Origin of the sequence: Paraburkholderia dipogonis (assembly GCF_042680985.1) — a bacterium.
Taxonomy (GTDB): Bacteria; Pseudomonadota; Gammaproteobacteria; order Burkholderiales; family Burkholderiaceae; genus Paraburkholderia; species Paraburkholderia phytofirmans.
In genome coordinates this window covers 228,694-284,157 of the sequence record NZ_JBHUFR010000006.1, presented here as the reverse complement: position 1 = coordinate 284,157, position 55,464 = coordinate 228,694, and the positions used below count along the sequence as shown (strand labels likewise).

At 61.5% G+C, this 55,464-nt stretch carries 55 protein-coding genes; 34 read left to right on the top strand and 21 right to left on the bottom strand.

The window, feature by feature from the left end; translation table 11 throughout:
• The first annotated feature begins 95 nt into the window (after nt 1-95).
• Both ACFSNN_RS05950 and ACFSNN_RS05945 read left to right on the top strand, forming a co-directional pair.
• On the top strand, nt 96-566 hold the full coding sequence (locus ACFSNN_RS05950; RefSeq protein WP_166799316.1) for a hypothetical protein: 471 nt from the start codon (nt 96-98) through the stop codon (nt 564-566).
• A gap of 139 nt (nt 567-705) precedes the next feature.
• Nucleotides 706-1,221, top strand: a complete 516-nt coding sequence (locus ACFSNN_RS05945) for a metal-dependent hydrolase (protein ID WP_134460086.1) — start codon at nt 706-708, stop codon at nt 1,219-1,221.
• A gap of 21 nt (nt 1,222-1,242) precedes the next feature.
• On the opposite strand, the gene ACFSNN_RS05940 is transcribed toward ACFSNN_RS05945, so the two are convergent.
• The 3 genes from ACFSNN_RS05940 to ACFSNN_RS05930 all read right to left on the bottom strand — a co-directional run bounded on the left by ACFSNN_RS05940 (nt 1,243) and on the right by ACFSNN_RS05930 (nt 3,495).
• Nucleotides 1,243-2,070, bottom strand: a complete 828-nt coding sequence (locus ACFSNN_RS05940; protein WP_134460090.1) for an AraC family transcriptional regulator — start codon at nt 2,068-2,070, stop codon at nt 1,243-1,245.
• A gap of 137 nt (nt 2,071-2,207) precedes the next feature.
• Nucleotides 2,208-3,134, bottom strand: a complete 927-nt coding sequence (gene epsC / locus ACFSNN_RS05935) for a serine O-acetyltransferase EpsC (protein ID WP_134460094.1) — start codon at nt 3,132-3,134, stop codon at nt 2,208-2,210.
• Nucleotides 3,135-3,261: 127 nt separating this feature from the next.
• Complete coding sequence (locus ACFSNN_RS05930; protein WP_012426179.1) at nt 3,262-3,495, bottom strand: hypothetical protein; 234 nt, start codon at nt 3,493-3,495, stop codon at nt 3,262-3,264.
• Between the two features lie 323 nt (nt 3,496-3,818).
• Here ACFSNN_RS05930 and ACFSNN_RS05925 point away from each other — a divergent pair, with 323 nt between their 5' ends.
• Nucleotides 3,819-4,271, top strand: coding sequence for a DUF3005 domain-containing protein (locus ACFSNN_RS05925; RefSeq protein WP_134465479.1), 453 nt, complete (start codon nt 3,819-3,821; stop codon nt 4,269-4,271).
• A gap of 216 nt (nt 4,272-4,487) precedes the next feature.
• Nucleotides 4,488-5,093 carry a short chain dehydrogenase gene (locus tag ACFSNN_RS05920; protein ID WP_134460097.1) on the top strand — a complete coding sequence of 202 codons (606 nt, stop codon included), beginning with the start codon at nt 4,488-4,490 and terminating at the stop codon, nt 5,091-5,093.
• Between the two features lie 105 nt (nt 5,094-5,198).
• Here ACFSNN_RS05920 and araD read toward each other — a convergent pair whose 3' ends face one another.
• The 6 genes from araD to ACFSNN_RS05890 form a co-directional block, all read right to left on the bottom strand.
• Entirely contained in the window at nt 5,199-6,986 is a 1,788-nt protein-coding gene (araD, locus tag ACFSNN_RS05915; protein ID WP_208949539.1) for an L-arabinonate dehydratase, read from the bottom strand.
• Nucleotides 6,987-7,016: 30 nt separating this feature from the next.
• Nucleotides 7,017-7,955, bottom strand: a complete 939-nt coding sequence (locus ACFSNN_RS05910) for an ABC transporter permease (protein ID WP_134460103.1) — start codon at nt 7,953-7,955, stop codon at nt 7,017-7,019.
• Entirely contained in the window at nt 7,955-8,833 is an 879-nt protein-coding gene (locus ACFSNN_RS05905) for an ABC transporter permease (protein ID WP_134460106.1), read from the bottom strand. The genes ACFSNN_RS05910 and ACFSNN_RS05905 overlap by 1 nt, the downstream gene beginning before the upstream one ends.
• Nucleotides 8,830-9,909, bottom strand: coding sequence for an ABC transporter ATP-binding protein (locus ACFSNN_RS05900; RefSeq protein ID WP_134460109.1), 1,080 nt, complete (start codon nt 9,907-9,909; stop codon nt 8,830-8,832). Before ACFSNN_RS05900 ends, ACFSNN_RS05905 begins: the two co-directional genes overlap by 4 nt.
• 89 nt (nt 9,910-9,998) lie before the next feature.
• Nucleotides 9,999-11,168, bottom strand: a complete 1,170-nt coding sequence (locus ACFSNN_RS05895) for an ABC transporter substrate-binding protein (RefSeq protein WP_134460112.1) — start codon at nt 11,166-11,168, stop codon at nt 9,999-10,001.
• A gap of 239 nt (nt 11,169-11,407) precedes the next feature.
• A complete protein-coding gene (locus ACFSNN_RS05890; RefSeq protein WP_134460115.1) occupies nt 11,408-12,349 on the bottom strand; it encodes an SMP-30/gluconolactonase/LRE family protein in 942 nt (313 codons plus the stop codon).
• Between ACFSNN_RS05890 and ACFSNN_RS05885 the strand changes: the two genes are divergently transcribed.
• From ACFSNN_RS05885 to ACFSNN_RS05875, 3 genes are all read left to right on the top strand, one after another.
• Nucleotides 12,348-12,503 (top strand): hypothetical protein, encoded by a 156-nt coding sequence (locus tag ACFSNN_RS05885; RefSeq protein WP_166799317.1) that lies wholly within the window; start codon nt 12,348-12,350, stop codon nt 12,501-12,503. The genes ACFSNN_RS05890 and ACFSNN_RS05885 overlap by 2 nt on opposite strands.
• Nucleotides 12,504-12,549: 46 nt before the next feature.
• Nucleotides 12,550-12,849 carry a hypothetical protein gene (locus ACFSNN_RS05880; protein WP_134460117.1) on the top strand — a complete coding sequence of 100 codons (300 nt, stop codon included), beginning with the start codon at nt 12,550-12,552 and terminating at the stop codon, nt 12,847-12,849.
• A 309-nt stretch (nt 12,850-13,158) separates the two neighbouring features.
• Nucleotides 13,159-13,863, top strand: a complete 705-nt coding sequence (locus ACFSNN_RS05875; RefSeq protein ID WP_106300542.1) for a helix-turn-helix transcriptional regulator — start codon at nt 13,159-13,161, stop codon at nt 13,861-13,863.
• Here the strand turns inward: ACFSNN_RS05875 and ACFSNN_RS05870 are convergent.
• On the bottom strand, nt 13,847-14,164 hold the full coding sequence (locus ACFSNN_RS05870) for a helix-turn-helix domain-containing protein (protein ID WP_134460120.1): 318 nt from the start codon (nt 14,162-14,164) through the stop codon (nt 13,847-13,849). The genes ACFSNN_RS05875 and ACFSNN_RS05870 overlap by 17 nt on opposite strands.
• Before the next feature lie 153 nt (nt 14,165-14,317).
• On the opposite strand from ACFSNN_RS05870, the gene ACFSNN_RS05865 reads away from it, so the two are divergent.
• Entirely contained in the window at nt 14,318-14,911 is a 594-nt protein-coding gene (locus ACFSNN_RS05865) for an acyl-homoserine-lactone synthase (RefSeq protein WP_134460123.1), read from the top strand.
• A gap of 181 nt (nt 14,912-15,092) precedes the next feature.
• On the opposite strand, the gene ACFSNN_RS05860 is transcribed toward ACFSNN_RS05865, so the two are convergent.
• Complete coding sequence (locus tag ACFSNN_RS05860; protein ID WP_134465480.1) at nt 15,093-15,782, bottom strand: FadR/GntR family transcriptional regulator; 690 nt, start codon at nt 15,780-15,782, stop codon at nt 15,093-15,095.
• Between the two features lie 290 nt (nt 15,783-16,072).
• Between ACFSNN_RS05860 and ACFSNN_RS05855 the strand changes: the two genes are divergently transcribed.
• From ACFSNN_RS05855 to ACFSNN_RS05845, 3 genes are all read left to right on the top strand, one after another.
• Nucleotides 16,073-16,540: a universal stress protein gene (locus ACFSNN_RS05855; RefSeq protein WP_134460126.1), complete on the top strand. Its 468-nt coding sequence runs from the start codon at nt 16,073-16,075 to the stop codon at nt 16,538-16,540.
• A gap of 256 nt (nt 16,541-16,796) precedes the next feature.
• Nucleotides 16,797-17,600 carry a helix-turn-helix domain-containing protein gene (locus tag ACFSNN_RS05850; protein WP_377690108.1) on the top strand — a complete coding sequence of 268 codons (804 nt, stop codon included), beginning with the start codon at nt 16,797-16,799 and terminating at the stop codon, nt 17,598-17,600.
• Nucleotides 17,601-17,730: 130 nt separating this feature from the next.
• Nucleotides 17,731-19,041, top strand: coding sequence for an SUMF1/EgtB/PvdO family nonheme iron enzyme (locus ACFSNN_RS05845; RefSeq protein ID WP_134460129.1), 1,311 nt, complete (start codon nt 17,731-17,733; stop codon nt 19,039-19,041).
• A gap of 125 nt (nt 19,042-19,166) precedes the next feature.
• Here the strand turns inward: ACFSNN_RS05845 and ACFSNN_RS05840 are convergent, their stop codons facing one another.
• From ACFSNN_RS05840 to ACFSNN_RS05830, 3 genes are all read right to left on the bottom strand, one after another.
• On the bottom strand, nt 19,167-20,291 hold the full coding sequence (locus ACFSNN_RS05840; protein ID WP_134460132.1) for a nickel/cobalt transporter: 1,125 nt from the start codon (nt 20,289-20,291) through the stop codon (nt 19,167-19,169).
• The gene (locus ACFSNN_RS41390) at nt 20,285-20,623 is read right to left on the bottom strand and encodes a DUF1007 family protein (RefSeq protein WP_455430559.1); all 339 of its coding nucleotides are present in this window, start codon (nt 20,621-20,623) and stop codon (nt 20,285-20,287) included. Before ACFSNN_RS41390 ends, ACFSNN_RS05840 begins: the two co-directional genes overlap by 7 nt.
• Nucleotides 20,624-21,268: 645 nt before the next feature.
• The gene (locus ACFSNN_RS05830) at nt 21,269-22,369 is read right to left on the bottom strand and encodes a sialidase family protein (RefSeq protein WP_134460135.1); all 1,101 of its coding nucleotides are present in this window, start codon (nt 22,367-22,369) and stop codon (nt 21,269-21,271) included.
• A gap of 473 nt (nt 22,370-22,842) precedes the next feature.
• On the opposite strand from ACFSNN_RS05830, the gene ACFSNN_RS05825 reads away from it, so the two are divergent.
• From ACFSNN_RS05825 to ACFSNN_RS05800, 6 genes are all read left to right on the top strand, one after another.
• A complete protein-coding gene (locus tag ACFSNN_RS05825) occupies nt 22,843-24,528 on the top strand; it encodes a phospholipase C (RefSeq protein WP_134460138.1) in 1,686 nt (561 codons plus the stop codon).
• A gap of 673 nt (nt 24,529-25,201) precedes the next feature.
• Nucleotides 25,202-27,157 carry an acid phosphatase gene (locus tag ACFSNN_RS05820; protein ID WP_377690122.1) on the top strand — a complete coding sequence of 652 codons (1,956 nt, stop codon included), beginning with the start codon at nt 25,202-25,204 and terminating at the stop codon, nt 27,155-27,157.
• Nucleotides 27,158-27,505: 348 nt separating this feature from the next.
• A complete protein-coding gene (locus ACFSNN_RS05815) occupies nt 27,506-28,762 on the top strand; it encodes an ABC transporter substrate-binding protein (RefSeq protein ID WP_134460143.1) in 1,257 nt (418 codons plus the stop codon).
• 37 nt (nt 28,763-28,799) lie between these two features.
• Complete coding sequence (locus ACFSNN_RS05810) at nt 28,800-29,669, top strand: carbohydrate ABC transporter permease (RefSeq protein ID WP_134460146.1); 870 nt, start codon at nt 28,800-28,802, stop codon at nt 29,667-29,669.
• A complete protein-coding gene (locus ACFSNN_RS05805) occupies nt 29,669-30,520 on the top strand; it encodes a carbohydrate ABC transporter permease (protein WP_377690159.1) in 852 nt (283 codons plus the stop codon). Before ACFSNN_RS05810 ends, ACFSNN_RS05805 begins: the two co-directional genes overlap by 1 nt.
• A gap of 102 nt (nt 30,521-30,622) precedes the next feature.
• Nucleotides 30,623-31,462, top strand: a complete 840-nt coding sequence (locus tag ACFSNN_RS05800; RefSeq protein ID WP_134465481.1) for a phosphatidylinositol-specific phospholipase C — start codon at nt 30,623-30,625, stop codon at nt 31,460-31,462.
• A gap of 144 nt (nt 31,463-31,606) precedes the next feature.
• Here ACFSNN_RS05800 and ACFSNN_RS05795 read toward each other — a convergent pair whose 3' ends face one another.
• Nucleotides 31,607-32,143: a hemerythrin domain-containing protein gene (locus ACFSNN_RS05795; protein WP_134460149.1), complete on the bottom strand. Its 537-nt coding sequence runs from the start codon at nt 32,141-32,143 to the stop codon at nt 31,607-31,609.
• A gap of 329 nt (nt 32,144-32,472) precedes the next feature.
• On the bottom strand, nt 32,473-33,597 hold the full coding sequence (locus ACFSNN_RS05790) for a branched-chain amino acid ABC transporter substrate-binding protein (RefSeq protein ID WP_134465482.1): 1,125 nt from the start codon (nt 33,595-33,597) through the stop codon (nt 32,473-32,475).
• Nucleotides 33,598-33,870: 273 nt separating this feature from the next.
• Here ACFSNN_RS05790 and ACFSNN_RS05785 point away from each other — a divergent pair, with 273 nt between their 5' ends.
• From ACFSNN_RS05785 to ACFSNN_RS05770, 4 genes are all read left to right on the top strand, one after another.
• Nucleotides 33,871-34,962, top strand: a complete 1,092-nt coding sequence (locus ACFSNN_RS05785) for a GlxA family transcriptional regulator (RefSeq protein WP_134460152.1) — start codon at nt 33,871-33,873, stop codon at nt 34,960-34,962.
• Nucleotides 34,963-35,163: 201 nt separating this feature from the next.
• Nucleotides 35,164-36,411, top strand: coding sequence for a D-amino acid dehydrogenase (locus ACFSNN_RS05780; protein ID WP_166799319.1), 1,248 nt, complete (start codon nt 35,164-35,166; stop codon nt 36,409-36,411).
• 59 nt (nt 36,412-36,470) lie between these two features.
• Nucleotides 36,471-37,463: an asparaginase gene (locus tag ACFSNN_RS05775; RefSeq protein WP_134460158.1), complete on the top strand. Its 993-nt coding sequence runs from the start codon at nt 36,471-36,473 to the stop codon at nt 37,461-37,463.
• 48 nt (nt 37,464-37,511) lie between these two features.
• Nucleotides 37,512-38,426 carry an ornithine cyclodeaminase family protein gene (locus tag ACFSNN_RS05770; RefSeq protein WP_134460161.1) on the top strand — a complete coding sequence of 305 codons (915 nt, stop codon included), beginning with the start codon at nt 37,512-37,514 and terminating at the stop codon, nt 38,424-38,426.
• Between the two features lie 89 nt (nt 38,427-38,515).
• Here the strand turns inward: ACFSNN_RS05770 and ACFSNN_RS05765 are convergent, their stop codons facing one another.
• Entirely contained in the window at nt 38,516-39,004 is a 489-nt protein-coding gene (locus ACFSNN_RS05765) for an NUDIX domain-containing protein (RefSeq protein ID WP_134460164.1), read from the bottom strand.
• A gap of 369 nt (nt 39,005-39,373) precedes the next feature.
• Here ACFSNN_RS05765 and phaP point away from each other — a divergent pair, with 369 nt between their 5' ends.
• Together phaP and ACFSNN_RS05755 are read left to right on the top strand one after the other, a co-directional pair.
• A complete protein-coding gene (phaP, locus tag ACFSNN_RS05760; RefSeq protein WP_134460167.1) occupies nt 39,374-39,868 on the top strand; it encodes a TIGR01841 family phasin in 495 nt (164 codons plus the stop codon).
• A gap of 107 nt (nt 39,869-39,975) precedes the next feature.
• Nucleotides 39,976-40,563 (top strand): hypothetical protein, encoded by a 588-nt coding sequence (locus tag ACFSNN_RS05755; RefSeq protein ID WP_377765057.1) that lies wholly within the window; start codon nt 39,976-39,978, stop codon nt 40,561-40,563.
• A 243-nt stretch (nt 40,564-40,806) separates the two neighbouring features.
• Here the strand turns inward: ACFSNN_RS05755 and ACFSNN_RS05750 are convergent, their stop codons facing one another.
• Nucleotides 40,807-41,058 carry a hypothetical protein gene (locus ACFSNN_RS05750; protein ID WP_134460173.1) on the bottom strand — a complete coding sequence of 84 codons (252 nt, stop codon included), beginning with the start codon at nt 41,056-41,058 and terminating at the stop codon, nt 40,807-40,809.
• 549 nt (nt 41,059-41,607) lie between these two features.
• Between ACFSNN_RS05750 and ACFSNN_RS05745 the strand changes: the two genes are divergently transcribed.
• Entirely contained in the window at nt 41,608-41,934 is a 327-nt protein-coding gene (locus ACFSNN_RS05745) for an H-NS family nucleoid-associated regulatory protein (RefSeq protein WP_134460175.1), read from the top strand.
• Between the two features lie 27 nt (nt 41,935-41,961).
• On the opposite strand, the gene ACFSNN_RS05740 is transcribed toward ACFSNN_RS05745, so the two are convergent.
• On the bottom strand, nt 41,962-42,480 hold the full coding sequence (locus tag ACFSNN_RS05740) for a hypothetical protein (protein WP_134460178.1): 519 nt from the start codon (nt 42,478-42,480) through the stop codon (nt 41,962-41,964).
• A gap of 725 nt (nt 42,481-43,205) precedes the next feature.
• Between ACFSNN_RS05740 and ACFSNN_RS05735 the strand changes: the two genes are divergently transcribed.
• The gene (locus ACFSNN_RS05735) at nt 43,206-43,679 is read left to right on the top strand and encodes a PRC-barrel domain-containing protein (protein ID WP_134460184.1); all 474 of its coding nucleotides are present in this window, start codon (nt 43,206-43,208) and stop codon (nt 43,677-43,679) included.
• A gap of 229 nt (nt 43,680-43,908) precedes the next feature.
• Here ACFSNN_RS05735 and ACFSNN_RS05730 read toward each other — a convergent pair whose 3' ends face one another.
• Nucleotides 43,909-44,871, bottom strand: coding sequence for a 2-hydroxyacid dehydrogenase (locus ACFSNN_RS05730; RefSeq protein ID WP_134460187.1), 963 nt, complete (start codon nt 44,869-44,871; stop codon nt 43,909-43,911).
• Nucleotides 44,872-45,185: 314 nt separating this feature from the next.
• Between ACFSNN_RS05730 and ACFSNN_RS05725 the strand changes: the two genes are divergently transcribed.
• The 5 genes from ACFSNN_RS05725 (at nt 45,186) to ACFSNN_RS05705 (ending at nt 49,663) form a co-directional block, all read left to right on the top strand.
• Nucleotides 45,186-45,944, top strand: a complete 759-nt coding sequence (locus ACFSNN_RS05725) for an SDR family oxidoreductase (protein ID WP_134460190.1) — start codon at nt 45,186-45,188, stop codon at nt 45,942-45,944.
• Nucleotides 45,945-45,998: 54 nt separating this feature from the next.
• Nucleotides 45,999-47,315, top strand: coding sequence for an MFS transporter (locus ACFSNN_RS05720; protein ID WP_134460192.1), 1,317 nt, complete (start codon nt 45,999-46,001; stop codon nt 47,313-47,315).
• Between the two features lie 25 nt (nt 47,316-47,340).
• Nucleotides 47,341-47,730: a VOC family protein gene (locus tag ACFSNN_RS05715; protein WP_134460195.1), complete on the top strand. Its 390-nt coding sequence runs from the start codon at nt 47,341-47,343 to the stop codon at nt 47,728-47,730.
• Nucleotides 47,731-47,837: 107 nt separating this feature from the next.
• Complete coding sequence (locus ACFSNN_RS05710) at nt 47,838-49,082, top strand: citrate synthase (protein WP_134460198.1); 1,245 nt, start codon at nt 47,838-47,840, stop codon at nt 49,080-49,082.
• 146 nt (nt 49,083-49,228) lie between these two features.
• Nucleotides 49,229-49,663: a YciI family protein gene (locus tag ACFSNN_RS05705; protein ID WP_134460201.1), complete on the top strand. Its 435-nt coding sequence runs from the start codon at nt 49,229-49,231 to the stop codon at nt 49,661-49,663.
• Between the two features lie 36 nt (nt 49,664-49,699).
• Here the strand turns inward: ACFSNN_RS05705 and ACFSNN_RS05700 are convergent, their stop codons facing one another.
• Nucleotides 49,700-49,987, bottom strand: a complete 288-nt coding sequence (locus ACFSNN_RS05700) for a DUF1330 domain-containing protein (protein WP_134460204.1) — start codon at nt 49,985-49,987, stop codon at nt 49,700-49,702.
• Between the two features lie 542 nt (nt 49,988-50,529).
• Here ACFSNN_RS05700 and ACFSNN_RS05695 point away from each other — a divergent pair.
• The 4 genes from ACFSNN_RS05695 to ACFSNN_RS05680 all read left to right on the top strand — a co-directional run bounded on the left by ACFSNN_RS05695 (nt 50,530) and on the right by ACFSNN_RS05680 (nt 55,434).
• Complete coding sequence (locus ACFSNN_RS05695; protein ID WP_134460207.1) at nt 50,530-51,207, top strand: type 1 glutamine amidotransferase domain-containing protein; 678 nt, start codon at nt 50,530-50,532, stop codon at nt 51,205-51,207.
• Nucleotides 51,208-51,604: 397 nt separating this feature from the next.
• The gene (locus ACFSNN_RS05690) at nt 51,605-52,153 is read left to right on the top strand and encodes a (2Fe-2S)-binding protein (RefSeq protein ID WP_208949540.1); all 549 of its coding nucleotides are present in this window, start codon (nt 51,605-51,607) and stop codon (nt 52,151-52,153) included.
• Between the two features lie 11 nt (nt 52,154-52,164).
• The gene (locus ACFSNN_RS05685; protein ID WP_134460210.1) at nt 52,165-53,172 is read left to right on the top strand and encodes an FAD binding domain-containing protein; all 1,008 of its coding nucleotides are present in this window, start codon (nt 52,165-52,167) and stop codon (nt 53,170-53,172) included.
• A gap of 24 nt (nt 53,173-53,196) precedes the next feature.
• Nucleotides 53,197-55,434 carry a xanthine dehydrogenase family protein molybdopterin-binding subunit gene (locus ACFSNN_RS05680; protein ID WP_134460213.1) on the top strand — a complete coding sequence of 746 codons (2,238 nt, stop codon included), beginning with the start codon at nt 53,197-53,199 and terminating at the stop codon, nt 55,432-55,434.
• Nucleotides 55,435-55,464: the final 30 nt, after the last annotated feature.

The following is a 55,464-nucleotide window of genomic DNA, read 5'->3' as shown; positions in this document are numbered from 1 at the left end:
ACACAATGCCGACGGCCGCGGATAGTGACGACGCGTGCACCCGATGGGTATACTGAGTCCGGCTGCCTTCCTTGCCGCAACGCTGCAACGTTGCGATGTCGTTGCGGTTGAACGGCGGCTTCGTCGCGAAGCATGACGTCGCGCTCTATCGCGTTGCGCTTCGCCCGCGCCCCAAGTTCCCGCGTACGACCGGGGACGCCGACGATCGGACCATGAAAAGACTTCTCCTGCTTGCTCCCGCTGCCGCCGCGCTCGCCGCCCTCGCCGGCTGCGGCTCTTCCAGCGGCCCCGCCCGCGACGCGTCCCTGCCGATGATATACGTGTCCTCGCAACACGCCCCCGCCTATATCGCCAACTGCCTCGAAAGCCGTTTGTCACGTGTGCGCATGTCACACGTCGGCAGCGCGACGGAGATAGCCGTCGGCTCCGATTCGAACAACTCGTATTTCGTGACGCTGACGCCGTCGAACGCCGGCTCCGTCATCAAGGTCATGCATCCCGCGAACGCGCCGGACGATCCGCCGGAACCGGAAATGCGTTTCGATATCGCACGCTGCGCGACCTGAGCTTCGGTCACACGCTTGCGATCCGAAGGCCACGCCGGCGCGCGAATTTTTTAACTCGCGTGCCGGCTATTTTTTTATCCGCGCATCTGCGAACATAGCCGCCCCTTGTTCCTGAAGCGGCGCTCTGCCGCGAGTTTCGATGGCATCCAGCAAAGCACATCACGCTACCGGTTTTGCGGCCGGCGTCATCGCGGCGGCGATCGTCGCGCGCGTCGGCGGCGGCGGTTCGTTTCATGTCGGCGTGTTGTTGAGTTTCGTCGCTGGCGTGATCGGGAGCACGGCGCCGGACTGGCTGGAAGTCGCGTGGTGGTCGCGCGCGCGGCGTCTGTGGATCACGCATCGCACGCTGACGCATTGGGGTGTGGGATGGCTCGCGCTACTCGCGGTGTCATATCACTGGCTCGGGCATTCCGTCTATGCCGCGCCGGCGTTCGGATTCGCCTGCGGCGGCCTGATGCATCTGTTTGCCGATTGGCCGAATCCATTAGGCGTGCCATGGATTGCCGGCCGGCACTCGTTGAACCTTTGGAATAGCGGGCACTGCGATCTGATCGTGGTGGCGGCTTCGTGGGCGGCGGCGTGGTTTATCGGGCAGCACGTCTGGTTGCACGGCGTGCATGGCGCGGCCTTGCTCCAGCATTTGCGGATCGGCTGAGGCTGTGCTTGAGGCTGCAGCTCAGCGCAGCGCCGCCGCGTAGTTCGCGGGCGTCACGCCGAGCAGGCGCACGAACGCGCGCGTCATATGACTCTGATCGGCAAAGCCCGCTGCGGCAGCCGCATCGGCAGGCGTCGCGCCCCGCGCGATCCATTGTCTCGCGAGCGCCACGCGACGCTGCATCCTGTAAGCGTGCGGTGGCAGTCCAATTTCATGCGCGAAGCCGCGCAACAACTGGAAACGACTCATGCCGGAGTCGGCGGCGAGATCGGCCAGCGTGAGCGGAGAAGAAGGGTCGTCGTCGATGCGTGCCTTCGCTCGCGCAATGGGACCCAATGCAGCGGTCGACCATGAGCGTGTTGGCCGTGTCGCATGAACGCGCACGAGGTGCCCGAATAGTTCGAGCAATGCCTCCTCGCGAGCCAGATCGTCCGGCATGAGAGGCGCTTCCACCGCGACGGTGAACAGCCGCTCGAACAAGCGCTTCAGCAAAGGATCGTGCGCCACCGGCTGCGTGAGTTCGATCTCGTGCGCCGCCGCGCCGGTCAGTTCGCTCGCGGCGGTGACGAGCATCGACGGTTCGAAATACAGCATGCGCCACGCGCGCCCGCGCTCGTCGAGCGGACTGCCGTCGTGGACTTCACCGGGATTGACCATGATCGCGTCGTTGGCGCGCGCTTCGACGAGCCCACGCCCGCTCGCCGACCGATGCCCGCCGCTGACGATCACGCCGACGCCGAAGCGGTCGTGCGAATGGCGCGGAAACGCATGCGCCGTTTCAGCCACCGTCGCTTCGACGCCGCCAATCGCGCAGCGAGGCATGTGGACGCGGCCACGCGGCGTGCTCATCGCCTAGCAGCTAAAAGGATGTGCGCGCGTTGATGCACGCGACGGTTCACAAGCCGAGCCGTGCATCACTGCTGCCGGTTGTCGGCACGCGCGCCTTCGCATGAAGACACACGAGCACGCGCGTACAAAGCCGCGCATCACTGCCGCCCCTCGTCGGCCCGCTCGCCTTCGCGGATCTTGCCTTGCGACACGCTGCTGCCCGGCGGCACGCTGTGCGTGAGCCACACATTTCCGCCGATCACCGAGCCGCGCCCGATCGTCACGCGCCCGAGAATCGTCGCGCCGGCATAGATCACGACATCGTCCTCGACGATCGGATGACGCGCATTGCCCTTGACCAACGTGCCGTCCAGATCCGCGGCGAAACTCTTCGCGCCGAGCGTCACGGCCTGATACACGCGCACGCGTTCGCCGATGATCGCCGTCTCGCCGATCACGACACCCGTGCCGTGGTCGATAAAGAAGCTCGGCCCGATCGTCGCGCCCGGGTGAATGTCGATGCCGGTTGCCGAGTGCGCGATCTCGTTGATAAAACGCGCTAGCAACGGCACACCCAGGCGATGCAGCGCATGCGCGAGGCGATGATGCGTCATCGCCCACACGCCCGGGTAGCAAAGCAGAATTTCGGTGATGTGCTGCGCGGCCGGATCGCCGGTGAACGCCGCCTGAATGTCGCTGACCAGCAACGCGCGAATGCCCGGCAACTGCGTGCCGAATTCACGCGCGACGTCGAATGCGCGCGCCTGCAAATCGACATCCGGTGTCTCACCGAACTCGGGCAAAAAACGCAGGGCGCGGCGAATCTGTTCCGCGAGCAGCCGTAGCGTGCTTTCAAGCGTATGGCCGACGTAATAGTCGACGGTCTCGTCAGTCAGATCGGGCGCGCCGTAATGCGTGGGAAACAGCGCCGCGCGCAGGCCGGCGACGATGTTGATCACCGCTTCGCGCGACGGCAACTCGCGAATGCCGAGCGGATGCCGCGTGCGATGCAATTGTTCACGCGACGCGCGCAAGTCGGCGACGATCTGTTCGAGGCCCCAGTTCTGGGTAGGCACGTTAGGCATAAAAGGACAGCGCCGCGCGGGAGCACGGTTCGAAGTGATTATGCCGAGAGATTACCGCGTTTTGCCGCGGCTCGCGCAGCCCCGCTCGACGGCGGAGCACGCGCGGTATGACTAGCCGCCGGAGCGTTCAGATGGTCACGCTGCTCGCGTCGATCCAGCGCACCGCCCAATCGCGCGCATGGGCAATCGCGGCCGCTTCCTCACGAAAGCGCAAGTCGGTGGGGAAAAAACGGTTGGCGACCAGTTCGCCGTCGCTTGAGCGGGAGATAACTACGTAAGGTTGCCACGTGCCATCCACCGCGCGCGCGGGCGCGCAATTTAACAAATAGCCGCGATGTGTGAATGCAGCATCGAAGTGCATGTGTCACCCGCCCTGACGGCCCCGTAAAATGTTTTGAGTGGCGCGCAGACGGTGCTACCGGCCATCAAGAAATAGCCGGACCGAATGTCTTCCAATTTAACCGCGCTTCGCTCGTCGGAGTAAGATCATACTCTGTAGAAAATACGCGTCCATTAAAAAAATCGAAAAGAAACGCGGACGCAATCGCCAGCCGAATACCTCACTCGCAACTGCGCATGCGACTGCGGACAAAGCGCAGCAAGAACAGGTGAATCAGGGTTTGTGCGAGGCGGAACGGGTTTTGCTGCAGGTCACACCATGTCCTCTTCAAAGGAGAATGCATGATGAACAGCGATATCAACAAGCCAGCAGACGCGACGCAACCAGCGCCCACGAGCCGCGCGAACACCGCGGAATTGCACAACGACCGCACCCACGACAGCACCGTCGACACCGACGGCAAAAACCTCGAAGCCGCGCGCATAGCGGGCCACAGCCCCATCTCGCCCGACGAAATCACCACCAGCAATGCAACTCTCACGAACAGCGTGCCCGAGTCGCTCGACGGCATGGCCGGCTTCGACAGCCGGGTTGGCGGCAGTCATCTGCTGCTCGCGCTCGAGCCGGGCTACACCGTGATCGACAAAGGCATGGTCGCGCCGCAAGGTGCGTATTCGGCGGATCATCAGTACGACGACCCACGGCCGGTCGGCAGCCGTCAGGACCGCGGCCGCATTCATTACGCCCTTAATCATTTGCGCCCTACCAGGCTGATCGAATTACATCGGGTGAAATAAACATTCGCGCGATGTTCGCATTTGCTTGCGCGTTTGAATTCTCGCGCGAGCCCTAATTAATCCGTGTATTGCGAAGCGCGCACCGTTTGATTCGCGGTGCGCGCTTTTACTTCGATTAGAAACTCAGGGTTGCAGGACCTGCACGCCGACAAGGCTATTTCCTTCTGACAAACATCGGCAGAATCGACTGCACATCAACCCTCAATGGAGCAGTAGATGAAAAAGATCGTCGTGATCGGCGCCACCGGCACGCTGGGCCAGGCGGTGAGCGCGGAACTGAAGGCGCGCCATGAAGTGATCGAAGTGGGCGCGACACGCGGGCAATACCAGGTCGACAGCACCGACCCGGCGAGCGTCGAGCGGCTCTTTCGCGAGATCGGCAAAGTGGATGGCGTCGTCACCGCGACCGGCAAGGTGCATTTCGGTCCGCTGCCCGAGATGAGCATCGAGCAGTTCTGGGTCGGCCTGCGCGACAAGCTGATGGGCCAGATCAACGTGGTGCTCGCGGGTCAGCAATACGTGAACGACGGCGGCTCGTTCACGTTGACAAGCGGCATCCTCGCCGAAGAACCGATTCTGCAGGGCGCGAGCGCGACCACCGTCAATCTGGCACTGGAAGGTTTCGTGCGCGGCGCGGCGATCGAATTGCCGCGCGGCATTCGCATCAACCTGGTCAGCCCGACCGTGCTCACCGAAGCGATGGACGCTTATGCGCCCTACTTCCGCGGCTTCGAACCGGTGACTGCGCAGCGCGCGGCGATGGCCTATTCGCGCAGCGTGGAAGGCGCGCAGACTGGCCGCGTGTATCGCGTCGGCTATTGAAGTGAAGGATTCACGCGATGCGGCTACTGAGCCGCATCGCGCCCTGTTCCTACGTTATCGGCGCGCTGCAAGGGCCGCGTAACGCTCTCGACGGGGCTCGTCGACTCAGTGAATCTCCGGCTCGCCCGTATCGTTCGCGACGTCCGCATCCGCAGCGGATTGCGCGCCGCCGCGTTGCAGGAAATCGAAATCGCAACCTTGATTCGCCTGCATCACATGCACCTGATGCATCGCGCCGTAGCCGCGCGTGAAACGCGGCGCCGGCCTGACCCACGCAGCTTTGCGGCGCGCGAGTTCATCATCCGTCACCAGCAGGTTGAGTTTGCGTCGCGGCACGTCGAGCTCGATCATGTCGCCACTCTCGACCAACGCAAACGGTCCGCCGATGAACGACTCCGGCGCGACGTGCAGCACGCACGCGCCGTAACTCGTCCCGCTCATCCGCGCATCCGATATGCGCACCATGTCGCGCACGCCTTTCTGCAGCAATTTTCGCGGGATGGGTAATTGCCCCCATTCAGGCATCCCCGGCGCGCCGACCGGTCCCGCATGCTGGAGCACGATCACACTGTTCTCGTCGATGTCGAGCGCGTCGTCGTCGATGCGCGCGGCCATGTCGTTGTAGTCCTTGAACACCACCGCGCGGCCGGTATGCACGAGCAGATGCGGTTCGGCGGCGCCGGGCTTGATCACGGCGCCGTCGGGCGCGATGTTGCCGCGTAGCACCGCGAGCCCGCTGTTGGGCAGCAGCGGCTTGTCACGCCGGCGGATCACATCGTCGTTGAAAATCTCCGCGCCTTCGAGATTCTCACCGAGCGTGCGGCCGTTAACGGTTTTCTGCGAGCGGTCGATCAGCTCGCCCAATTCGGCGAGCAAGGCGCGCAAACCGCCCGCATAGAAAAAGTCCTCCATCAGATATGCACCGGTCGGACGAACGTTCGCCAACACCGGCGTGCGGCGCGAGATGTCGTCGTAGCGATCGAGCGTCAACTCGATGCCGGCGCGGCGCGCAAGCGCGATCATGTGCACGATGGCGTTGGTCGAACCGGACAGCGCGAGGCAGGTGGTCACGGCGTTATCGACGGAACCTGCCGTGAGCAGGTCGGACGGTTTGAGGTCCTCCCACACCATTTCGACGATACGCAAGCCGGTTTTCGCCGCCATCTGCGCATGACGGGAATCCACTGAGGGAATCGACGCGAAACCGGGCAGCGTGAAGCCGAGCGCTTCGGCCGCGCTCGTCATGGTCGACGCGGTGCCCATGGTCATGCAGTGCCCCGGCGAGCGCGCAATGCCGCCTTCGATGCCTTGCCAGTCGTCCTGCGTGATCGTGCCCGCGCGCAATTCGGCCCAGTATTTCCAGACGTCGGAACCGGAGCCGAGCGTCACGCCGTTCCAGTTCCCGCGCAGCATCGGGCCGGCGGGCAGGAAAATCGCCGGCAAGTCCATTGAGATCGCGCCCATCAGCAAAGCGGGCGTGGTCTTGTCGCAACCGCCCATCAGCACGACGCCGTCGGCGGGATAGGAGCGCAACGTCTCCTCGGCCTCCATGGCGAGGAAGTTGCGATACAGCATCGTGGTGGGCTTCTGGAACGGCTCGGAGAGCGTCTGGACCGGCAGTTCGACCGGAAAGCCGCCGGCCTGCCAGATGCCGCGCTTCACTTCTTCGACACGCTGCTTGAAGTGCGTATGACAAGCGTTGATCTCGCTCCACGTGTTGAGAATCGCGATGACCGGTTTGCCGGCGTATTCCTCGCGGTCATAGCCCATTTGCGCGGTGCGCGAACGGTGGCCAAACGAGCGCAGATCGTTCACGCCGTACCAGCGGTGGCTGCGCAGTTCTTCGGGTTTCTTTCGCTTCGTCAACGTCTGCTCCACGATGTCTTTCGCCATGCCGCAAGAGCGGCTTATGTCCGGGCGCAGTCAGCGCTTCTGTTCCTTCACGCGCGACACGATTTGCGTCGGGCTCACGAATTGCAGTGCGATCAGTACCCAGATCAGCGTGATCGCCATGTAGATCATCGCCATCGCATCGATCGATTGCGGCGCGCGCACGCCGGTTGAAAAAACAGCGTAGTACAGCGCGACCACGAGCGTTTGCGTCGCGGGGCCCGCGGTGAAAAAAGTCAGCTCGAACATGCCGATGGTGCGCACCAGCACCAGCAAGCCCGCCGCCAGCATGCCGGGCACGAGCAACGGCAGCAGCACATAGCGGAAATAGCGAAACGTGTTGGCGCCGAAAATACGCGCCGCCGCTTCGAGATTCGGATCGATCTGTTCAATGAAGGGCGTCATCACGAGAATCACGAACGGCAACGCCGGCACGAGGTTGGCCAGAATCACGCCGCTCAGCGTGCCGGCGAGGCCGACCTTGTACATCACCGTCGCCATGGGGATGCCGTACGTGACGGGCGGCACCATCAGCGGCAACAGGAAGATCAGCATCGCGATGCGCTTGCCGGGAAATTGCACGCGCGCGAGCGCATAAGCCGCGGGCACGCCGAGCAGGACTGACAGCAGCACGACTGCGCCGACCACTTCGACGGTTACCCACAACACACTCGCCAACTGGAAATCGCTCCACGCCTGTGCATACCAATGCAGCGTGAAGCCTTGCGGCAACAAGGTGCCGAACCAGCGCGTCGCGATCGAATTGACCGCGACGGTCGCGATCAGCAGCACCACGTTGACGAGGAAGAACACCATCGCGCCCCACACCAGCACGCGCCAGATGCGGCCGGGCAAGCCGGTGCGCTGTCGGGTGTGACCGGTGCGCTTTTCTGGCTCGCGCGCGCCGTCGTCGTGATCGTTCGATGTGGACGCGGACCACGAAGGCCGCGCCGCGCGATGATCGGTCGTCATCAGCCTTTGCCTCCGGTGGCCGGACCGCTGTAGAAGAAGCGGCGCGCGCCGAGCAGCGCGGCAACCACCAGCAGCTGCACGAAGCCCATTACCATCGCGATCGCGGATGCCAGCGAATAGTCATAGCTTTCGAACGCGGCCTCGGCGGCGGCGATCGACATCACGCGCGTTGGCCCGGCGGCCGCGCCGAGCAGCACCGCGGATGGAAACACCGAAAACGCCTGAACGAACGACAGACAAGCCGCCATCGTCAGCCCCGGCACCAGCAGCGGCACGTAGATGCGGCGAAACTGCTGCCACGGACTCGCGCCGAGCGTCGCCGCGGCGGCGGCGAGCGTCGGATCGATGCCCGTCACGTACGAGAGCGTCAACAGAAACGCAAACGGAAAACCCGACACGATCAGCGAGATCAGCACGCCCCAGAAGTTATGCGTGAGGCGTACTTCGCGCGAATAGAGATGCAGGCCCTGCAATGCTTGCGGAAACCAGCCGTTCGGGCCGAAGTACGTGAGCATGCCGTCGGCGATCAACACAGTGCCGAGGGTGACGGGAATCACCAGCAGCGTCGTGACGAACTTCTGATGGCGCGAGTAGCGACGCAGCGCGAACGCCACCGGCACGGAGACGCCGACGTTGATCAGCGTGGCCGGCACCGAGAGCTTGAGCGTGACGAAAATCGTCGGCCACATCGACGTGTCGGTGAAGAAGGCCAGATAGTTGGCCCAGAGGCCGCCGCCGTTCATCGGCCGGAACGACAGCATCAGACCGTACGCGAATGGATAGATGAACAGCGCGACGATGAAGAGCAACGCCGGGGCGACGAGCCACGCCTTGGCATCGCGCGGAACGAGCGGCGGCGACAGTGTGGGCGTGTTCATGCGGCCTCCGCGTCGTAAACGAGCGTGCGCGACGGCGGCACGCGCAGGCTGATGCGCTCGCCTTCTTCGAATTCTCCGCCGACGCGCGCCCAGATATCGCCAAAGGCGCTCTTCACGCGCAGCAGCGAATCGCGGCCGCCATATTCGACGGTCGTCACCAACGCATCGAAGGCATTCTCCGCGCCGGGTGCGGCGCGCTCCATGTCCTCGGGACGCAGCGCGACGCTCACGCGTTTGCTGTTGAAGCCGGCCATTGGCGTGCCGAGCAGACGCACACCGTTCGCGCTCACCAGCACGCCTTCGCCTTGCGTGCCTTCGAGTTCGAACTCGGCCACATTGCGATAGCCCATGAAGCGCGCGACATGCAGATTCTGCGGCCGCGTGTAGACCTCTTTCGGCGTGGCGACCTGCTGCACCACGCCTTCCCTCATCACGACGATGCGATCCGCCATGGACAGCGCTTCGTCCTGATCGTGCGTCACGTAGAGCGTCGCGCGTTCGAGCTGGCTATGAATGCGGCGAATCTCCGCGCGCATTTCAATGCGCAGCTTGGTGTCGAGATTCGACAGCGGTTCGTCCATCAGGATCAGCGGCGGCTCGATCACGATCGCGCGCGCAATCGCGACGCGTTGCTGCTGGCCGCCGGAAAGTTGGCCCGGCAGTTTGCGCTCGTGCCCGACGAGTTGCACGAGTTGCAACGCTTCGCGCACCCGGCGCACGGCTTCGCTCTTGCCAATGCCGCGCATTTTCAAACCGAAGCCGACGTTGTCGAGCACGCTCATGTGCGGGAACAGCGCGTAGTTCTGAAACACCATGCCGAAACCGCGCTTCTCCGGCGGCAGCACGTCGATGCGTTGGTCGTCGAGCCAGATGCCGCCGCTCGTCAACGGCTGCAATCCGGCGATGCAATTGAGCGCCGTCGATTTGCCGCAACCGGACGGCCCCAGCAATGCGATGAACTCGCCACGCTGGATGGTCAAATCGAGTCCACGCAGTGCCGCGATCGCCTGGCCTTCCGCATTCGTGAAACTGCGGCTCACCGAGTCGAGCCGCAACTGCTCAAAGTGATGCTTCATGGCGATTTCCTGATACGCGCGATGCGTGCGCCGTCATCGATCACGTGGGGATCAAGACGGCTTGCGTGCGTGCACGGCCGGTGCGGAGGCTACTTGGTCTTCTGCGCACCGATCTCGGTGTCCCATTTCTTGAAAGCCGCGACCATCGCCGCGGCATTCAACGGCAATACGTGCGGACGCTCGGCCAGCAGCTTCGCGTACTCAGGGCGGCCATATTTCTTCAGCACGTCCTGGCTGTGCGCGGGCGCCTGCTCGACGCTCACGCCCTTGATCGCCGGACCGGGATAGAAGTAACCGTCGTCATAGGTCATGGCCTGCTGCGCCGGCTCGAGCATGAAGTTCATCAGCTTGTAGAGCACGTCGAGTTTTTCCTTCGGCACGCCTTTCGGGATCACCATGTAGTGCGCGTCGTTCACCCACGTCATGTTGCCGAAGGCCTGCACGCGGAATTCAGCCGGCACGATACCGAGCGCGCGCGGATTGATGTCCCAGCCCGTCACGGTCACGGTCATGTCTCGCGTACCTTCGCCGAGCTCCTTCATCACCGCCGACGTGCCGCCCGGATAGTAAGGAATGCAATCGTTCAGTTGCTTGAGAAAGGCCCACGTCTTGTCCCAGCCGTGAATCGGATCCTGCGGATCCTTGTCGCCAAGCACGTACGGCAAGCCCATCAGGAACGTGCGGCCCGGACCGGAATTCGCCGGCCGTGCATAGATCAGTTTGTCCGGATGCGCCTTGCACCATTGCAGCAATTGCTCGGGTGTCTTCGGCGGGTCGCTGACTTTGGCGGGGTTGTATTCGAGCAGCGGGCCGGCAGGCATATACGCCACTTCGAGCCCGTAGCCTTGCGCGAGATCCTGCATCTTGCGCGGACCCGGCGCGTATTTGTCGAGCACGCCCGGGAACGCCGCCGCGTTCTCGGGCAGCAGCTTCATCCATAGACCCTGTTCGATGCCCGCGGCGAGCGCGTCGGTGCCGGTCAGTACGAGATCGATATCGGAGCGGCCTGCGGCCTGCATCGCCTTGATTTTGCCGGGCAGTTGCGGCGCGGGCGCATTCGTGAACGTGAGACTGGCGACGAGGTTCGGGTACTTCGCCTTGAAGGCCTCGAAGCCCTTTTGCGTGAGTTGAAGGTCGCCGGCCACGTCGACGATATTGAGCGTGACCGGGTCGGCCGCGTGCGCGGCGGATGCGAAAGCGGCGCTCGCCACGAGACATACGGACACCAGCCTGAGCGCCAACCTGTCTGAAACAGTCATTGCGTCTCCTCGCTTCTTGGTATGGAAATCCGCCGGTCGAATGCGCTGCGGGCGGTGTCTTACTACCAATGGAACATAGCGAAGCGGGACAGCTGATGTCAAGCAAATGCTCGTCGCGGCAACGGGCTCGCGAAAACCGCGGTTTTCGGGGTGAATCCTTGCCGCTCAATGGCTTGCGCGCTGCATCCAAGGGCAAACCCGAAGCTGTGCATGACCTCTGACGACAACTTGTCAGGCAACTAGCCGCCTTGCGCGCCCTGGGTGTTCACGTAGAGCGAATAGAGTCCGTGGCTTGCCGCCATGAACAGCCGGTTGCGATGCCGCCCGCCGAAGCACACGTTCGCGCAGCGCTCCGGCAATGCAATGTGGCCGAGCGGCTCGCCTTGCGACGTGAAGACGCGCACGCCGTCGAGTTCGTCGGTGCCCATGCCCCAGCCGCACCACAGATTGCCGTGGATGTCGACGCGAAAGCCGTCCGGCGTGCCCGGGCCCGCGTCGATCAACACGCGGTTGTTCGACAGCGCCCCGCCGGTGCCTTCGACGTCGAATGCACGGATCTTGCGGCGCGGCTCGCCGCGCGATTCGACGATGTACAACACCGACTCGTCCGGTGAGAACGCCAGACCGTTGGGGCCGAGCACGTCGTCCGCGACGACGGTGACTTCGCCGGATTGGTCGTCGATGCGGTACACGCACGCCGGCAATTCCGACTCCTGCCGCTCGCCCTCATAGAAGCCGTCGATGCCGAAGGTCGGATCGCTGAACCAGATCGAGCCGTCCGATTTCACGACCACGTCGTTCGGCGAATTGAAGTGCTTGCCGCGATAGCGGTCGGCGAGCACGGTGATCGATCCGTCGTATTCGGTGCGCGTGACGCGGCGCGTCAGATGTTCGCAGCTGACGAGGCGGCCCTGACGGTCGCGCGTATGGCCGTTGGCATTGTTCGACGACTGACGAAACGTCGACACCGTACCGCTTGGCTCGTCCCAGCGCAGGATGCGGTCGTTCGGAATGTCGCTCCACAGCAGATAGCGGCCGTCGCCGAACCAGACCGGGCCCTCGGACCAGCGCGCGCCCTGATACAGGCACTCGACGGACGCGGAAGCCAGGATCAACGGTTTGAAGCGCGGGTCGAGCACGCGGATGGAAGGGTCTGGATAGCGTCGAGTGTTGTCGGTCATGCTGGCGTTGAGGGTCGAGGTGGGGGTTGGCTTGCGCGAATTCACGCTCCTACGCGAGCGGCACCCGAGCGGCGTGCTCGATCTTCGCACGACGCTCGGGCGGCGTCGAACGGAGTCGTCGCGCAAGGTTTCGAGCGGCAGGAAGGCGTCGTAAAGACGTTGCAACGTCTCGGTGATCGCGCGCGAGCGGCGGCACAGCCATGATCGAGCTGCCGACTCGCCGTCGCGGATCGGGGGTTTCGTTCATGATGGATCACACCGCAAGCGGAGCGCTCACGGTAGCACTGGATCCAGAATGTCGTCAAACAACTTGGCGCCGAGCCCAGCTTGACGAATTCTTCGCGTGGATCACGAACGGCGCAAACTACGCGACGCCTCTTTTGTATGACAATAGCGCGTGGGCACTGACATTTATCTCGCCATCGCCGCGCTGCATGCGAAAGACATTATCGGCAAACAGTGCGATTTTGACTGAAATTTTGGCAGCGACCGTTAATTAGAATGTTTTCGCAATAATGTTGCCTAAGAATGGCATCAAAACGACTACTACGAGAAAATTACCCACATAGACGACCGGTGATTGTTAATTTGATCAGAAAATCAGTTACAAAGAGCGATTCATTCGCATTCTCACCGAATCACCGTCGCTGGCATATTGTTAGAAATCAGTTCTCGCTCTGCGAAATAAATTTTGGTGATAGATTATGAAAGTAAAAACCCACCGGATGGAATGCCGTACCGCAATTCACCGCGACGGGATGCCCGAGAGCCTGAGAGAGTAAAAATTGTCGCTACATTTTATCGAGCAGATGGCACCGCTACTGAACGCCGCCGACGAAGCGGAATGGTTCGGTGCAATCGCGGGCCTTGCCGAGACGTGGGGCTTCGACAAGCTTTTGATCGCCATGCTGCCGCGCCCGACCATTCGCCTGGAAGACGCTTACGTGCGCAGCACGTACTCACCCACCTGGCGGCGTACGTATGATGAGCAGGGACTGGTTCACATCGATCCGACCGTTGCGCATTGCGCGACGCGCGCCACGCCGCTGATCTGGTCGCCGGATATTTTCAAGACCGCGCCGCAGCTTTCCATGTACGAGGAAGCCCGCGCGCACGGATTGCGCTCCGGTATAACACTGCCGATTCACGGGCCCAACCAGGAAGCCGGCATGATGTGCTTCGTCAATGACAACAATCCCAACGACGAATTCTGGCGTCATATCAACGTGGCATTGCCGAACCTGGTGTTATTGCGCGACCTGGTAATCGACACCAGTCAGCGCCATTTGAATACGCACGCTCAGACCTTACTGCCCAAGCTAACGCCGCGCGAACGCGAATGCCTGAAATGGACCGCACGCGGCAAATCCACGTGGGAAATCTCCCACATCCTGAACTGTTCGGAAGCCGTGGTGAACTTCCACATGAAGAACATCAGGACGAAATTCGGTGTGAATTCGCGGCGTGCGGCGGCCGTAATTGCAGCGCAACTCGGGCTTATTGACCCGGGTTGAGCAAGGCGGCGGCGTCGCGGCTGTACAGCACGCGCTCGGCGCGGCCCAGATCGGCGTCGGACACGGTTTTGGTGAAGTACAGACCCAGCAGGATCGAGACCGGCGCCGGGATTTCCGCACCGGATTCGAACCGGCTGCCGCGCGACTGCGTCACGCCAAAGCGCGCCCAGAAACGGCGTTGGCTTTCTTTTTTCTTCTTGCGATAAGCAATGATCAGAACCCGGTCCACCGCCGTGGAAGGCTCCGCCGGACGGGTCTGAAGGCCGGTTTGCGGTTGCCAATGATTTTCGATGAGTTCCATTTTTCGGTCCTGTCGGTTGAGTGCAGTGCTTGTCTCGAATTCTGCGTTACCCGATAAGCATGCACACCTATCCAGGTAGGTAGGTGGCGGAAACATTCAAAATGCATAAGTTTTCTTGCGTATTGGGTACCCCAACACGTTCAGGAGAACGTCATGCAAACAGCAATCCGGATTGGAATGCGTCAGGAATTCGACAACGCGGACATTAACGAGATGTATCGCCTGCGGGCGCGAGTATTTCATGGGCGGCTCGGGTGGGATATTCCGACCATCGCGGGCATGGAGATCGACGGCTATGACGCGCTCGGGCCGCACTACATGCTGATCCAGGCCGACAACGGGCAAGTGCGCGGCTGTTGGCGCCTGATGCCGACCGAGGGCCCCAACATGCTGAAGGACACCTTCCCGCAGTTGCTGCATGGCGCGGCCGCGCCGGTTGGGCGGCACATCTGGGAATTGAGCCGGTTCGCGATCGAGACCAGCGGCGAGGAGCAGTCGTTCGGCTTTGCTGACCTCACCATGCAGGCGATCCACGAACTGGTGACGTTCGCCGACCAGATGGGCATCACGCGGTATGTCACCGTGACCACCACGCCGATCGAGCGGCTGCTGCGCAAAACCGGTATCGACATCAGCCGGCTCGGGTCGCCATTGCAGATCGGTGTGGAGCGAGCGGTGGCGCTAGATATCGCCGTGAGTCCGAAGACTCGCACTGCGCTGTTCGGACCGATGGCCGTTGCTGCGTAGCTCTCGCCTGTCCGCCCGCTAGTTGCAGCCTGCCTGCTGCCTGGCTGTTAGCCGGCGGCCGGTTCGCTGCCGCGACAGTGGCGATTCGACGCCGCATCAGCCGGCCTTGGAATCGCACTTGCCCGCTAGCACGGCAGCTCGCCGCAGCCTTCGCGCGCGACGAGGCGACCAAGGCGGCAGATCAGGAGCCGAACATCCGCTCGAGCGCGTTCTCGAGATGCGCTCGCATGGCGTTCGCCGCGCCTGGCGCATCCTTGCGGCGGATCGCGTCGAGCACAGCCCTGTGCTCCTCCTGCACGAGCCGCTGCCGCGCCACCGTCTTCACCAGCGAAAGATTCCGCGAAAGGTTCATGCTGAACAGGATCTGCTCCTCGATGAACGACATAACCGTGATGAAAAAAGGGTTCTTCGACGCGCGCGCCACCGCCAGGTGGAACATAAAGTCGTCTTTCGCGCCGATCCCTTGCGTCTCGATGATCCCCTCCAGTTGGTCCCATGCGTGCTGGATGGCGGCGATGTCGTCGGCATCGGCTTTGAGCGCCGCCTGCTCCGCGGCGCCCGCTTCGTTCACGATGCGAAACTCATAGCAGCGACGGATATCGGACAGCGTTTCGAGCGGCGCGAAGCGGCGCACGTCCGGGTCCGGCCGGCGCGCGACCGTCGTACCCGAGCCGTGCCGGGTCATGATGATGCCGTCCGCCCGCAAGCGCGCCAAGGCTTCGCGGACCGTCGGCCTGGACGTCGCGAAACGCTCGGCCAGCGCATGCTCGGTCGGCAAGCGCTCACCTTCCTTGTACTCGCCTTCGACAATGCGGTTGAGAATGTCGCCGTAGATCTTGTCGGGCAAGCCCGTCGTTTTGCGCTCGTTCATCAGCGGACTGAAGCAGCTTGTCTGAGTAGGTTGTAATTGTAAGGCAAACCTTCCTTTGTCCCAGTCGTGGATATGCCTTGCGAATGGGCGCGAAATCCCGTCAACGCTTGCCCACAGGCGCTCGCCGAACTTGACAACACCGTCGAAAAATTTGACAAGAGTTTGATTTACATCCAGGTCCAGCGCATGTTTTTCGGCGATCATTCAGGCTTACATCAGCGATGATCGTCATTGCGCCCAGCCGGTTGGAAACAACTGCGGCATCCGGATCCTTCAGACGCGGAGTCGATATGTACACACGCATTCTTGTAGCGGTCGACGGCAGCAACACCTCCCGCCGTGCATTCGAAGCAGCGCTCGCGCTCGCCAAAGCCAGCGGCGCGGTTTTGCAGCCGTTATATGTCGTCGAGAACACACCAATGTATTTCGAAGCGCCCGGCTATGACCCGTCCGTCTTGCGCAATCGTCTCGTCGAAGAGGGCAAGGAACTCGGCGCCGAATTCGCCAAGGCCATGGCCGAGCAAGGCGTGAAAGGCGAGCTTGTGGTGAGCGACGCTTCCACGATCGACGATGTTTCGGTCGTCGTGCTCAAAGCCGCGGCCGACTTCAACGCCGACCTGCTGGTCATGGGCACGCACGGGCGACGCGGTTTTCAGCGCCTGATTCTCGGCAGCGTCGCCGAGCGCTGCGTGCGGCAGGCGAGCCTGCCCGTGTTGCTCATTCCGTCCGCCGCGGGGAAGTCCGGTAACGCGGACTGATGAGCGCCGCACTGGTGCGCAATGCGCTTGACTGTCGTATCGCCCGCGCGTGCGCTCGTTCTGCAAAAAGCGAGCTTCATCTGCCAAGGTATGAGTTGGGTTTGCCTGCTCACCTTCGTAGCAGTCCATAAACCAACTCACGAACGCCGGTGTGACATTGCTCAACAAACCTGACTGCCCGAACGCGTCTTTTTGACGCGAAGCGGGCAACCCGGTCGATGGGACAATCTGTCAATACCCTCACTGGCTGCAGAACATGCTCACTCCTATTGCTGTTACGCACTCCGCCGGCACTGCCGATTCCGCAGCCTCTGCCGCACGTTCGTCGCCGGTGCGCGGCAGCCGCCGCGCGGCGCCGTCACGGGCAAGCGCACGTTCCGCCGCTCGCTGTTCGAGTTGCGCGATGCGGCAACTCTGCATGCCCCAAGGTCTGTCGCCCGAGGAATTGATGAAGCTCGAAACGCTCATCTGTTCCGCGCGTTCAGTTCAACGCGGCGAAGCGCTGTATCGCAGCGGCGACCGCTTCGACAACATCTACGCCGTCCGCTCCGGTTCGATGAAAACCGTCATGACGCACCGCGACGGCCGCGAACAGGTCACCGGCTTGCGGCTCGCGGGCGAAGCGCTCGGCCTCGACGGCATCAGCGACGACGTGCACGCCTGCAGCGCGCTCGCTCTTGAAGACAGTACGGTCTGCATCGTCCCCTATACCGCGCTCAAGTCGCTGTGCCGCGAAATCGGTTCGATGCAGGAACGTATGCACAAACTGCTGGGCGAGCAGATCGTGCGCGAAGCCGCGCAGATGATGGTGCTCGGTTCGCTCTCGGCGGACGAACGGGTGGCGGCATTCCTGCTCGACGTCTCCGAGCGCAACGCGCGGCGCGGTTATTCGTCGGCGGAATTCAATCTGCGCATGACACGCGAGGACATGGGCAGTTACCTCGGCATGACGCTCGAAACCGTGAGCCGCACCCTGTCAAGATTTCAAAAGCGCGGCCTGATCGACACGCAGGGCAAGCACATCCGGATCGTCGATTTGGACGGTCTGCGGCAAGTCTAGGCTCCTGGCGCGAGCGCGGCCGACGCCGCCGCGCCCCTAGCGCACGCTCTTTTCACGCGCTTTCGTCTTGGCATGGCTCCTGCGAGCGGGTACAGTCTTTAGTCCGTCCCCCGCAAGGAGACCCGGCGAAATGAATCGCGACCCCGCCCCGCATCACCCGCTCGTGCAGCGCCTGATCGAAGCGCGTCAAGTGACCGACGCATTGTTTTCCATCGTCAAACCCGAGTTTCTGTACGAACGGCCGATCCGCGAGCGCCACCGGATCGTGTTTTACATCGGCCATCTGGAGGCTTTCGATCGTAATCTGTTCGATCAACGCCTCTGCGATCTGCCGGCGTTCGATCCACACCTCGACCAGCTTTTTGCCTTCGGCATCGATCCCGTCGACGGCGGTTTTCCGACCGATCAACCGAGTGACTGGCCGTCGCTCGACGTCGTGCGCAGTTACGGCTTGCGTGCGCGCGAGCAGATCGACCGCGAGCTCGACGCGCTAACGCACGCCGCGCAACTCGGCCGCAACGGCGCGCAAGCCGACGCCTCCGAGCAATTGCTGAACGTGGCGATCGAACATCGGTTGATGCATGCGGAAACGCTGGCGTACATGCTCCATCAGTTACCGCTGGCGCAGAAGGTCACCGAGTTGCGCGAGCCTGTCGTGACGCGCGCGGAACCGCGGGACGCGTTGTCGTCGATGGTCAGCATACCGGCCGGCGCAACTGTGCTCGGCATGCCACGTGACGGCGGACGCTTTGGTTGGGACAACGAGTTCGGCGAAATGCGGGTCGAGGTGCCGGCCTTCGAAATCGACCGCCATATGGTGACGAATGGCGCATTCCGCGAGTTCATTGAGGCAGGCGGCTATCGCGAACCGAAGTGGTGGTCGGAGAAAGATTGGGCGTGGAGGGAGGCCGAGCACATCGAGCATCCCGCGTGCTGGTCGCGGCACGATGCAGGCGGCCAAAGCAACGCGTGGACGTTGCGCACCATGTTCGACGAAGTGCCGCTGCCGCTCGACTGGCCCGCGTATGTGAGCCACGCCGAAGCCAGCGCGTACGCACGCTGGGCAGGCAAGGCATTACCCACCGAGGCGCAATGGCAACGTGCGGCACACGGCGCGCCGCACGCCGCGTCGGGCAATTTCGACTTTCGCAGCTGGGATCCGCAACCGGTCGATGAGTATCCGGACAACGTCAGCGCGTTCGGCGTGGAAGGTCAATTCGGCAATGGCTGGGAGTGGACCTCGACGGTGTTCGACGCGCTGCCCGGCTTCGAAGCCTTTCCGTTCTATCTGGGCTATTCGGCCAACTTTTTCGATGGTCAGCATTATGTGATCAAAGGTGGATCGGCGCGCACCGCGCAGTGCATGCTGCGGCCGGCTTTCCGGAATTGGTTTCAGCCGCACTATCAGTATGTGTATGCGGGGTTTCGGTGTGTGAGGTGACGGTAAATAAGGCAAAAGTTGGCGCCTTTTGCGGTCTTCGTTTCTGAGAGCTTCGCGGTGAGTTCGCAACCATCCGTCTCGAGATCGGCGCTTCGCGCCTTGAGTTGGAGTTTTTCCGTCGCCGGTTAGACGAGCCCGGCTACTTGCCAGCCTGCCAGTAGCGCCAACACCTGCCAGGCAGCGAACAGCGTGATGAAAACTGCGCCCGCAAGCGCGAACCGCGTACGGATCGTTTGCAACGCCTGCCTGCGCGCGACACTCCGGCTCGACACCGCCCGGTTTATACCGAGGCTCGCCAGCCCAATCGCCAATACGGTCAACGACACCCCCGCGGCCATCGTGAACACCGACAGGACGCCGATCATGAATATGCCGTTGGCAAGCGCCGCGATGAGAACAAAGATCGCACCGACGCAAGGCCTCGCGCCCACCGCCAACCCGGTCAGGACGATCTGACGCGCGATCCAGGTGTTCCCTGCCCTCGTATCCATCCGTGTCCAGTTGATCGAACGCCGTCGCGGCGGCATTCGTACAGCCAGGTAGGCGCCTTGCTGAGTGTCGTCGTCGGCGTGGTCCGTCGCGAAGGGACCCGGACGGCGTTTGCGGACAAGCGTGACACGCCCTTCGTCGCAACAGTCGCGGCGCGTCACGATCGACCAGACAGTGAAGAGACCGACGCACAGCAGCGAAAAATAGCTGACCAGATCGAGTGTCGCCGCGCGCGTCATCACGCCGCCTAGCCCCGCGTGTGCGAGCCACGCCGCACCGCCGACCAGGCAGATCGCGGAGATCGCTTGCACACAGGCGCTCCACATACTGAGCGAAACCGCATGGCACACGCGCGCACGGTGCGAAACCAGATACGTGCCAATGACCAGCTTGCCATGTCCGGGCCCGAGCGCATGCAGGGCGCCGTAGCCGAATGACAGCAACATGAGAATCCAGGCAGCCTGCATGTTCGCGCCGTCGCGCTGCTCGGCGAGCTTGTCCTGAAGCTGGGCATTCAGGCGGCTTTGCAGAGCGATGCTGGCCGCGACCGCGCGCCGTAATGGTTCCAGCGCGACGAGATGATCCTCCGGAGCCGTCGGGGACGCCGGCGTCTGAACGTTGGCGGCGCTGGGTGTCCCAGTCGATGTCCTGCCAAACACATCGACTGTCTGGGCGCCGACGCCGCGCGCGGCGACGATCGTGAGCGCTATCACAATCAATGCGCTGTAGCGGCCCCCGCCACGCAACGAAACATTCAGCATGCGAGCTTCACCGAGAGCGGGTAAATAGTGCCGCCGAATATCGGGTGAACTTTATCCTCGAGCGGTTGCGCGGTACAGGTATTCGGCGCGGCCGCGTCGAATACAACAGGCGAGGCGCCCTTTGGCGGTGGCTGAAAATCGACAAAGAACGTTTCGTCCCATATACCCAGTTGCACCTGAGCGAGCCTCACGTCCACTTTATCCGCAAGTGGCAGTTCGAACGTATAGACAATTCGGCCACCGTCGATGGAGACGGCGAAATTGCGCGGCTCGCCGAAGCGCGCCGGCTTGCCGTCGACGAAGACATGGGTGAAGTAACCCGCGCCCTTCAGCGAATCGAAAGCCTGCTACCTGAAGATACCGACGTACCTGGGTCCAAGCGACCCGGCTTTTGGCATGTCAGCGAGGTCGCCCACGATCGACACCGGAAACCCCTGCGAAAAAATCCACTTCTCTTGCACAGCGTTGAGCGTCGAGCCGTGCATTTGCGCGACGCTCGCATAGGTGATCCACACATGGGGGTGAGCGGCGAGCGGGGCCGCAGCGAGCATGCAGCATGCTGCGGCCGCAGCGTGCTGCAGAACAGGAACGCGCTTGCGAAGCAAGTCGACAACGTCGTTGATCATGAAAATCCGTCAGGATAGCGAACGGTTATCGCAGCGATGACGGTGAAATAGCGGGCAACTGTAGCAGCATTTTTTGACGACCTGGGTAGAGGCAACGGCTTGCGATTACCTGAAGTTGAAACGTACCATCGACGTGGATGACGAAACGGGCCATTGCGACGGCCTCCTAGGACTGCTTGCACGGATCGTTAGATAAACCATTTGAGCAACGCGCTTGACCTTACAGCGACAGCACCGCTTTCGCCCAGCAAACGTCTCGCTGAACTATCCGGCGCGGACACTGACGTGCAAGCATCATCACTGATTGTCGTACCGGCGCAATAGGCGGCGGCTGGCGCGGATTGGAATTAGCTATTGATGGTCGGTCGCGGCTAACAACGTTGAACGGGGCGCGTAGATTCGCTTCGGATCAAGCACGACATGTTTTATATGAATCTTTTTCCATGTGTAGGAAATGTGAACCATCCCGTCCGGGGACTGAATAACCGCTGGATAGGAAAACTCCTGACCCGCCTCGTTCTCAAGGTCCAACACCTCGCCATAAGTCTGATGGTCAGCCGAGATGAAGACAGACAGCTTGTGTCGGTCCCAACGACCTTCGACGTAAGGCAACGGATTCGTGACGATTAGATCGCGGCCGTCAGTCAAGGTCACCGCGTCCAGACCAGAATTTGAGTTAGGGATATCTAACGGCGCAAGAACGCTCCACGTCTTCCCCCAATCTCTCGACCTGGTGCTGAATACAAAACCGCTTTTCGTCCGAACTAGCGCCTGCAACTGCCCGTGACGATGGTCGAGAATTGCAGGCTGGATCGCTTGAACCATACGTGGTCCGACTGCCGGATACGCGACATGCCACGTATTGCCTCCATCCATGGAACGCTCGAAATGGATTCTCCATCCGTCATACTCGGTGCTGCTTCCTGCTATCACGATTCCATTTGATAACTCGACGGGCTTGTCTTTCGCTGGCCCAGAGACGCCTGGACCAAGAGCAACCGGTTTCGACCATGTCGCGCCGCCGTCAAGCGAGTTCATCCGGAGAGGATGCCAATCAGCTGGCAATTTCCCTCGGCTGTAGAACAACATCAAAGGACCGCGCTTGGGCGAAAAGAGAATGGGGTTAATTACCGTCAGCGCTTCACCGTCAGGCGAGCGACCGTCTGCGACTCGGACAGGCGTGCTCCATTGATTACCGGAGAAGCGCGCCACCCAGACACCAACGTCGTTCGCCGCTTCTTTGCTGCCAGCCAGCCATGCCGCCACCAGATGGTCTTGCGAAAATGCGACCGTCGAAGCATGACAGAATGCAATGTTCTGCGGAGGATTCACGACTTCCGTCGATACGATCGCATCAAGATTATTTCCGCTCTTCGCAGAAGATTGCAGGGATAAAAAAGAAAGGATAACGAAAGATATATGTCGAAAAAATGACATTTTTTGCCGCGTCATACAGATTGCGCCGGTAACGTGATTATGGACTGATTTTCAGAGACGACGGATCATAACCGATCCAAATGCATTGTTTTCGGAAGAGGCTCAATTTCTTTCCAAAACTTTTTTGCAACTCTCTGAGCTGGCGCGACTATGAGTTTCACTTCTTCAGCGCCAGCATTTTTTTGTCAAAGCCGGCGTTGCGGTTGCGTGGCTATTACAGAGCAGCCGGGGCGTCGCGCAAACGTTTGACCCCGGCGCCTAGGTCGCCCGGGTCGCCCGCGCCAACCATCCCATAGTGCGCAACGAACCATTCAATACTCTTTCGTCGATTTTCCAGCGTAAGGGTTGGGTAAATAAAACGCCATTTCCCGGTAACGACTGGATGTTTCAATAAGCGCGGTTTTTGACGGTCCCCGCACGCCCGCTGATTTCGTCCTGGAACGGCGGACGAAAAATAAATAGCAAAACGACATCCGGAGTTAACTCGTATGTTTTCCCGAGCTTTACTGTTTGGTGTATCAGGCATCGCAATGGCAGTCTCACTGTACGCATGCGGTGGCAGCGGTTCAAATGGGCTTACGCCAGTGAGCGCACAAAATCAGTTGACGACGGCGACACCCATCAAACACGTCGTTGTGATTTACAACGAGAACGTCTCTTTCGACCACTACTTCGCAACCTACCCGAATGCGACGAATCCGTCGGGTGAACCGGCATTCACGGCTGCTGCGGGCACGCCGTCGGTGAATGGTCTGAGCGGCACGTTGCTGACCAATAATCCAAACTTCATCAATACACTGAACGGCACGGGCGCGACGAATCCGTTCCGGCTGGACCGTACCCAAGCGGCCACGGCCGACCAGAACCACGCCTACACCGCGGAACAGCAAGCGTATAACAATGGCGCGGCGGACCTGTTCCCGAAGTTCACGGGTAAGGGCTCGAGTGGTGGCGCAGGCGCTTTCGCTACGACCGGACAGGTAATGGGCTACTACGACGGCAACACCGTCGGCGCCATGTGGAACTGGGCTCAGCACTTCGCGATGAGCGACAACGCTTACACCGATACGTTCGGACCGTCGACGCCCGGTGCGCTGGAAGTTGTCGCAGGCCAGACGAACGGCGTGCAACTCGTCAAAACCAGCCAGCCGCCGTTCAATCTGACGACAGCGTCGCACTCTTACTATGTCAATGACGGGCAAGGAGGCGTGACGCTAATCAACGATGTCGACCCGGCAAACGACCTGTGCTCCAGCACGACCGACCAGATTCTTATGTCCGGCAAGAACATCGGTGACCTGCTCAACGCCAAGGGCATCACGTGGGGCGGCTTCATGGGCGGCTTCAACCTGGCGACGACCAACAGCAACGGTACGACCGGCTGCAAACGCAGTACAGTCGCACCGGCGGTGGGTCAGCCGACGGCCGATTACATCCCGCACCACAACTGGTTCCAGTACTACGCGTCGACGGCAAACCCGCAGCATTTGCGTCCCAGCGCGACGGCAGCCATCGGCTACACGCTCCAGTCGGACGGCAAGACTGTTGATCCGGCCAATCACCAGTACGACTCTGACGATTTCTTCGCAACGGTGAAGGCCGGAAACTATCCGTCCGTCAGCTTCATCAAGGCGCCGGCCTTCCAGGACGGTCACGCTGGCTACTCCGACCCGCTCGACGAACAGGCGTTCACTGCGAAGGTTGTCAACTTCCTGCAGCAGCAGCCTGACTGGAAGAGCACCGCGGTTATCGTCGCGTGGGACGATTCGGACGGCTGGTACGACCATGCCTATGCAAATCCCACAAGCTCGTCGTTCGACGCTCAGGCGGACCAGTTAAACGGCGCTGGCAAGTGCGGTACGGGAACAGCTCCGAACGGCGTGAACGGTGCGGCAGTCAATGGTCGCTGCGGCCCGGGCACACGTATCCCGTTCCTCGTGATTTCGCCGTGGGCAAAGGTCAACTATGTTGATCACACGCCGATCAGCCAGGCATCCGTGGTTCGCTTCATCGAAGACAACTGGCTGGGCAGCCAACGCATCGGCGGCGGCTCCTTCGATGCTACGGCCGGCAGCATCATGGGTCTGTTCAACTTCAGCGGATCGGGCAACAACCCGACGGTGTTCGTCGACCCGAACCTGGGCTCGGTAGTCTCTTCCGTACCTGCCATCTAAACTCCGTCCTTCGCATCGATGCCTGCCAGCGGTGCGAAACGGAGCAGTACTTCGGTGTTGCTAGCCCTTCGGGGTTGGCAACATTTTCACTTTCAGGTTTCCTTCCCCATCCGGCGTACGCTTAAACAGATTGTCGTAGCGGCGGCTATCGCTGCGGTCGGTTTTTCGTGCTGAATCTTTGGTCCTACGGCGACCTGGATATAAGTGACATGCCGTTCATACTCCTCGTACTCGCGGAGGTAATGACGGACACAACCGATAGCCATGAAAAGATGTGGGTTCGGTTTGTATTGCCGCCCACGGCGCACACGTAAGCAGTCTGCGACGTAAAGCCATTGCCGTGCGGCCCGTTGATCTGCACATTCTTCGCGATTAGATCCAGTCCAGCCAATGCGCTCGTCGATCCCTGCGGACCGACGACGATCGTCTCCGTGCTGGTGTCGAGCACGATGTACCGCTCCGCAATCCCCGCTACCGGAATGGTGTCAAAGCTATTCTGAAATGGCCGCTGTTATGTCCATTACGGATTTTCCACATCCCGGATCACGTCTACTCCAAAACTTTATCGCTTTGGAGATCCCTTCATCAAACCTTTCTAAATGTCATCGGGGTTTCACTCGGATTGCTCAACATCCGTCCCCATTGACTCTTTTGCCACCGACTCAGGAAGCTTATGTTGTTTCGATTCCCCCGCCCCCGACCGCTATCCAGTTTCATTGCCGTATGCACCATGCTGACGCTGAGTGCCTGCGGGAGCAGTGATAACGTCCAAAGCAGTGCGGCAGCCGTGCCCGCCCCGCCCGCGGATCCAGGCTTTGTGGACAGTGCGTCCATCCCTCCTGTACCTGCATTCGTCGACAATGCCGCCTCCAATCAGCGAAACGATGCCCACTTCGCTACACTCGATACCAATGCTGGCGTACGCGTTGTCGCTCGTTTCCTCGACCTGTGGCAGCCGTCAACCATGATTGTCGACGCGGGCGCTTCGGCACCGGCAGTGGATGGATTCCCGGCCGTGGTCGCGTCCACGTGCTCAGGCCTCGTTAACTCGGGCACACCTTGCGGCACGGTACTCAATGCTGCCGTGTTGGGCCAGAACACGCAGTTCGTCGTCAACGAAACAGTCTCCCGCACACAGGCGCAGGCCGACGCGGCTTATTTCGACGACCGCCGCAACAAGGGATACAGCGTGACCGACGGCTTGGGGCCATTGACCAGCGCATGGCTAGGCCTCACGCAGCAAACCACGACGATCACCTCCATCCCGGCCAACGCTACCACGACGCTTTACAACGACGCAGGCAACAACACGGGCGTTGGGCGTCCGACCAATACGGCTTTCGGCACCGTGGTCGACTTTGTCAACGCCATGAGCACGAACGGTTCGACGGAACCCGCCAAGCGCTTCTACAAATACGCCCGGCCATTCCGGTGGAGCAGCGCCGTGGTGGTCGATCCCACATTGGTACCGGCTGAAAGCATCACGCCTGCTACGGATGGTGGCTTCATCAGCGGCCATACCGCCGAAGCAATGCGCGACTCGATGGCCATGGCTTACGTGGCGCCACAGCGCTTTCAGGAAATGATGAGCCGCGCAATGGAATTAGGAGAGAACCGGATCATCGCGGGCATGCATTCGCCACTCGACGTAATCGGTGGCCGCATGCAGGGCCTGGCTGTTGTGGCGGGCAACCTCTACAACCCGGCCAACGCCTCATTGAAAGCCTCGGCATATGCGCAGGCCCAGAGCGCACTGATGTCCCAGACGAACACAACGAGCAGCACGCTCTATACGTTCGCGCATTCGGGCACAACCTCGACGGACCGCTTCGCCGACTATACGGCCAATCAGTCCAATTACTTGCGTCGCATGACCTTTGGCTTTTCGCAGATCGAGGCGACCGACGCCGCGCCAATCGTTCCGAAGGGCGCAGAAACGCTGCTTGAAACCCGCTTCCCTTATCTCAGCGCCGATCAGCGCCGGGTCGTACTGAAGACGACCGAACTCCCGTCCGGCTATCCGGTCATGGACGATGCGGAAGGCTGGGGGCGTCTAAACATGTTCGCAGCGGCGGACGGCTACGGCGCATTCAACGGCAACGTCATCGTGTCCATGGATGCCAGCCAGGGCGGCTTCAACGCAGCCGACGCATGGCGCAATCCGATCTCGGGAACCGGCAAGCTGACCGTGCAGGGCAGCGGAACGCTCAAGCTGGCAGGCGCTAACACCTTCTCCGGTGGCTCACAGGTCAACGGCGGAACGCTCGAAGCGGATTCGACGAGCGCGTTCGGCACCGGCGACGTTTATCTTGGTGCGGGCACGGTGGTCATCAATGCGCCTGGTGTCGTGTCCGTGGTCGGTAAATACACGCAACTTGCGAATACAACGCTGGAACTCGATATCGGCGCGAATGGGCAAGGCTCGATGAAGGTGGGCGCTCAGACTACGGTTGTTGGTGGAACGCTTCATGTCAAGTTCGTCAACGGTTTCACACCTAAGGTCGGCGATACGATCAGCCTGATAAATGGCAATGGTTCGAACGTGAAGTTCTCGACTATTGCTGTTGACGGCTTCAAAGCGACGCCTATCTATACGTCAAGTGGCGTTCAGGTCCATATCGATTCCTAACTGAAGTACTCGTCCGTGAGCGGCGCTCTGCGCGTCGCTCACGTCCTTGTGGACGATCCTCTTATTTCCAGAGCGCATGGTCGTTGCGCAGCGCGAATGGCGCATGTGATACTTCGATGCGCGTCACGGCATCAGCAACGCGCCGAAGAAATAATCCAGGCCGCCATTTCGAGCGCTACGCGCCAATCCTGATTGCTGACACATGCTGGCCATGATAGGTTGCTGCAATCCCCGCTGCCGCATCTGGCATCTATTTTTCCGCGACTCCGCGCGCGGTGACAAAAAACGGGGTGAGTAGCTCTGGACTCATCGTACGCATACGCCTATCCCCGAGAGGAATTCGAGAGCATGGCTTCAATGATCCAGTGGACGACGCTGTTCACCTGCCTGCGCGCGGCTTCTGTCGCGGCTTCCCTGTCCATCGCCACGCTCGGTGCCCATGCCGCGGATCTCGTGATCGCGGGCCGCGACGACATCTACGGCCGCGGGCTCGCGCAGGCGGTGGACGGCTACAAGAAACAGCACCCGGGCGTCGATATCGAGTTGCTGAAGCTGCCGAACAACGACCTTTATCAGAAGCTGAAGCTCTCGTTGCGGGAAAACACGCACGCCTATGACCTGGTGATGATGGATGACACCTGGTCGCCCGAGTTCATCGCCAATAAGTGGCTTCAGCCGCTGCCGGCCACGCTCGCCGATCCGGACATGGTGTCCTCCACGATCGCCCTGGGCCGCGCGTCGACGGGCACCTTGTACGCGATGCCGATCGTCGGCAACGTCGAGATGTTCGCCTACCGCAAGGATCTGCTGGCGAGTCGCAACCTGCTGCCGCCGCGCACGTGGGACGACGTGCTGAAAATCGCACAGGCCATCGGCACAGCCAACAAGGACGTTTCGGCTGTCGTGTTTCGCGGTACGAAGGGCAACCCCGTCGTGACCGGTTTTCTGCCGATCCTGTGGGCGTATGGCGGAGAAGTCGTCGATACTGACGGCAAGGTCACGATCGATTCGCCTCAGGCACTGGCCGCGTTGAAGATGCTCCTCGCCCTCAAGAAGTGGGCGCCGAAGGACGTCGATGTCTATGGCGCCGGTGAAGTGCGAGACGCGTTGCAGGGCGGCACGGCCGCACAGGCCATCGAAGTGTGGCCCGCGTGGTTGCCTGCGCTCGACGATCCGGCCAAGTCGCGCGTGGTCGGCCAGATCGCGTTGCAACCTCCGCCCGGAGAGGTCAAGGGGCCGGCACCGATGCTCGGCATCTGGCAAATGGGTATTGCAAAAGATGCGGCGCATGCGAAAGTGGCAGCGGATTTCCTTGCCTACCTCACTTCGTCCGCAACGCAAACGCAACTCGCCGTGCTCGGCATTCCGCCGACGCGCAAGAGCGTCTTCACCAACCCGACGCTCGTCAAGCAATATCGCTGGTACCCGGACCAACTCAAGGCGCTCGAAGCGGGCCGCGCGCGGCCGCGCGTGAAGGACTGGCAGCAAATCGAAGCGATTCTCGGCGACGCGTTGCAACTCGCGCTAACGGGGCAGGCCGCGCCCGACGCTGCCTTGCATCAGGCCGCGCAGAAGATCGCCCAGGCCAACGCCGTGTCGCAATGACGCGCTGGCGATCGGGGAACACGGGGAAATCGGGCCGATGAGCCGGTCACGACGTTATCTGCCGCTGATCGTGCTGATGAGCCCGGCCGTGCTCGTGCTCGGCGTGCTGGCGCTCTACCCGGTTGCACGCGTGCTGGTCGACTCGTTTTTCTCAGTGGATTACGCGTCGGGGCACCGCTCGTTCATCGGGCTCGCCAACTATCGGTCGGTCATTGCCGACGGCGAGTTCGGCACCAGCTTCGTCAACACGATCCAGTTCACGATCGTCGCATCGATTGCCGAAGTCCTGTTCGGACTCGCGCTCGCGCTGCTGTTCGTCCGCGCGTTTCCGGGCCGGCGCATCGCGTTGCCGCTCGCCGTGCTGCCGATGCTGCTTTCCACACTCGTCTGCTCCGCCATCTGGCGCAACTGGCTCAATTACAGCGGCTTCCTGAATGCGCTGCTCACGGCGGCGGGTCTGCCGCGGGTACCCTACCTATCCGATCCGCACCTCGCACTCTGGTCGCTGATGCTCGTCGATGTCTGGCAATGGACGCCGATGGCATTCCTCATCATTTTGGCGGGGCTACAGTCGATTCCGCCTGAAGTCGCGGAAGCGGCGCGCACCGACGGCGCGAACGAATGGCAGTGCCTGCGGTACATCACGCTGCCGCTCGTTGCGCCTCACATCGCTCTTGCCATGCTGCTGCGGTCGATCGACACCTTCAAGCTGTTCGACAAAGTGTACGCGTTGACGGGCGGCGGCCCGGGCAATGCCACGCAGACGCTGTCGACGTATATCTACGACACGGGCTTCCGGTTCTTCAACGTTGGACCTGCCAGCGCGGCTTCGGTACTGATGCTGCTCACTTGCGCGGTGCTGGTCTCGGGATACATATGGAAATCGGCCGTCAAGCGCGACCGGTGATGCCGGTCGCGCGCTTGCGGGGTATCGCGCGACGCTCGTCCGGTGCCGCGGCGCGTGGGCTGTTGCGGCTCGGGGCACTGGCCGTGCTGCTGCTGCCGTGCGTATGGATGGTTGGCGCGGCCTTCACGCCGACACTGGAACGCCTCGGGCATCCGCTTGCGTTGTGGCCTTCCGCGCCCACGTTCGAGCATTTCGCGGCGGTGTGGGAAAGCGGGATGGCCCAGCCGGTGCTGAACTCGGTGTGGGTCGCGCTGGGCGCCATGCTGCTCGCGCTTGCGCTGGCTTTTCCGGCCGCCTATGCCCTCGCGCGACTTGCGTTTCCGGCGCGGCTCGATCTGCTGTTCCTGATGCTCGTTCTCGCACTCAAGCTGATGCCGCCGATTGCAGTGGCCGTACCGTTGTTTTCGCTGGCAAAGTGGCTCCATCTGCTCGACTCGCTGTTCGGGCTGATACTCGTGTATCAGCTCTACACGCTGCCGATGGCGATCTGGATGTTGCTGCCGTTCGTACGCGACGTGCCGATCGACTTCGAAGAGGCCGCGGCACTCGACGGCGCGAACCTCGCTCAGCGCATCGTCTTCATCGTCATACCGCTTTGCGCGCCGGGGCTCGTGGCCACCGGCATCTTCGTGTTCATCACTGCGTGGAACGAATTTCTGCTGGCGCTGTTGTTCGTCTCGTCGCCAAGTCATTTCACGCTGCCGCTCGTCATGGCGGGTTATGTGACCGAGAACGGCATCGACTGGGGGGAACTGATGAGCGCGGGGCTGATTTCGTCGGTGCCGACGCTTCTGCTTGCGGGCTATGTGCAGCGCTACCTGATGCAAGGCTTTTCGGGCGGGTTGAAGTAACGCCCCTTAATCCCTTGTAGCCGTTGCAGCAGATGCTTTGCTTTTTTAGAGGTTTTTTTGCGCCCTGCCCTGACCGATTCAACCGTTTCGCCGGCCGACTGGATGTCGGCGATAGACGGCAGCCGCTTGCTTTCCGCACTCACCTTGCCTGGCAGCCACGACACCTGCGCCTACACAGTCGACGACCGGCTCGCGCGCACGCAGCATGCCCCGCTCGACGATCAGTTGCAGCAAGGCGTGCGGGTCCTCGACATCCGCTGCCGCCATGAGCGCGATCGCTTTGCGATTCATCATGGCGGCATCCCGCTGGGTCTCACTTTCGACGATGTGGTGCAGACATGCAGTCGGTTTCTCGCGCGTCATCCCGGCGAATGTATCGTGATGTCCGTCAAGGACGAATGGCCCGCGCGTGACTGCACCCGCACGTTTGCCGCGACCTTCGAATGGTATGTGGGGCGACGAGCGGATGTGCGCTGGCACCTTGCCGCTGATCTGCCGCTGCTACAGTCGGTACGCGGGGGCATCGTTCTATTACGGCGCTTCCCCAGCGACAAGCCGCTCGGCATGGATCTGACAGCCTGGCCCGACAACGCGACGTTTGATATTGACCACGCGGTGGCGCCGTTCTCCATCCAGGACGAGTTTCGCGTGCCCGTGCCGATATCGATCGCTTCCAAATGGCGTGCCGTTGGGTCGCTGCTGGACCTTGCCCCAAGGCTGTGCGGTGAACGTTGGGTCATCAACTTTTGCAGCGGCACGGGAATGGCGGCACCGCCCGCCGTTGTAGCGTTCGGCGATACACGGCACCGCGGTATTCACGAGCGACTTGCCGAGCGGCTCGCGGCTCGTTCGGAACCGTGCGGCACCATGATGCTCGACTTTTGCGACTGGCAGGACTGGCGCCTCGTTCACGCGTTGATCGATTGCAACTGGAGCCGATAAGGCAATGTGGTGCAGGCAGAGCGTGAAAAAAGCACGGCACTCTTGTTGCGTGCGTAATCGCGCGATCCGGAATATGTCGAGCAGCGACTTCGCGCATGCTGCGAGGTCGCTGCTTGAGACGCGATGGCGATCGCGTTTGTGCATTTAAACAGCGAGTGTCTTGTCGCCCACCAGTTTGCTGCCTGCCGCGTCGAGCTTGCTCTGCAGTTCGGCCTTACGCTTCGCCATTTTTTCACCGAGTGCGCGGAGATCGCAAGGAGTCTTGCGCAGTTCCGGAAAGAGTTCCTCCTCTTCCTCCTCGACATGGTGACCCACCATCTCGCTCATCACTTTGAAGGTCGCATCGAAGCCCTTGTCGCCGGCCTTCATGGTTTCGAATTTGGCGATCAAGGTCTTGACGAGGAAATGTTCGACATACGCTTCCTCGACGTCTATCGCGTCGCTGTCAGGTAATGCTTCCTGTGCGGCCGGATAAAGCAGTTCCTCTTCGAGCATCGTATGAATGGAAAGCTCTTCGCAGGCACGCTGCGCCAGTGCCGACTTCGCGTCGAGATCGTCGTCGGCCGCTTTCTCGAATGCCGTGAAGAGTTTTTCCACCGCGCGATGCTCGGCCTCGAGAAAAGCCAGTGCATCGGGCGCGCCCGAGCCCGTTTCCGTTTTGTCCTGCCTGGTGGTTTCCATGTCGATCTCCTCAGTCATAGGGTTGGCTGCAACGCGGCTAGCTGCAACGGTTGAGCACCCTATGCCGCAACCCGCATGCCTGGACTCCGACAGGCGTGAGGGCGGGCTTGGAAGACGGCATTACCGACGACGAGTCAGGCGTCGAGCGACCGAGAACCGCCGCCGCCCGTCGGCAGTGTCATTGAGATAAAGTTGCAATGCGCGGTCGAGAAGAATCAGATCCGTGGTGTCGTAAAACAGCGGCACATAAAACGCGCTTCTGTGCCGCTACCTCCACTGCAATCCGAGAACAGCGTTGGAGCGGTAAAAAGAACACCGCTAAAGCACCCTCACTTCTCCACAACGCCCAATAACGCCTGTTTGCCGCCGACGTATTTGTACAGCGAGATCACACCGTGCCGCAGATCGCCTCTCGAATCGAACTGCGTTTCGCCGAGCACGCCGTGGTAATCGGTCGCCGGCATCGCCGCGAGAATCTTCGCGGAGTCCGTTGACTGCGCGCGCTTCATCGCTGCAACGATCACGCCGACCGCGTCGTATGCAAACGGAGAATTCAAGACCGGCGCGTAGCCAAAGCGCTTTTTGTAGCGTTCGACAAACGCCGGACCTTCAGCCATCTTCAGCAGCGGCGCGCCGGCAATCGAGCAGATCACGTTATCGGCGGCGTCGCCCGCGAGCTTCGCGAGGTCGTCGGCGCACAAGCCGTCGCCGGCGAGCACTTTGATCGTGATGCCGAGTTGCTTTGCCTGCTTCGCAAACGGACCGCCCGTGCCGTCGAGGCCGCCGTACATGATCGCGTCCGGCTTCTCGCCCTTGATTTTCGTGAGAATCGCGCGGAAATCGACGGCCTTGTCGGTGCTCGCGTCGTGCGACAACACCGTGATGCCATTCGCCTTCGCCTGTTTCTCGAACTCGACCGCGAGGCCCTGGCCGTAGGCGGTCGAATCGTCGACGATCGCCACCGTCTTCACCTTCAGCGTTTTTGCGGCGTAATCGGCGAGCGTGGGTCCCTGCTGCGCGTCGGTGGCGACCACGCGATACGCGGTCTTGAATCCCTGCAACGTATACGCCGGGTTGGTCGCGGACGGCGACACCTGCACGACGCCGGCATCGTTGTAGATCTTCGACGCGGGGATGGTCGAACCGGATTGCATATGCCCGACTACCGCGACCACCTTGTCGTCCACCAGTTTCTGCGCGACCTGGGTCGCCTGACGCGGATCGCCGGCATCGTCCTGGGCGTCGAACACCAGCGTCACCTTCTGTCCGCCGATCACGAGCCCCTTCTGGTTGATCTCCTCGATCGCAAGGCGCGCGCCGTTTTCCGTGTCCTTGCCCAGATACGAAGCCGGGCCGGTCACGGGCGCGGCTTCGCCGATTTTCACCATCTCGTCGGCACGGGCGACGCCCACGGCAGCCGCCGCCAATGTACCCAGAATGCCGACAGTCGCCATGCCGCGACCCAAGGCTGTGCTTTTGCTCATGCTTCACCCGAATAGTAGTGATGGTTGGGGCACGCGACTGCATGTGCCGATCTTCCTGCCTTCGTCGGATCGCCCGGGCCTCGCGGCGCGGCGTCGTTCGTCAGCGGTTCCAAATTTATGCAGCCAGAAAGCGGTGGCATTGAACCGATCTGCCGGAAAATAGAAGAATTGCGTCAGGCACCAATTGCGCGAATTAGCGGCACCTCACCGTATAATCAGCGCGAACCGCCCTCGAGTTTGCGCATGCCGACTGCCCGCTCTTCCCCTCCAGCGTCCCCTGCCACCGCGCCGACGGCTCACGAACTGGTCGAGCAACTGGACGCACTGCCGCGGGCGTTGCAGGCCCGCCCGAGCCGCTCCGAGGCCGAGTTGAGCGTGGGCATTCTGTTGTGGCCGCGTTTTCCGATGCTGTCGCTCGCCGGCTTGTGCGACGCACTGCGCCACGCGGCGGATCGTGGCGACCAGAGCCGCCAGTTGCGCTGTCTGTGGACCATCGTCGGCGTTCAGGCTGAAGCGGTCGAAGCGAGTTGCGGCATTCCGGTACGGGTGCAATCGGCGTTTCCGGATGTCACGCAATTCGACTACGTCGTCGTGATCGGCGGATTGCTGCCGCATCTGGATCAGGTCGACCGCCGCTATTGGGACTATCTGCAGCAGGCCGCACAGGCGGGCATTCCGCTGGTCGGCATGTGCACCGGCAGTTTCGTGCTCGCGCGGGCCGGTCTGCTGGAAGACCGCGTTGCCTGCGTGCACAGCTTCCATCTGGACGATTACAGGCGCATGTTTCCATCATTGCGCGTGATCACGCATGCCGACTATCTGATCGACGGCAACCGCATCACCTGCGCGGGCGGCATTTCAGTGGTCGAACTCGCCGCGCGTCTGATCAGCCTGCACTGCGGACCGGACCGCGCGTCGAAGGTGATTCATCAGATGACCGTCAGCCGTCAGGGCGGCTCATCGTTCATCGAGCGTCGCGCCGCGCTGGGTTATCTATCGGTCGAAGACGCGACCGTGCGTCACGCGGTATTGCTCATGGAAGAGAATCTGGAAGCGCCGCTGAATATCGCGGTCATCGCGAAGATGATCGGCACGAGCGTGCGTAACCTCGAACGCGCGTTCATGAGCGAGATGAACGCGTCGCCGAATGAATTTTATCGGCGGATGCGGCTGCGCTACGCGCGCTGGATGCTCGTCAACACGGCGCGCAAGATCACCGACATCGCCTACGAATGCGGCTTCGCGGATTCGGCGCACTTTATTCGGGCATTTCGCGAAGCCTATGGCGTGACACCCGGCAAGCTGCGCGCCTCGCGCAGCGTTGCAACCGGCTGACCTTCCCGTCTTCGACGCCATCCCCGCGAGCGCTTCATCTCACGGGCCAAGGACCTGTCGCGTTTCTTCTACTTTTCGGCAAATCGGTGCAATCCCTCCGCACCGGCCCCGTCGTACAGTCAGGTCATCGGGCAGGCCATGCATCGTGCCGCCCCTAACGCAAAGATCGCGAAGATCACGCAAGAGAGCGAGAGCAGCAGTATGCGGATATTGATCATCGGCGCGGGCGTTATCGGCCTGTCGAGCGCGTATTACCTGAGCCGCGCGGGCTATGACGTAACCGTTGTGGACCGGCATGAGGAGGTCGCCAGCGAAACCAGTTTCGGCAACGGCGGACAACTGTCGTATAGCTACGTCGCGCCACTCGCCGGCCCCGGCGTCGTGTCGAAACTGCCGCGCTGGCTAACGCAGCGCGATTCGCCGGTACGTTTCCGGCCGAAGTTGAGCGTCGAACAGTGGCGCTGGTGCTTCGAATTCCTGTCCGCGTGCACACGTGCCCGCAGCGAGCTGACCACGCAAAAGCTGCTGTCGCTGTCGTTCCTGAGCCGCACGCTAATGCACGAACTCATCGCCGCCGAGCCCTCGCTCGATTTCGACTTCGTGCGCTCCGGCAAGCTCGTGCTGCATCGTGACGCCAAGTCCATGCAAAGCGCGGTGGATTTGCTGGCGTTCCAACGCACGCTAGGTTGTGAACAGCTGGCGCTGAGCGCCGAAGCATGCGTAGAAATCGAACCGGCGCTTGCGCATGCCCGGCCGTTTCTGGCGGGCGGCATTCATACGCCGAGCGAAGACACGGCCGATTGCCGGCGCTTCTGCAACGGTCTGGAGGCGGTGCTGCGCGAGCGCGGCGTACGCTTCTTGATGAACACGCCAATCGATGCCCTGAAGTCCGGTGCAACCGGCGTCGAAGCCATTTGCAACGGCGCACCGCTCGCGGTGGACCGGATTGTCATCGCCTCGGGTGCGGGCGCGGCGCGATTGCTCAAGCCGCTCGGCATTCGCGTGGCGATCTATCCGATCAAGGGCTACAGCCTGACGTTCGATCTCCAGCCGCACATCGCGGCGCCGCATGTGAGCATCACCGACTTCGCCCACAAGGTCGTTTATGCGCGGCTAGGCGAACGGCTGCGAGTCGGGGGTATTGCCGATATCGATGGCTATTCGCTCGATGCGGACCCCGCGCGCTTCGCGACCCTGCGCAAGGAGACGGCCACGCTGTTTCCCGAAGTCGCCCAATCCGCCGCTGCCGGCGAATGGATCGGTTTGCGTCCGGCAACGCCACACGGCCTGCCGATTGTCGGACCGACGCGCTATCCGAACCTGTGGCTCAACGTAGGACATGGCGCGCTCGGCTTTACGCTCGCGACGGGTTCAGCCGCGCTATTGGCGGATGGACTCGCGGGCAGCAACAACCGCGAACTGAGCAGCGCCTTCGTCCTTTCGCATTGACGTTCTAAAGCCGACTCCGTCATGACCGCGTTTCGATTCTCCAATCTGACCAGACCCGCATGACAGCAAAAGCCAATATCGTTGTGATAGGCACAGGCGGCACTATCGCCGGCCAAGGTAAAGCCAGCGTCAATACTTCCACGTACATGTGCTCGGTACTCGGCATCGACGAGATTCTCGGCTCGATTCCGCACGCGGGCGAACTGGCGAATCTGCGCGCGGAACAACTGCTGCAAACCGGATCCGAGAATTTCAACAACGCGCATCTGCTTGCAATCGGCAAGCGCGTCGCCGAACTGCTGGCACGAAACGATGTCGACGGCGTGGTCATCACGCACGGTACCGATACGATCGAGGAGACCGCATACTTCCTGCATCTCACCCTCAAGAGCGCGAAGCCGGTGGTAGTGGTCGGCTCGATGCGTCCGCCATCGGCAATGAGTTCCGACGCAGCGCTGAATTTATACGATGCGCTTGCGGTTGCAACGCATCCGTCGTCGCGCGGACTCGGGACGCTGGTCGTTGCCAACAATGAGATCCATACGGCGCGTGACGTGGTCAAGAGCAACAGTTTCAAGCTCGACGCATTCCGCTCGCCGTATGGTGCGCTAGGGTATGTGATCGAAGGCGCGCCGCGCTATTACCGTTGGCCCGCGCGCGTCCATACGATCGACACGCCATGGTCGATCAATACGCTTCGCTCACTGCCGAAAGTCGATATCGTCTATGCGTATGGCGCGCTCGAACCCGGCGCAATCAACGCGATTACCGCGAACGCGCGTGGACTGATCTATGTGGGGACCGGCAACGGCAACGTCGCCACTCATCTGATCGACCCGCTTCGCGATGCCGCGAGGCGGGGCGTGCATGTGGTGCGCGCCTCGCGCACCGGCAGCGGCATCGTGTTGCACAACGGGGCGCAACCCGACCACGAATACGGCTGGCTCACAGTCGACGACCAGATTCCGCAGAAGGCCCGCATCCTTCTGACGTTGGCGCTCACGCAAACCAACGACACAGCCGCGTTGCAGGCCGTCTTCGAGCGCTATTGAAGCGCGCCTGTCTCCTTTCCGACTCACTTTCATCCGATCACGCCAATCATGCAATTCATCACCGACGACCACGTGCGCCGCCTCATCACGATGCGCGACGCAATTGCCGAACTGCGCATCGCGCTCGCGGAACACGGCGCGGGCCGCGCTCCGGTTCAACCGCGCGTCAGAACAAAGGGCGAGCATGTGTCCGTCAGCATGATGGGTGCGATCCTGCCGTCGCGCGGCGTGTGCGGCGCCAAGGTCTATTCGACGCATGGCGGCCGGTTCGATTTCGTCGTTCCACTCTTTTCGAGCGACGACGGATGCCTGCTATCGATTCTTCACGGCGACGCACTGACCGAATTCCGCACCGCCGCGGTCACGCGTATTGCCAGCGATGCGCTCGCCCGACCCGGCGCACGCGTGCTCGCGGTGTTCGGTACCGGCCGGCAAGCGAGAGCACATATCCGTGCGCTCGCTGACGGGTCCAGCATCGAGCGGGTGCTGATCGTCGGCATCGACCATGTGGCGGCAACGGTTGCTGAAATGCAGGCGCTGTTCCCGGACAAACTGATCGAAGCCAGCCACGCGCAAGCGGCCGCTCGCGCCGCCGATGTGATCGTCACCGCCACGCGTAGCGCGACACCGCTCTTCGACGGCACGTGGGTGAAGCCAGGCGCATTCATCGCGGCGATCGGTTCAAGCAAACCCGATGCGCGCGAACTCGACGACGCGCTGCTGGCGCGCGCGAATACGCTCGTCGTCGAGTCGCTGGAACAGGCGCGCAGCGAAGCGGGCGATCTGCTAATGGCCGCACCGGGTGTGGTCGCCTGGGACGACATCGTCGAACTGGGCGCGGTGCTCGCCAACCGCCGGTTCGAGCCTCGCGCACGAGGCGACGTGACGATCTTCAAGTCGCTCGGCTTCGGCCTCGCCGACGTTGCGTTAGCCGGTTTGATCACGCGTCGCATGAGCAACTGAAGGCAGTAGCGCTACCTTCCAGCTCATGGATGAAAGCGACGAGACTTCTGCCAGGAAATGCCGGGATGTTCAGAAAGGAAAAGGGCCAACTATCGGCGCCCATCTTTGCCGAGATACGCAGTGACCGCCTTTGTAAGCGCGATGCGGTGCATTTCCTCCGGCGATGCCAGATGCGCGGCGACAATCTCACGATTATCGAGCCGCAGCTCTGGCATGCAATCGAGGTGCAGTTCAAAGAAATGCACCCGGTCTCTTCGTCCGTCCCAAATGCCGCAGGCGCTGCCCGCGGGGATCAATGTGCCAGCCGACAGGCCGATCTCCTCCTCCATTTCCCGCCGCGCTGCTGAGTCAGGCGCCTCGCCGGGGTGGACACTACCGCCGGGAAAATTCCACTCGGCCCGATACGATGACTTCACAAGCAATAGCGCCTGACCGACGTAGATTGCGACGAGCGCGCCTTCATGGCGGGGCCGCCGAAGGTGCCACCATGCGCGAGCGAACTGGAATCCAAGGCGAAGCGCCATACGCCAGACAGAGTCGATAAGCGCAGCTGGTCGCCCTCGCTCAAGGCTCGGCATGAGTTCTCTCCTTTCCTTTCGTGGCTGAGGGTGTTCCGGAACGATGTGTTAGTGCGCGTTGGGTCATTCAACGTTTGCCGCACCACAACCAAGAAACCGTAGTGTAGCCAACGGCTGCTTCTGCTCGGGAGAGCGATTATCGACAATTCAAGGGCACAAGTCGACTGACCGTGCTACGTCGTCGCCCGGCGCTGGCCTTGCCGTCGCAAAGAATTCATCGACCTCGCGGCGAAACCGATTGACATCCCAATAATCCCCCGTACAATGGTTTTGTTGCAGCGCAGCAATTTACGTTGCCCTCTTGGCGCGCGGTTTTGTTTTCACTCAGAGCCCCTCGCACTCTTGCCGCCTTACCCTTACGGAGCAGTGATGAGCACGCTTATTCCCCAGCAATTGGTTGCCGCCCAACAATCCAGCCTCGAGGCGCTTTTCGGCCTGACGAACAAAGCATTTGAAGGTTTCGAACAGCTGGTCGCGTTGAATTTGCAGGTTGGCAAAGCAGTTCTCGCCGAAAACCAGGAAATCGTCACCAAAGCTCTCTCAGCGGGCAACCCGGGCGCGCTGTTCGCGTTGCAAGCAAGCCTTTCCCAGCCAGCGGCGGAAAAAGCAGTTGCGTACGGCCGCCAGGTTCAAGAAATCGTGTCCGGCGTTCAGAGCGAAATCACCGCCGCGGCGACAGCGCAGGGCCAACAGTTCCAACGGGACGCTCAAGGTTTCGTCGAAAGCCTTCAGAAGAACACACCGGCTGGAAGCGAATCCGCTATTGCCGCGTGGAACTCGGTTCTCTCGGCAGCGAATGCGACCTATGAATCGGCTAACAAGGCTGCCAAGCAGTTCGTGTCGAGCGTATCCGCCGTTCAGTAGGAACTTGCGTCTTTCTTAGACCTTTTGCGTCTACCAATGCGAACTTCGGTTCGCATTTTTCTTTTTCCTGAACCGGATGTATCGAGAAGCGACTAATACTGTGTAGGTTGCTTCTGAACAGAACCACGAGACAGCGCACTTCAAGCAAGGACGAAATGACCGGACACTCTGCGATGGACGATCGATTTGATCGACGAGAACTGCTGCTTCACCTGGGTGACATTCTCGCCGCGTTGAACTGTTTAAACGACGCGAACGAACCGGGCGCCTCGGTGGCACATCTTGTGCAGAAACATGCTTCATTGCAGCACTTCGCGTTTCTTCACGCCCTGCCGCCAACAATGACGGCGAGCGAATTCGGCACACGCGTCGCGCGTTCATTTTTCTCGTGGCCAAGCGCGTTGCTCGAGGCGGATCTCAACCGGGACACACTCGCGTCAACCGTTCAGCAAAATCTGTTTGACGCAAATCCCGACGGCTGGAACGCGTATCTCGGCTACGTCCAGAAGAAAGTGAAGTGGTTCGGCACCGGATTCTCGAATCACGGTAAAGATGCTCTGGCTGAACCGACGCACGATGTTCCCAATGAGGCGCGCCCTATCGAGCCGCCGGTCGAGGTCGTGCCGGCTGCGCAAGCGGATGCGCGCGGCGAGAAGAGAGGTTGGCCCTGGCCGGAACCGCGGTCGAAGTCCTGACACTTGCCGCTTGTCGCCAGTACCGCTAGATCAAGATTCCCGAGTACTCAAACCCGGCGTGCAAAGCGTTTCCGCTCGCTCCTGAAGCCAGCGGGGACGCTTCGCAAACACCTTCCATTTCACGGCGCGCGCGGACCTCACTGGATGAAACGGACCCGGTCAGCTCAACCACGGGTGCCGGCCCCTTGCCCGACGCGAGCAGACAGCAGCATAGGCTGTCGGCTCACGCGCGGCCGGTTGGTGTTAGCTGCCTCCGAAAAAAACGTTGCATTGCGGATCTACCCTGCACGGCCTGACACGTCGCGCGCCGCTTTGCATCCGGGTATCAGGCGTGCCGCCGTAGGCTTCCATCCCCGTACTGGGCGAAGAATCAGCCTGCATCGCGGCGCTTTGCTGAGGGGCGGGTTGTGCAGCATCGGGCGTGCTTTGCGCATATGCGACCCCGACCATGACAAACAACCCGAAAGCAGAAGCAACCATCAATCGTAATTTCATGTCGGCTCCTTAAGCGAGGTTAAGTTTTCCATCCATGTGATTCGTCATTCGCGTGTCGCGCGATTGAAATCCATGCAGGATGTGCGGATGCGAAGGTGTCTTCGAATCCGCGGGCCAATCGCCCGAGGTCAATGTTTCAGGCAATTGGGAAGAAGCGAAGCGCAGTGCGCCAGGCGAAGGTCGATGGACGCGAGATGGCGTGCGAGCAGGCAATGTCAACGGATTTCATGGACCCGTCGGCACGCAATAGCCGCCCCTGCAAATACGTTATAGGGCGCGGAAAGTCGAAACGAAAGCGAATGTTTAAACCCGCTGTCTCCCTACAACGCGGGTACGTTTTTTTCGTCGCGGGTCGGGATGGATCTACCATTCAACGCCGCGAAGGTTTTGCCACTCTGCCTGCAACAGTGTTTTCAGAAATCGCACATCGACGCCAACTTTTCTCGACACGATACTTCCCACATCCGAATTGTCTCGTGACGGGACGTGTCGGCAAGGCACGACGACACGAGACCGCTACGAGCCTCGAACTTCGAAGGGGAAACCGACATGGACGAGCAAAAACGCCTCAGCATGATTGCGTACCTGCGCCGCAAGATGACCACAGTCGGCATCAAGGTGGCGGACCTCAAGGCAGCGATCGCCGAAGACCTGGCGCGCCAGAAATCGGCGCGATATCGCAGTGCTTTCGGCGACACCTGGGACGGCAAGGGTGATATGCCGCAATGGCTAAAGCAAGCCACGAGCGCTGGACAATCGCTGGCGCACTTTGCGATCGAGAAACCGTCGGCATCGGCTAGCCGTCAACGTCCTGCCATCGACTGGAGTCGAGACCCGTTCGCGGGCACGCGCCTGGCGACAGTTCGGGCGTCCTGAACCGACAACGTGTATCGCGCCGGGCGTTCAATGCGAACGCCCGTGTCCTCCGCCGCTACCCCAGTAGTGGCCGCCACCCATCCCGTGCCCTGGGTATCCGCGACCACCCCAGCCGCCATGACCGCCCCAACCGCCTGGATATCCATGTCCCCAGTAACCGTAGCCATGGCGGCCCCAATAGCCGTATCGGCCACCGCCATAACAGCAGCCGCCCCAATAGCCGAAACTCAGCGACACTGACGGTCCCCACCACGCGGGCGAACCGTAGTACGGATACGCGACTGGATAATACGCAGGCGCAACGAAGACGGGTACGGCCGGTGCGATATAGGTGTTCGTCGACACAGTCGCATCCGGCACGGCTGCACCATCTGCTGCTGTGGCGGCAGTCGAGAAAGAGTATTGCGGCGGTGCGGCCGCCGCCGGCACAACGCCGTACGGAACGTAGCCATACGGCACGTAGTAGTAGCAACCGGACAAAGCGGTGGACAGGACCACCCACGCAACGGCGCGGCCCGCACGCGACATTGCGTCCAGCATTTTCATAACCTGCTCCACGGTCTGATATGGCGCGGCACGCCGCGTCTTTAATACAGTCAGCTTACTCCAGAAAACCGGATGCCTATGCGCCTGGGGGTCAGGGACAGATCCGGTTAGCCTTGTTTCTCCGCACCGCGTGAAAAGGTCCATCACATGTTGAATAGCCCGGAAATCAAGGCTCTTTTGTTCGGCGTCTTCGGGACGGTTGTCGATTGGAGAAGTGGTGACGCTCGCGACGTGGGTCAATTTCTCGGGCGCCATGCCGTGCCCAGCTCGGCTACCCTGCGTAGCGCCTCTGCTTACATCGACTGGTGTTTTATCGTACAAATTGCTTCGAGCGGCAATCGAATTCTCGTCATCGAACCTTCACATATTGACGGGACAATCGCGCCACTGAGAGAGCGGGGTGTCGTCACCCCAAATAAATCAAATGCAAATCCTGCCGAACACACCGGCCAGCAGAATCAGCTTTCATCGCGGGTATGGTCTCCGCGCAAGTACGACGCCGACCGGCGCTGGCTTGCATTCCGCCGACCTCGTTATCGAACAGCCCGGACGGCCGCCGCGAGCATTCTCCTCGCTGGATCTGTTCTACGACCACGAACAGGCAATGCAATACGCCACTGTCTGGGGGCGTATCTGGGTCGACTCAAAGACCTGAGACCAAGCTGGGCCACTCAGGAACACCGCTTGCGCGCTACCGGTTTACCTTTTTTCGAAGGAGGTAAATCATGGGCTCAATCAATCCGCAAGGTGACACCCGCCGCGGAGCGGAAATCGTCGGCGGCGGTATGGGCGAAGGACCGGGACCGGACATCATGGCCGCGGCAACGCTCGACGGGAACAAGGTCATGTCCTCTGATGGCGAACACGTCGGGAAAATTTCGGACATCATGCTGGACGTCAGGAACGGACGTATTGCCTACGCGGTACTTTCCGAGGGAGGCTTTCTCGGAATGGGTTCAACCCTGCACGCCATCCCATGGAGTGCGTTGACGCTCGACACGGACGAGAAGTGTTTCTTCGTCGACATTACCGCACAGCGTCTCAAGGACGACCCGGGTTTCGACAAGGACCACTGGCCGACAATGGCTGACGCGAAGTGGGGAGAATCGACGTACAGCTACTACAACCGCCAGCCGTATTGGTCAGCCACCCATGAGGTGGTAGAAGACGACCCTGCCTTCAGACCGAGCGAGCACTAATAACGACTAATGACATCCACAGGCAAGCCATACCATGCGGACAGCTAGCCTGTCGCTCTAGCGCTTACGCCCACCCCGCTCCATTGCGGTGGGCGTAAGCGCATCAAACAAAGCATGAACTGGCGGCTAGCCACTCATGAATTATTTCGAAAGCCGATGATTGCGGCGCATGGTTGGAACACCCACCTCCCGCTCGCACATTGCAAGATCCGATTATGAAAAGCGAACGTCAGACCGGGTTCAACGCAGGCCGTTCATCCAGCACCGCGGCAACATTATTTAGCGCCGTAAAACCCATCTGATCGCGCGTCTCCATCGTCGCGCTGGCCATGTGAGGCGTCAGGAACACGTTGTCGAGTCCGGCGAACCGCTTATCGACATTGGGCTCGTTCCGGTACACATCCAGACCCGCGCCGAACAGATGCCCCGAGGTCAGCGCGTCGTAGAGCGCGTCTTCATCCACCAGTGCACCACGCGCCGCGTTGACAAAAACCGCGCCCGCCGGCAGGAGCGCAAATTCTCTTTTTGTCATTAGCGGGACGCCTCCGCCCGGCACGTGCAGCGTCAACACCTGGCAGTGCGGCAACATTTCGTCGAGGCTGCTGTAAAACGTCGCGCCATTTTCCAGCGACGCAGCCGCACGGTTGATGTCCGTATAGATCACGCGCATGCCGAAGCCCTGCGCGCGCTTCGCGACCGCGCGTCCGATACGCCCGAATCCGACAATGCCGAGCGTCTTGCCATTAACGCGCGTACCCAGCATCTCGGTCATCCCGAACGATTTTCCCCAGCCGTTGCGCATGATCCGCTCGTATTCCGACGCGCGGCGGCAGGCCGCCAGCACGAGCAGAAGAGAAAAATCGGCGGTGCATTCGGTCAACGCATCGGGTGCGTTCGTGACGACGATTCCCCTCTCGCGGGCGGCCGCCACATCCATGTGATCGAAACCCGCGCTCGCGTTCGCAATGATTTTCACGGTCGAGGGCAGCGCGGCAATGTGCTCCGCTTGCAAACCTGACTTCTTCCCGATCAATACGGCCGGCGTTGCGTGCTTTTTGCAAAAGTCGACGACAGACCACGCGTCCATATCGGACTCGGTCACGAAGGCATGAAATTCAGCCTCGGCGCGTTTCGCCACGGCTGTGGGCACCTTTCGCGCAATCAACAGCCTGGTGCGGTTATTTTCCGACATGGTTTTTCCTTGGGTAGGGCAGACGTCGAGAGACTACGAAACGGCAGACGAGACCGTCAATGTTGATTGGAAGAATCAACTATCGAAAACGATTCACCCCTTTATTCGTTCCCGGCGCACCATGCGCGTTGCGATGCGTTGTCTTCCATCTCCGAACCCACGCACTGCCGGCAACGCGCGCATCAGGAAAACCCTGGTGCGCGCCCCATCGGTAAAGCGCCCAGATGTTGATTCAATGAATCAAGATTGCTCGACGGATAGCGCGAATGCAACTCTGCTTCCCGTGTTCAACCGAACTGTCGAGAGGAAGTGAAATGCCTGCATCGAAGAAATTCGCAGCTGTGACCGGCGCCGGCTCCGGCATCGGCCGCGCCGCTGCCGTGGCGCTCGCCAATGCGGGATTCGCCGTTGCGCTGATCGGGCGCGGAGCCGAGCCGCTGCTGGAAACGAAGGAAACCATCGGCATGGCGGGTGGAGAAGCACATGTATTCCAGGCCGACGTTGCCGACGCGGCATCGGTCGAGCAGGCGTTTTCGCGCATTGCCGAGGCATTCGGCCGGCTCGACGTGCTCTTCAATAACGCAGGCCGCAACGCGGGCGCCGTGCCGCTCGAAGACTACGACGCCGATTTCTGGAACGATGTCGTGGCCACCAATCTGACCGGCGTGTTTCTGTGCGCCCGGTCCGCTTATCGCTTGATGAAAGCACAGTGTCCTCAAGGCGGTCGCATCATCAACAACGGATCGATCTCCGCTCACTCGCCGAGGCCGCACACCATCGCCTATACGGCGACAAAACATGCGGTCACCGGCATCACCCGCTCGATTGCGCTGGACGGACGTGCGTTCAACATCGCGTGCGGCCAGATCGATATCGGCAATGCGGCCACATCGCTCACGGAACGCATGAACCGCGGCGTACTGCAAGCGGACGGACGCATAGCGCCTGAAGCAAGAATGGATGTGACGCACGTCGCGAATGCCGTCGTGCATATGGCCAGTCTTCCGCTCGAAGCCAATGTACTCAATATGACCATCATGGCGAGCGCGATGCCGTTCGTCGGCCGCGGATAAATCGCACCACGCCGAATAAAAAAAGAACAACCGGCCAATGTACTGGAGACACTGATGAAAGTCGTAGAGGAACAAACATTGTCGGCGCGAAACCCGGCTTACGCGGATACCGCGAAGCGCTCCAAAGTGCGATACGTCGTGCTCTCGATGCTGCTCGCGGCAACCATCCTCAACTACGTGGACAGGTCGGCGCTCGGCATCGTCGCACCGGGACTCTCGAAAGGCCTCGCGCTGGACAAGATGCAGATGGGTGAGCTGTTTGCCGCATTCGGCCTCGCCTACTCCATCGGGCTGGTGCCCGGCGGCGTACTGACCGACGTTCTAGGTTCGCGCGTGGCATATGCGCTGTCCCTCCTCGGCTGGTCGTTCGCCACGCTGACGCAAGGTCTTGCGACCGGCTATCACATGCTGCTCGGCTCGCGGCTTGCCATCGGCGCGCTGGAGGCGCCGGCTTTCCCTTCGAATGCGCGCGCCGTGACGTTGTGGTTTCCCGCACGCGAGCGCGGCTTCGCGACCAGCGTCTATGTCATGGGGCAATACATCGGCACGCCGTTGTTCACCGGCTTGTTGCTGTGGATTTCCGCCGCGTATGGCTGGCGCATGGTCTTTTACGTCACGGGCGGCGTCGGCATGCTGTTCAGCCTTCTCTGGTACCGGGTGTATCGCGATCCGCATCAGCACGCGAGCGTGAATGCCGCCGAACTTCAATACATCAACGACGGCTCTACGGCTGCACGCAAGCCCCGCGAGAAGTTCGACTGGCGTATGGCGCTCAAGCTGCTTAGTTACCGGCAGATTCTCGCCATCTGCGTCGGCAAGTTCTGCAACAACACGCTGCTAGTCTTCTTCACCACGTGGTTCATGACCTATCTGATCGAAGCGCGTCACATGTCGATGATCAAGGTCGGGATCTTCCAGGCACTTCCTTTTATCGGCGCGACGGCCGGCATTCTCCTCGCGGGCTCTCTCTCGGACTTTTTCATCCGGCGTGGGGTGTCGATTTCCACGGCACGCAAGACGCCGCTCATCGTCGGTACGCTGCTGGGCGCATCGATCGTGCTGGTTAATTTTGTCGAGTCGAACGAGGCGGTGATCGCCATCCTGACTATCGCGTTCTTCGCGCAAGGTGTCGGGTCGATGTCGTGGGCTGCCGTTTCCGAAATCGCGCCGCGCCAATACGTGGGACTGACCAGCAGCATCACCAGTCTCGCGGCCAACATTGCGGGCGTGACGACGCCGCTCATGATCGGCTATATCACTCACCACACCGGCCACTTCTACTGGGCGCTTAATCTGATGGGTGCGATATGCCTGGTCGGCGCGTTCTCCTACTCCGTGCTGCTGGGGAAGCTTTCCCGCATCGAACTGTGACGCTTTTGACTACCGGTGAAATCGTATGATTGAATTCAAGTGGGATCATCTGCAACTGTGCTCGGCCGACGCCGAGGCCACCGCCGCATGGTTTGCGCGCTGTCTGAACGCCGAGATCGTGCGTCGACCGGGGCGAGTGGATTTGCGCATCGGCAGCATCAATCTCTTCATCACGGCGCTGGCGGGCGCGCAAACAGGCCGCGCCGATAGTGAGCGGAAACAGGGCATCGATCATTTCGGCGTGGTCGTGGACGATCTCGATGCCGCGTTCGAGCATCTGTCGCGCTGCGACGCGGAAATCGTCGAGCCGATCAAGCAGGTCCGCCCCGGCGTCAGAGCCTGCTTCGTGCGCTCGCCGGGGGACATTCTGGTCGAGATCCTGGAGCGGCGCCCCGCCGAGATGACTTTTACCTGAAAAGACGTCAATATTGACGCTCGATCGGTTGTGCTCGCCTGCACGGCGCGATCCGCGTCGTAACGGCTCTGCTGCCCGTTCCGCTGCATCACCTTGCCTGCCATCCCATGCGAAACTGGATCACGCTGACTGAAGCGGCTCGACAACTCGGCGTGCAAGCGCAGACCATCTATGCGTACGTCAGCCGCGGCAACATCGCGGTCATGCCGGATCCGAACGACCCGCGCAAGAGCCTGTATCGTGCGGAAGACGTGGCCAGTCTGTGCCGCAAAAAGCAGGTCGGGCGCAAGCGCGAGGCGCTTGCCGCCGGGACCATATTCGGCACCGAGCCCTGCATTTACAGCGGCATTACCACCTTCTCGAAAGGTCGTCCGTATTACCGGGGACGGGATAGCATCCGGCTGTCGGACACGGCGACGCTCGAAGACGTGGCGGCCATTCTCTGGAATGCGCGCGGCCCCGTCTCCTTAGAACCCGGTGACCTGCCGCTTCAGGGCGACGAGCGCGGCAGGCAGTGCGCGTTCACATCGCTGGCGGCGCTCGCGGCCAGCGGGCACTCGACCCTCGGGCGCACCGACAGCGCATTGCATGTCGAGGCTGGCCGGCTCGTCGCGCTGATCGCACAAGCGTTTGGCGCGCGCTGTGATGGGAATGCACAAACGACGCATGAACGGCTCGCACTCGGCTGGGGCCAGGGCCGCGAAGGCGCCGAACTCATCCGCCGCGCCATGGTTCTCGTGGCCGACCACGAGACGACGAGTTCGGCGTTCGCCGCCAGAATTACCGCCTCCACCGGCGCGTCCCTGCCGGGATGCCTGCTCACCGGGCTCGCGACACTCTCCGGCCCGTTGCATGGCGACGCGTCAGGCCGCGTGAGGGCCGTGTTCGACGACGTTGCAAGACTCGGTGCGGAGCATGTCGTCGTCCATCATTTGCAGTCGGCTACGCCCATTCCAGGATTCGGGCATCACATCTATCCGGACGGCGATGCCCGAGCAGCCGCACTGCTCGAGGTGCTCGATCCGCCTCGGGAACTCACGTCGTTCATCAACAAGGTGGTTGAACTGACCGGCTTCAGGCCGAATATCGACATTGCGCTTGCCGCATTGGCGGCGCAGTTGGCGTTGCCACGCGATGCGTCGTTCGCGCTGTTCGCAACGGCCCGAAGCGTGGGTTTGCTGGCGCATTGCATCGAACAGCTCCGGGTGGGCAAGGTCATTCGGCCAAGGGGCCGTTACACCGGCCGCGCATTGGAAGATGCCAGCCCCGCGCTGCCCGCGGACGGCACTGAGAAAGCGTTGGATCCGGCCACGCTCGACAAGAATCGGGTGTTCAAGGTAGTTGAGCGCTGAGAAGCGCGTATCGCCCGGACTCCGCTAAATACAAGAAACCCTCGAAGCGAACTGTCGATTTCGTGCGCACTCATTCGTCGTGGTGTTGAAGGCATCGAATGTCTTCCCACATAATCTGAGCCTCAACTTTTGACAGGAGAATCCCGATGCGCGTCATGGTCATGGTCAAGGCGACCGCCGAATCCGAAGCCGGTCAAATGCCCGGGACGGAGCTTATCGAGGCGATGGGCCGATATAACGAGGAGCTGGTCAAGGCCGGCATCATGCTCGGCGGCGACGGACTTAAGCCGAGCTCGAAGGGCGTGCGCGTGAAATTCTCCGGCAAGGATCGAACCGTCGTCGACGGTCCGTTTGCCGAAACCAAGGAATTGATCGCGGGCTACTGGATCTGGCAAGTGCAATCAATGGAAGAAGCGATCGAATGGGTACGCCGCTGCCCGAACCCGATGCCAAGCGACTCGGAGATCGAAATTCGCCCGTTCTTCGAGGCTGCTGATTTTGGCGAGGCGTTTACGCCCGAGCTTCAGGAAAACGAAGAGCGGCTTCGGCAGCAGATTGAATCGAAGCAAAGTAAAGACTAAGGAAACTCTCCGCGCGCCGATCGTTGCCGCCTTGCGTCACACGCCTTCGACGAGAACCGCGCGGTAACGAGCGCCCTTGAACCGGTGCTGTGCGACTTCCTGATACGCCGGGCTGTCGTACCACGCACGCGCGGCTGCTGTTGACGGAAACTGAACGATCACCACGCCCTCCGGCGCATCGCCTTCAAGAACCTGCTGAGGCCCGTAGGCAGCGAGGACCGTGACGGGATGCCCCTTGAAGGTCTCGCCCACCTTGCTCTGATAGATGTCGAGTTCAGCCTGATCCTGCGTGCTCTCTTTAGTGAAGACGATGTATGTCGCCATAACGTACGCTCCTGAAGTGTGGTGAAGATGCGCACGACGTTCCCCTGCGAGCGTATTGGACCTCGGTACGCAGCGTCGGCGCATAGTCGAATCTTATTGCATCCTGCATTCTAGCGTCGCGCTAGCTATCCTGCCGTCGCAGCCACTTCGAGGTCTCCGGAAAACACGGCACGCGACGACATAATCTTTCGCATTGATGCCAGCATGAGAACAGCGGCGCGACCAACGTTGCTCCACGGCGTCACAGGTCGATCGGCAAAGCGCCGCGCATACCATCGCATGGTCAGGCAATACCTTGGTGTGATGGCGCCACTCGGGAACGGGACCAAAATACAAGCGGTCATGGTACGTCGCAATAGGAGACCGCTGTGACAGCGCTCTCCTTCATCGCGCCTGGCGGCCTCTATCCTCCAGGCCTGCGCGCGCCAATTCCGCGGCAACGCGAAGACCACGAACATCTGCTCCGATGAACGCCTCCAACCTCAAGCATTCCCTGCGGCGAAGCCGCGCTTTAGCACTGGCCTCAATGAACGGAGACTGCAATGAAAATCCTGTTGGTTCTGACTTCGCACAACGTGCTCGGCGATACCGGCAAGCCGACCGGCTTCTGGCTCGAAGAATTCACTGCGCCCTACTATGCGTTCACGGATGCCGATGCGGAGGTCACCGTGGCCTCCCCTAAAGGCGGCCATCCACCAATCGATCCGAGAAGCGACGATCCAGACAATCAGACCGACACCATGCTGCGCTTCAAGAAAGATCCTGCGACCCAGAAGGTGTTGGCCAACAGCGTCAAGCTCGCCGACGTCAAGGCCGCCGACTACGACACGATCTTCTATGCCGGCGGCCACGGCCCAATGTGGGATCTGACCAACGACAAGAACTCGATCGCCTTGATCGAGGATTTCTACAACGCGGGCAAGCCAGTCGCCGCCGTCTGTCATGGCCCGTGTGTTCTGCTCAAGGCGACCTACGAGGGACAGCCTCTCGTCAAGGGAAAACGCGTCACCAGCTTTACCAACGACGAAGAAGAGGCTGTGGGTCTCACCAAGGTCATGCCCTTCCTCGTCGAGGATGAGCTCAAGCGTCTGGGCGGCCAGTTCGAGAAGGTGGAGAACTGGGCCGTGCTCACGGTTGTCGACGGACGGCTGATCACCGGCCAGAACCCGGCCTCCTCCGGCCCGACTGCCAGGGAGTTGCTGAAGGTTCTGCAGGCCTAGTTTCAATCGGGCGCGGGCCACGAAGTTCGCGCATCTGTCGGCGACAGAAGCCTCTGCCGTTTTGAGGCGCTGAATATTCGAAGCTGTACAGTTCTTTCAAAAAAAAGCCGGACGCTCACACGTCCGGCTTTTTTTCTTCGGCATTTGCGGTAGATTGATCGCGACATTCGCGATTAGTCGAGCCGGTCAGCCGCAAAAGATTTTTCAGGCGCGGCGCACCTGGGCATCAGATTTGCTGCTCAATCACCTTGCGTGCGTGACGCGTCTTGCAACGCTCACTACCCGAATGTCCGACACCCCGGCGAATCGTTCGCCAATGGGTCCAAATCCTGCTTCAGCCCGCCGCCCGGCCGCCCTTGTCGCCGGATTGTGGCCTCTCTCGCCATGAGGAGAACGCATGATGCAACAGACCGCCTCCAAAACCCCGCAACAGAGCGCCGACCCCGACGCAGCCCGGACCACCCGTCAGCCTTCCGCGAACGCGACGATGCCAGTCGAGTTGACCGTCAACGGCAATCTCTACACGCTGTCGCTCGATCCGCGCACCACGCTGCTAGATGCGCTGCGCGAGCATCTGCATCTCACCGGCACCAAAAAGGGTTGCGACCACGGCCAATGCGGCGCGTGCACAGTGCACGTGAACGGACGGCGCGTGAATGCGTGCCTGTCGCTCGCGGGAACGCACGCCGGCGACGACATCACCACAATCGAAGGCATCGGTCAGCCTGAAGCGCTGCATCCGATGCAAGCCGCGTTTGTAGAATGCGACGGCTATCAGTGCGGCTACTGCACGTCGGGCCAGATCATGTCCGCGGTCGCGCTGCTCGGTGAAGCGGTCGGGCCGGACGACGCCGAAGTGCGCGAAGCGATGAGCGGCAATCTGTGCCGCTGCGGCGCCTATCAGAACATCGTCGCGGCGATCCAGCGCGTGCGCGGCCAATCCTGAGGAGCGCCATCATGGAAATTTTCCAGTTGTCGCGCGCCAACGGCGTGCGTGACGCGATCACAGCGGGCGCGACTTCCGCAACGGCCCAGCAAGGTGCGCAAGTGCGCTTTCTCGCTGGCGGCACGACCTTGCTCGACCTCATGAAACTGAACGTCGAGCGCCCGACGCGAGTCATCGACATCAGCCGGCTGCCGCTGGACCGTATCGAAGCGCTGCCCGATGGCGGCGTGAAGATCGGAGCGACGGCACGCAATGCCGACCTTGCATTGCATCCGCTGATCCGCGCACCGTACGCCGTGCTGTCGCAGGCGCTGCTCGCCGGAGCCTCGGCGCAATTGCGAAACATGGCGACGACCGGCGGCAACCTGCTGCAACGCACGCGCTGCGTCTACTTTCGCGACACCGCCATGCCATGCAACAAGCGCGAGCCGGGCTCGGGCTGTCCTGCGATCCAGGGATTCAATCGCACGCTGGCCATTCTCGGCGCCAGCGACGCCTGCATCGCCACCAACCCGTCGGACATGAACGTCGCCTTGACCGCGCTCGACGCGATGATTCACGTCGAAGGGACGGACGGCGCGCGCAGCATCGCGATCGACGATTTCTTCGTGTTGCCAGGCACAACGCCGCAGCGCGAGAACGTGCTCGACGCGGGCGATCTCATCACGCACGTGACACTGCCGCCTCTGCCCGCGGGCGCCCGCTCGGTTTATCTGAAACTGCGCGATCGCGCGTCGTACGAGTTCGCGCTGGCGTCGGCCGCCGTGGTCGTGACGCTCGACGGTGGCCGCATCGGGCATGTGCGCGTCGCGCTCGGCGGCGTCGGCACGCGGCCTTGGCACGCGCTCGAAGCGGAAGCCGTGCTGCGCGGCGCAACGCCCGATGCCGCAACCTTGCGCAAGGCCGCGGATGCCGCGCTTGCAAATGCGAAGCCGCAAAGCCAGAACGGCTTCAAAGTCGAACTCGCGCGCCGCTGCATCGTCCATGCGCTGACCCAGGCTACGGCCACGACGCCCTGAACCGTCCATCGAGAGGAACGCACCATGTCTACCTTGCCCGACTCCGTGCTGTCCGTGATCGGACAGCCTCAAGCGCGCGTCGACGGACCGCTGAAAGTCAGCGGCAGCGCCACCTATACCTCCGATGTAGATCTGCCCGATCTGCTGATTGCCGTGCCGGTGTGCAGCACGATCGCGAGCGGCCGGCTCGTGTCGCTCGATATCGCGGACGCCGAGGCGATGCCCGGCGTGCACGCGGTGCTGCATCGGGACAATATCGGCCGCTTCTACCGGCTCTCCGGCAACTCGATGGAGACCGGCTTCGTCGACGAAGCACGGCCGCCTTTCGAAGACGACATCATCCGCTACTACGGCCAGTACATCGCCGTCGTGATCGCCGATACCTTCGAGGCGGCGAGCGCGGCATCGGCGGCGATCGGGGCCCGCTACGAAGTCACGCCGCACGATGTACGCGACGAACTCGAGGCCGACGACAAGCCCAAGGTCGAAAGCGAGCGCGGTGACCCGGACCGTGCGTTCGACACGGCGCCGGCAACGCTCGACGCAACCTACGTGACGCCGACGGAGACGCACAACCCGATCGAACTGCATGCAACGATCGCGGACTGGGACGGCGAGAACTACACGTTTTACGAGACCACTCAGGCCATTACGGTCCACCTGGGCACGCTTTCGCAGATGCTCGGCGTGCCGAAGGAAAAGATCCGCGTGATCTCCCGCTATCTCGGCTCCGGCTTTGGCGGCAAGCTGTGGATGTGGCCGCACTCGCTGCTCGCGGCGGCGGCGACACGTCAGATGGGTCGTCCCGTGAAGCTGGTGGTGAGCCGCAAGATGATGTTTCAGAACGTCGGCCATCGCCCCGTCACGCAACAGCGCGTGCGGGTGTCCGCCGAACGCGACGGCAAACTCACGTCATTGCAGCACGACTATGTCAACCACACCGCGATCGCCGACGACTACCAGGAAAGCTGCGGCGAAGTCACACCTCTCATCTATAGCACGCCGAATCTGCGCGTGACCTCGGGCGTCGCGCGCCGCAACGTCGGTTCGCCGACATCGATGCGCGGCCCGGGCGCCGTGCCCGGCCTGTACGCAATCGAATCGGCGATGAACGAACTGGCGCATGTGCTGAACCTCGATCCCGTCGAGTTGAGGCTGCGCAACGAACCGCGCGTCGACGAAAGCACGGGTTTGCCTTTTTCTTCACGGCATCTCACCGAATGTTTGCGCATGGGCGCCGAGCGCTTTGGATGGTCGCGGCGCACGCCGGGCGTCGGCTCGATGCAGCGCGACGGCCTGACTTTGGGCTGGGGCGTCGGCGCCTGCGTCTGGCCAGGCTTGCGCTTTTCCGCTGCGGCGGACGTCGATCTTCGAGCGGACGGCAGCGCCCGGGTGGTGTGCGGCACGCAGGACATCGGCACCGGCACGTACACGGTGCTCGCGCAACTGGTCGCCGAGAAAACCGGCATTCCGCTCGAGCGCATCGAGGTCGGTCTCGGCGATTCCGTGTTGCCTCTGGGACCGATTTCGGGTGGCAGCGCGGCCACGGCATCGGTGATTCCCGCCGTGCTCGATGCGGTGCGTGCGGCCACCAAGTTGTTGCTGTCGCGTGCGGCCGCCGTCGACGGTTCGCCGTTCAAAGGCGCAAGTGAAGACGAACTCGCGTTCAGCGCGGGGCATGTGCACCGCAAGGGCGAGACGCCTGAGCGCGGCGTGCCGTTCGGCCAGATTCTCGAAGCAGCGAAGATGCGCGCCGCGTCAGGCAGCGGCAGCGCCAAAGGCGGCTTCGACGATCCGCTCAAGAAACGCTTTTCGATCTATTCTTACGGCGCGCACTTCGCTGAAGTCACGTGGCAGCCGGAGATCGCGCGGTTGCGCGTGAGCCGCGTCGTCACGGTGATCGATGGCGGGCGCATCGTCAATCCGCGCGCCGCGCGCAATCAGATCGAAGGCTCAGTCGTGATGGGCGTCGGCATGGCGCTGTTCGAGCACACCATGTACGACAAACAGACGGGCGCGCCGATCAATAGCAACCTGGCCGATTACGTCGTCGCGACGAACGCGGACACTCCCGAACTCGACGTGACCTTTCTCGATCATCCGGACACCGTGTTCAACGAACTCGGCGCTCGCGGGATTGCGGAAATCGGACTTGCGGGCATCGCGTCGGCGATTACCGATGCTACCCATCATGCCACCGGCGTGCGCGTGCGGAAGCTGCCGATCATGATCGAAGATCTGCTGGCGGCGGAAATGACTTGAGGACGGATGTTCATTGGAGGTCGTGGCCGG

Bases quoted from the DNA above. Each gene is read 5' to 3' on its own strand.
- ACFSNN_RS05795 (WP_134460149.1), bottom strand. From the start codon at position 32,143: ATGGAAACCACCAGGCAGGACAAAACGGAAACGGGCTCGGGCGCGCCC.
- ACFSNN_RS05830 (WP_134460135.1), bottom strand. From the start codon at position 22,369: ATGACGCGGCAAAAAATGTCATTTTTTCGACATATATCTTTCGTTATC.
- ACFSNN_RS05695 (WP_134460207.1), top strand. From the start codon at position 50,530: ATGAAAATCCTGTTGGTTCTGACTTCGCACAACGTGCTCGGCGATACC.
- ACFSNN_RS05770 (WP_134460161.1), top strand. From the start codon at position 37,512: ATGCAATTCATCACCGACGACCACGTGCGCCGCCTCATCACGATGCGC.
- ACFSNN_RS05885 (WP_166799317.1), top strand. From the start codon at position 12,348: ATGCTGGCGTTGAGGGTCGAGGTGGGGGTTGGCTTGCGCGAATTCACG.
- ACFSNN_RS05845 (WP_134460129.1), top strand. From the start codon at position 17,731: ATGAATCGCGACCCCGCCCCGCATCACCCGCTCGTGCAGCGCCTGATC.
- ACFSNN_RS05950 (WP_166799316.1), top strand. From the start codon at position 96: ATGTCGTTGCGGTTGAACGGCGGCTTCGTCGCGAAGCATGACGTCGCG.
- araD (WP_208949539.1), bottom strand. From the start codon at position 6,986: ATGGCGAAAGACATCGTGGAGCAGACGTTGACGAAGCGAAAGAAACCC.
- ACFSNN_RS05930 (WP_012426179.1), bottom strand. From the start codon at position 3,495: ATGCACTTCGATGCTGCATTCACACATCGCGGCTATTTGTTAAATTGC.
- ACFSNN_RS05700 (WP_134460204.1), bottom strand. From the start codon at position 49,987: ATGGCGACATACATCGTCTTCACTAAAGAGAGCACGCAGGATCAGGCT.
- ACFSNN_RS05815 (WP_134460143.1), top strand. From the start codon at position 27,506: ATGGCTTCAATGATCCAGTGGACGACGCTGTTCACCTGCCTGCGCGCG.
- ACFSNN_RS05875 (WP_106300542.1), top strand. From the start codon at position 13,159: ATGGCACCGCTACTGAACGCCGCCGACGAAGCGGAATGGTTCGGTGCA.
- ACFSNN_RS05900 (WP_134460109.1), bottom strand. From the start codon at position 9,909: ATGAAGCATCACTTTGAGCAGTTGCGGCTCGACTCGGTGAGCCGCAGT.
- ACFSNN_RS05715 (WP_134460195.1), top strand. From the start codon at position 47,341: ATGATTGAATTCAAGTGGGATCATCTGCAACTGTGCTCGGCCGACGCC.
- ACFSNN_RS05690 (WP_208949540.1), top strand. From the start codon at position 51,605: ATGATGCAACAGACCGCCTCCAAAACCCCGCAACAGAGCGCCGACCCC.
- ACFSNN_RS05855 (WP_134460126.1), top strand. From the start codon at position 16,073: ATGTACACACGCATTCTTGTAGCGGTCGACGGCAGCAACACCTCCCGC.
- ACFSNN_RS05710 (WP_134460198.1), top strand. From the start codon at position 47,838: ATGCGAAACTGGATCACGCTGACTGAAGCGGCTCGACAACTCGGCGTG.
- ACFSNN_RS05685 (WP_134460210.1), top strand. From the start codon at position 52,165: ATGGAAATTTTCCAGTTGTCGCGCGCCAACGGCGTGCGTGACGCGATC.
- ACFSNN_RS05820 (WP_377690122.1), top strand. From the start codon at position 25,202: ATGTTGTTTCGATTCCCCCGCCCCCGACCGCTATCCAGTTTCATTGCC.
- ACFSNN_RS05870 (WP_134460120.1), bottom strand. From the start codon at position 14,164: ATGGAACTCATCGAAAATCATTGGCAACCGCAAACCGGCCTTCAGACC.
- ACFSNN_RS05860 (WP_134465480.1), bottom strand. From the start codon at position 15,782: ATGAACGAGCGCAAAACGACGGGCTTGCCCGACAAGATCTACGGCGAC.
- ACFSNN_RS05800 (WP_134465481.1), top strand. From the start codon at position 30,623: ATGTCGGCGATAGACGGCAGCCGCTTGCTTTCCGCACTCACCTTGCCT.
- ACFSNN_RS05680 (WP_134460213.1), top strand. From the start codon at position 53,197: ATGTCTACCTTGCCCGACTCCGTGCTGTCCGTGATCGGACAGCCTCAA.
- ACFSNN_RS05840 (WP_134460132.1), bottom strand. From the start codon at position 20,291: ATGCTGAATGTTTCGTTGCGTGGCGGGGGCCGCTACAGCGCATTGATT.
- ACFSNN_RS05785 (WP_134460152.1), top strand. From the start codon at position 33,871: ATGCCGACTGCCCGCTCTTCCCCTCCAGCGTCCCCTGCCACCGCGCCG.
- ACFSNN_RS05705 (WP_134460201.1), top strand. From the start codon at position 49,229: ATGCGCGTCATGGTCATGGTCAAGGCGACCGCCGAATCCGAAGCCGGT.
- ACFSNN_RS05765 (WP_134460164.1), bottom strand. From the start codon at position 39,004: ATGCCGAGCCTTGAGCGAGGGCGACCAGCTGCGCTTATCGACTCTGTC.
- ACFSNN_RS05805 (WP_377690159.1), top strand. From the start codon at position 29,669: ATGCCGGTCGCGCGCTTGCGGGGTATCGCGCGACGCTCGTCCGGTGCC.
- phaP (WP_134460167.1), top strand. From the start codon at position 39,374: ATGAGCACGCTTATTCCCCAGCAATTGGTTGCCGCCCAACAATCCAGC.
- ACFSNN_RS05825 (WP_134460138.1), top strand. From the start codon at position 22,843: ATGTTTTCCCGAGCTTTACTGTTTGGTGTATCAGGCATCGCAATGGCA.
- ACFSNN_RS05890 (WP_134460115.1), bottom strand. From the start codon at position 12,349: ATGACCGACAACACTCGACGCTATCCAGACCCTTCCATCCGCGTGCTC.
- ACFSNN_RS05750 (WP_134460173.1), bottom strand. From the start codon at position 41,058: ATGAAATTACGATTGATGGTTGCTTCTGCTTTCGGGTTGTTTGTCATG.
- ACFSNN_RS05790 (WP_134465482.1), bottom strand. From the start codon at position 33,597: ATGGCGACTGTCGGCATTCTGGGTACATTGGCGGCGGCTGCCGTGGGC.
- ACFSNN_RS05735 (WP_134460184.1), top strand. From the start codon at position 43,206: ATGGGCTCAATCAATCCGCAAGGTGACACCCGCCGCGGAGCGGAAATC.
- ACFSNN_RS05725 (WP_134460190.1), top strand. From the start codon at position 45,186: ATGCCTGCATCGAAGAAATTCGCAGCTGTGACCGGCGCCGGCTCCGGC.
- ACFSNN_RS05910 (WP_134460103.1), bottom strand. From the start codon at position 7,955: ATGACGACCGATCATCGCGCGGCGCGGCCTTCGTGGTCCGCGTCCACA.
- ACFSNN_RS05730 (WP_134460187.1), bottom strand. From the start codon at position 44,871: ATGTCGGAAAATAACCGCACCAGGCTGTTGATTGCGCGAAAGGTGCCC.
- ACFSNN_RS05810 (WP_134460146.1), top strand. From the start codon at position 28,800: ATGAGCCGGTCACGACGTTATCTGCCGCTGATCGTGCTGATGAGCCCG.
- ACFSNN_RS05880 (WP_134460117.1), top strand. From the start codon at position 12,550: ATGATCGAGCTGCCGACTCGCCGTCGCGGATCGGGGGTTTCGTTCATG.
- ACFSNN_RS05895 (WP_134460112.1), bottom strand. From the start codon at position 11,168: ATGACTGTTTCAGACAGGTTGGCGCTCAGGCTGGTGTCCGTATGTCTC.
- ACFSNN_RS05920 (WP_134460097.1), top strand. From the start codon at position 4,488: ATGAAAAAGATCGTCGTGATCGGCGCCACCGGCACGCTGGGCCAGGCG.
- ACFSNN_RS05865 (WP_134460123.1), top strand. From the start codon at position 14,318: ATGCAAACAGCAATCCGGATTGGAATGCGTCAGGAATTCGACAACGCG.
- ACFSNN_RS05940 (WP_134460090.1), bottom strand. From the start codon at position 2,070: ATGAGCACGCCGCGTGGCCGCGTCCACATGCCTCGCTGCGCGATTGGC.
- ACFSNN_RS05925 (WP_134465479.1), top strand. From the start codon at position 3,819: ATGAACAGCGATATCAACAAGCCAGCAGACGCGACGCAACCAGCGCCC.
- ACFSNN_RS05740 (WP_134460178.1), bottom strand. From the start codon at position 42,480: ATGAAAATGCTGGACGCAATGTCGCGTGCGGGCCGCGCCGTTGCGTGG.
- ACFSNN_RS05775 (WP_134460158.1), top strand. From the start codon at position 36,471: ATGACAGCAAAAGCCAATATCGTTGTGATAGGCACAGGCGGCACTATC.
- ACFSNN_RS05720 (WP_134460192.1), top strand. From the start codon at position 45,999: ATGAAAGTCGTAGAGGAACAAACATTGTCGGCGCGAAACCCGGCTTAC.
- ACFSNN_RS05850 (WP_377690108.1), top strand. From the start codon at position 16,797: ATGCTCACTCCTATTGCTGTTACGCACTCCGCCGGCACTGCCGATTCC.
- ACFSNN_RS05780 (WP_166799319.1), top strand. From the start codon at position 35,164: ATGCGGATATTGATCATCGGCGCGGGCGTTATCGGCCTGTCGAGCGCG.
- ACFSNN_RS05945 (WP_134460086.1), top strand. From the start codon at position 706: ATGGCATCCAGCAAAGCACATCACGCTACCGGTTTTGCGGCCGGCGTC.
- epsC (WP_134460094.1), bottom strand. From the start codon at position 3,134: ATGCCTAACGTGCCTACCCAGAACTGGGGCCTCGAACAGATCGTCGCC.
- ACFSNN_RS05905 (WP_134460106.1), bottom strand. From the start codon at position 8,833: ATGAACACGCCCACACTGTCGCCGCCGCTCGTTCCGCGCGATGCCAAG.
- ACFSNN_RS05745 (WP_134460175.1), top strand. From the start codon at position 41,608: ATGGACGAGCAAAAACGCCTCAGCATGATTGCGTACCTGCGCCGCAAG.